Here is a 57,311-nt window from a genome sequence, read left to right on the forward strand (position 1 = left end):
TTCGCGAATGCGCGAGCCTTCTGCTCAGGCCGGAGAGCGGCACGCTGCCGTTCCAGTATCAGCGCAGCGGAGGCGCGCCTTCCGCGCGCAAGGCCGGGGCGGATCTGTTGGCGGCGCGCGGCGTGCCCTGTTCGGAAGATACCGTGCTGGTGGCCGCCGGTGGGCAAAACGCGCTCCATGCCATCTTCAGCGCCGAGTTCAAGGCGGGCGATATGCTTGCCGTGGGCGCGCAGGTCTATCCCGGGTTGCTGGCGCTGGCCTCCCGGTTTGGCGTGATTTTGCTGCCCATCGCCGCCGATGCCGATGGCATGATCCCCGATGCGCTCAGCCATGCCTGTGCAGGCAGCAGTGTGAAAGGCGTGTATCTCGTCCCCACGAATGACAACCCGACCACGATCACCATGCCGACCGACCGCAGGAAGGCGATTGCGGAGGTTGCCCAAAAGCACCATCTCCTGCTGATCGAAGACGATGCCTACGGATGGCTGCCGGAACAGCCGCTTCCGCCAATTGCCTCCTTCGCGCCGGACAACAGCTGGTATATCGCCAGCGTCTCGAAGGCGTTGACCCCCGGCCTGCGTGTCGCGTGGTTGCGGGCGCCCAACGTCGCGGGAGCCTGGCGGCTGGCCGCCGATATGCATGAAACCGCCATTATGGCCCCCCCGCTCAATGCTGCGGTGGTGACCGAATGGGTTCACACCGGGGTCTTTCAGTCGCTGATCGATGAGGTGCGGTCGGAAGCGCGCCTCCGGCAGGCCATGGTGCGAGAATGCCTCGCCCCTGCATCGTTCCGCGCGCAGGATTACGGCTACCATCTTTGGGTGAGCGTTCCGGATGACCTCGATCCGCGCAACCTCTGCGATGCGCTGCGCCAGCATGGCCTGCCCGCTCTTCCGGGAGACGCTTTTGCAGCGGACAGGTCTATGCCCGGCCCCATTGCCATGCGGGTTTCGATCGGGGGCACGATCGGGAGAGAGCAGTTGCGACGTGGCCTCAACCTTTTATCCGCGCTGATCAGCCCTCAGGCGCCGCGCAAGGTCAGTTTGGTCTGACGCAATTCACCCCGGCCGGATGCATCACATCCGGCAGACTTCAAACTCGGGCAGCGCGTTGTTTGCGCGGTTCACGATAGACAGTGTCAGGACATAGCGATGGAATGGGTTCCGGTCGTCTTCATCACCTTCAAGGCTATCATCCTCTTCACGGGCATGTTCTTCTCGATCAAATGGCATTACGATCAGGACAAGAAGAAGAAAAACGAAGCCAGAGAACAGCAAGCGCTCGCTGAACAAGCTCATGAGGCTTCGGATCAGGCCGCCAATAGCCAATGATGGGCGTTGTTGCGCCGCCCCGGGCTTCCGTGATTTTTCTTTGGCGACGGGCAGAGTTCTGTTAGGAGCCCGAAATCCTCAGATGTCTGCGGATCTCGAGATATCTGGGGCGCGCGGTTGAGTGCTGGTGCTGATCTGAACGACAACCAGCCCCCCCTCCCCGCAGCCATTGCCCGGCAGGCCGCCGACTGGATCATCCGCCGCGATGGCGCCCCGCTCACGCCCGAGGAGCAAGCGGCATTTCAGGCATGGCTGACCGATCCGGCGCATCGGGACGGCTTGGCGCGGCTGGAAGGCCTGTGGCATGCGCTGGAGGTCGGCCCCGCCGACGCTATGCCATCCCTGCCCGCGATCGAGGCGCGCGAACCGGCCCGCAGACCGCGCCGCCGCTGGGCCGGTGGCGCTATCGCGGCCTCTCTGGCGCTGATGCTGCTGGGCACGCTGGAGGATTGGCCCACCTTGCTGCGTGCCGATTACAGCACCGGCCTTGGCGAAAGGCGCAGCATCGCGCTGGCCGATGGTTCACACGTTCTTCTGGACAGCGGCTCGGCCATCGCGGTCGATTTCTCCGCAGACCAGCGGCGCATCCGGCTGCTCAAAGGCGGGGCGCTGTTCACTGTGGCGCCGGATCGCGCCCACCCCTTCACCGTCGAGGCCGCCGGGGGCAGCGCCACCGCATTGGGGACCGCCTTCGCCGTGCGCCGGCATGACGATCAGGCCGAGATCGTGGTGACGGAGCATCATGTCGCCGTTGCGGGCGCTGGCCGGTCCGAAGTGGTCGGCGAAGGGCAGCAGGCGCGCTTCGCGGCCACCACTTTGGGGCCTGTGACCGCCGCCGCCCAGGGCGCCACCGCATGGACGGGTGGCCGGCTGGTGATTGTGGACCGCCCGCTCGGCGAGGTTCTGGCCGAGATCGCCCGCTATCGCCACGGCTATCTGACGGTGACCGGCCCGGCGGCGGATCAGCGCGTCAGCGGTGTCTATGATCTGGACCATCCGCTCGCCGCCGTGGAGAACATCCGGCACAGCCTGAACCTTCGCGCTTTCCGCCTCTCGGACCGCATCATCATCCTGCATCGCTGAATTTTTAAAAAATTTCGACACGCTGGTCGTCATTTTCATTCCCGCTCCGTCTTCCATGACAAGAATGCGTCGCAACAGCAAAATAGCGATGCGTCATGGACGACGATGGGGGTTACAATGAATGAGATGACCGGGAATGGCCGCAAGGCCGCGCGCCTGCTGGCGACAGCGCTGCTTGCGGGGTCCGCGCTGGGTGGTGCCGTCACGCTTTTCGTGACGGCCGCCGCCGCCCAGAGCGTGGGCGCCACCCATGTCTACGCCATTCCGGCTGGCGCGCTGAGCGATGCGCTCAACCGCTTCGCCCAGCAGAGCGGCCTGCAGCTCAACTATGACGCCGCCCTGACGCGGGGCCGCACCACCGCCGGGCTGAGCGGGCAGATGTCCTCGCGCGATGCGCTCTCGCAGCTGCTCTCGGGCACGGGGCTGGTCGCGCGCAGCAGCGGGCCGGATGCCATGACCCTTTTGCCTGCCACCACCGGCGCGATGACGCTCGACACATTGCGCATCGAGGAAACGGCTCCGGTCAAGCTGGCCAGCGCGGAGAGCGACACAGCGGAATCCGATGCCGATGAAGAGGCCATCAAGCGCGGCACCCCCATTCTGGTGCTGGGCCATAATGAGCAGATCGATGCCGCCGCCAGCAGCGGCCCATGGGGCGCCAAGGCGATCATCGACACGCCCTATTCGATCAATGTCACCTCGCATCAGATGATCGAGAACATGGTCGCTTCGGACATGGACCAGATCTTCAAGATGAACCCGGTGGTGCAGAATTCCGCGCCCTCCACCGTCTATGGCACGCCCTATGTGACGATCCGCGGCTTCGACTCCCAGAAGGGCATCGTCGATGGCCTGCGCCTGTCCTCCACCCTGACGGGCATCGCCACCGAGGAACTGGAGCGGGTGGAGGTCATGAATGGCCTCTCCGGCTTCATGTATGGCGCGGGCAATCCGGGGGGCGTCGCCAATTATGTGCTGAAGCGCCCCACCTACAGCCGCACCGCGGACATCACCGGCGGCAATTATGGCGGGCAGCAGTGGTTCGCCCATGTCGATCTGGGCAATCGCATCGACAGGAACGGCGTGCTGGCCTATCGCCTGAATGTCTCGTGGCAGGATGGCAAGACCTCCAAAAAGAACCAGAATCTGGCGCGCACCCTGATCAGCGGCGCCATCGACTGGAATGCGGCCCCCAATCTGCTGGTGCAGGTGGAAGGCGCCCATACCTATTACCGGCTGCAGGGGATCGACTCCCGCTTTTACGCCTATGCCAACACCAGCTTTGGCGCGCTCAACCACTGGATACCCGCGCTGGACAACAGCAAGACCTACACCCCCAGCTGGACCTACAACCAGACCAAGACCGACCGCATCGGCGCCAATGTGAAATGGAAGCTGGACGATACATTCAGCCTGCGCGCCGCCTATCTCTACAAGCGCGACCAGTCGGAATCGATCAATATCTATCCCGCCTATTATGCCGACAGCGGCTATGTGAACGGCTGGCCTTCACGCAGCGCGCCATCGTGGAATTTTGCGATGGGAGCCTATGCCTATCTCGACAGCAGCTTCCAGACTTTCGGGATCAACCATCATCTGACGCTGGGCGCTTCGGGCGACAGCCTGCGCGTGGTCAGGCACCTGACCAGTTCGGTCAGCGCGACCGCCTCGCCCGCTTTCACCAATCCCGACGATCTGATGAACTGGGCCATGCCCTCCGCGCTGAACGCCACCGCTTGGGGCGGCACCTACAAATCCAGCTACACCACCAATGCCAACATCATCCTTGGCGACGATATCCAGTTCACCAGCAAGCTGGGCGCGCTGGTCGGCCTGAACCGCACCACGATCAACGCGAAGAATTACACGGCCACCGGCGTGACCTCCTCGGCCTATGACAAGACGGCCTATACGCCCACCGTCTCGCTGGTGTTCAAGCCGGTCAAGCGCCTCACCACCTATGCCAGCTACATGCAGGGGCTGGAGCAGGGGACGATCATCCCCAATGACCCCGCCTACAGCAATCCGGGGCAGATTCTGAAGCCGTTCCTGTCCAAGCAATATGAGGTGGGCGTGAAATATGCCCCCACCAACGGATTGCTGCTGACCGGCGCGCTCTACCGGATCGAGAAGGCCAATTCCTATGAAGGCCGCACGCCCGATGGCAAGATCACCATCACGCAGGATGGCGTGCAGGTGCATCAGGGGCTGGAGCTGACCGCCACCGGACAGTTGACGAAGCACCTCTCAACCGTGCTGGGCGGCACCTTCATGGACCTGAAGGTCACCAAGGCCGCCGATCCCACGCTGATCGGCACCCGCCCCACCGGCGTCAGCGACCGGCTGCTGAAAGCCTATCTCGATTACAGCCTGCCATGGGTGCCGGGTCTGTCCGTAACGGGCGGGGCCTATCACGCGGGCACGATGTACAAGGACAGCGCAAACCTTCAGAAAATCCCCGGCTATACAATCTTCGACCTTGGCCTGCATTTCAAGACACAGGTGGAAAAGCATCCGCTGCGCTTCGACCTTAACATCGCCAACATCACCGGGCGCGATTACTGGGCGACATCCTATTCGCTGGGCATTCCGCGCAATGTCGCCTTCTCCGTAAAATACGGCTTCTGAGCAGGCCGGGAGCGCGCGCATGACACAGGCGAAACAGGGTCTCCGCCAGTCGATGGCATGGCTGCACACATGGGTCGGGTTGCTGCCGGGCTGGGTGCTTTATGTGATCTTCGTCTTCGGCACGGCGGCCTTTTTCCAGCATGAGATCGACGGCTGGATGCGGCCCGAATTGCCGGGCGAAACGCGCGTCTCGCCCCGCGCCCTTGCCGCGGCCGATGCTGTGCTGAAAGCCCGCGCGACAGGGGCGGACAGCGCAGCCGTCTCGCTGCCCGATCCACGCGGGGGCAGCGGGCTGGAGCTGTCATGGCGCATCAAGGGCGAGAAGCGCGGCGAGGGCAACCGCGTGACCCTCGCCCCCGCCACCGGAGAGGAAGCGCAGGTGCGCGCCACCAAGGGCGGCTATTTCCTCTACCGCTTCCATTTCGACCTGCATTACATGCCGGTGATGTGGGCGCGCATGCTGGTGAGCATCGCCGCTCTGGCCATGCTGGTGGCGATCTTGTCCGGCGTGGTCACCCACAAGAAAATCTTCGCCGATTTCTTCATGCTCCGCTTCGGCAAGGGGCAAAGAAGCTGGCTCGACGCGCATAATGCCAGCGCCGTGCTGGTGCTGCCCTTCTATCTGATGATCACCTACACCGGTCTGGCGACCTTGTTGTTCACGCTGATGCCATGGACGCTGGCCGCCAATTTCCCCGACCGGCAGGCCTTTTACAAAACCACCTTCGCCGCCGCGCCCGAACGCGAGCCCAGCGGCAAGCCAGCCCCGACAATCCCCCTCGCCCGCATGATCGCGGCGGCGCAGCAGAGCTGGGATGGCGACATGCCGACGCATATCGGCATCGACCATCCCGGCGACGGCAAGGCCACCATCACCCTCTATCCCGAGCCAGGTGGCTGGGGCCGTCCAGCGCACCCCACCCTCTATCTCGATGGGGCCAGCGGAACACCGCTGCCCTCCGCTTCCCCTGTGAAAGGCGGCGCCCAGGCCACATGGCGGGTGATGATCGAACTGCATATGGCGGAGTTTGCGGGCTATGCACTGCGCTGGCTGCTGGCGCTTTCGGGCCTTGGCGGCGTGGCGATGGTGGCAACCGGCCTGTGCCTGTGGTGCGTCAAACGCCGCGCCCGCCTGCCGGATGCGGCACGGCCTCACCTCGGCTTCCGGCTGGTCGAGGGGCTCAACATCGGCTTCATCCTTGGCGCGCCGGGGGGAATCGCAGCCTATTTCCTCGCGAACCGCCTGCTGCCCGTTGACATGCCCGACCGCGCGGCATGGGAGATCAACAGCCTGTTTATCGTCTGGGGCGGCGTGCTGGTCTGGAGCTTTGTCCGCGCGTTTGCCTGCCATGCCGCCCGCGCATGGATCGAAATGCTGACCCTGAACGCCGCGTTCTTCGCCGCCGTGCCCCTGCTCAACGCCCTGACCACCGCGCGCGGCCTTGGCCAGAGCCTGCCCGCCGGAGACTGGATCTTCGCCGGTTTCGACCTTGCCATGCTGGCGCTGGCCGCAGGCTTCGCCTTCACCGCGCGCACACTTGCCCTGCGCAAGCCCCGCTCCGCCCCCAGACGCGCCAGACAGGAGGCAACCACATGACCCACCTCCTCACCGCCCTGCCTTGCCTGCTGGGCTTTGCCCTGCTGCTGACCGCCATGGCGCGCCACCAGCAGGACTGCCTGAAACGCAAGCTGCCTGCGCGCGCCAGCCGATTGCTGCGCGCCACCGGCTTGGCCCTGTTGACCATCGGCTTCATCATCGCCGGGCTGGGTCTGGGCTGGGCCTATGGTTCGGTCAGCTGGTTCGGCTGGCTCTCTGTCGGCGCCGTCCTCACCCTCACCGTCCAGACCAACCGCGAGCGCATCCTCGCCCGACTGCGCCGATGAAAGGCCTCCCCATGCCCAAATCGATCTTTTCCGCCACCGCGCGCCAGCGCTGGTCGGTGGCCTCGCGCAGCATCGCGGGCACGCTGGGCGCCTATGGCGTGGCCTCGCTGGCGACGGTGGCGCTTTCGCTCGTGCTGGCCCGCTGCGGCATGGCGCGCAGCGAGGCGGTCACCGCCGCCACCCTGGCCAGCTTCATCATCTTCGCCGCCATCGCCATGACGGTCTTCCACGCCCGCACGCCCGCCAGAGCATGGCGCGGGCTGACCATCGCCGCCCTGCCCCTGGCGCTGGCGATCTGGCTGCTGTTGCCCCCGCGATGAACGCCATCCCCATGCTGCTCGCCATGCTCGGCGGCGGCGCTGCCGAGGAGGATGCCACGCGCCAACCCGCCACCCATCAGGCAGCGCCGCCAGTGGCCGCCAATGGCCCCGATCCGGTCTACCCCGCCACCTTCTATCAGCCCTTCCAGCCCCAGACCGCGCTCGACATGCTGGCGCGCACCCCCGGCTTTCTGCTTACCGAGGGCTCATCCGTGCGCGGTTTCGGCGGCGCGGCGGGCAATGTGCTGATCGACGGCCAGCGCCCCACGATCAAAGGCGGCGGCCTGACCGAGGTGCTGCGCCGCATCGCCGCCAGCCGCGTGGCGCGCATCACCCTGCTGCGCGGCAGCGAGGCGGCTCAGGCGCAAGGGCAGACGCTGGTGGCCAATGTCATCCTGCGCGTCGACGGCAAGGGATCGGGCAATGTTTCGGCCACGCTTACCCATACGGCGGAGGGGCGGGTTTCACCCTCGGGAAGGATCAGTCTGGCCCGCGCCATCGCGGGATGGCAGAGCAGCGTGGAACTCTCCACCAGCCTGACGCGCTATCCCGCCACCAATCTTTATCACAACCGCGACGCCAGCGGCACGCCAACCTCGCACCGGCTGGAACGGCTTTCCGCCAGCGCGCCGGAGGTCAATCTGGCGCTCTCCACCGCAGGCGCGGTGGCGGGCGGCACGCTGACGGTGAACCTGCGCCTGAATGACAACCGCTATCGCTCGCTGCGCGCCACCGCGGTCACCGCCGCGCCATGGGATGGCTCGAACGACGCCACGCGCAGCAACATCTATGGCGAAACCGCCCGCAGCGGCGAACTGGGCGCCGACTGGACGCGCCAGCTGGACAAGGGCTGGACCGCCAAGCTGGTCGGCCTTGGCCGCATCGAGCATAACACCACCGCCGAGGACTATCGCGAGGGCCTTTATCGCGGCCTGTCCCTGCTGGATCAGAAGCCGGTAGAGCTGGTGGGCCGCGCCACCATCACCCGCGAGGGCGAGCATGCGCTTCGCCCCGAACTGGGCTTCGAAGTGGCCGAAAACCGGCTGACCAGCCGTCTGGACTATGCCGAGGATCAGGGATCGGGGCTGGTGCCCGTGGCGCTGAGCAATGCCGACACGCGCGTGTCGGAACTGCGCGGCGAGGGTTTTGCCAATCTGACGCTGGCCTTGACCCAAAAGCTCGGTCTGGAGGCGGGCGCCGCGCTGGAACTCTCGCGCATTCGCGTCTCCGGCCAGATGCCCAGCGAGCAGAGCCTGTCCTACCTCAAGCCCTCCGCCGCGCTGGTATGGTCGCCCTCGGGCGAGACCCAGCTGCGGGTGGGGATGCGGCGCAAGGTCGATCAGCTGGATTTCGGGGATTTCGCCGCCTCGGTCAATCAGGCGGACGGACGGTCGCTGGGCGGCAATTCGCGGCTGCGCCCCGCGCGCATCACCCGCGTGCTGGCCCGCATCGACCATCGCTGGGGCAAGGGCGGCGCTCTGGCGCTGGAGGCCTGGCATCAGTGGCATCGGGGCCTGCTGGGCTATCTGGTGCTGCCAAGCGGCGATCAGGCATTGGGCATCATCGGCGACGGGCGGCAATGGGGCGTCACCGCGCAAGGCACGCTGCCGCTGGGCACGCTGCTGAAAGGCGCGAGGCTGACAGTGGACGGGACATGGCGCGGCTCCCGCCTGCGCGATCCCCTGACCGGCATGCCGCGCCCGATGGACGATATCGCACCGCTCAGCCTCACCGCCGAAATGCGCCACGATGTACCCCGGCTCAAATCCTCCTGGGGCCTGACCTTCACCGCCCCCGAACATGGCGCCACCTGGTACACCAACGAGGTGCTGCGCTGGCATGATGGCGCGGTCTGGGGCGCCTATCTGGAAACCACGGCGCTGCATGGCATCAAGACCACGCTGACCGGCAAGGCCATTCTGGGTTACGAGCGCGACCGCCTGCGCCATTTTTTCCAACCGACCCGCGCCGGGGTGGACAACGGTTCCGAAACGCGCGGGCAAAGGCAGGGCGGCACGCTGGCCCTCACCATGGCCAAGAGCTTTTGAGAGCGCGTAGGGGAGGTTGCCGCAACGCCCCTCCCCCGGTTTGGCTTCAGGATGGCCTCTGCCAGCCGCCGCCCAGCGCCTTGAACAGGTCCACCCGGTCGGAGGACAGCTGAGTCAGGGCGGCGGCATGGGCGGCGCGGGCATCCAGCATCGCCCCCTGCGCCACCAGCAGATCGAGCAGCGAGATTGATCCGGCGCGGTAACGCCGGTCTCCCAGCTGCCATGCCCTTTCGGCGCGCGCCTGCGCCTCGGCCAGTTCATCGAGGCGCGTTTGCCCGGTTTGCACGCGGGTCAGCGCCTGCTCCACCTCTTTCAGCGCCGTCAGCACATGGCCATCGAAGCTGGCCAGCGCGGCATCACCCTGCGCCCGGGCCTGCTTCACCCTTGCGCGCGCCGTGGCGATGTTGGGGAAGGACCAGGACACCGCCGGGCCTAGCGAATAGGAGAAGGAATTGCTGCCCTGCACCGATTGACTGCGCAGAAAGCTGCCAAAGCCGCCCAGACTGATCTTCGGATAAAGATCCGCCGTGGCCACGCCGATCCGCGCCGTATCCGCCGCCAGACGGCGCTCGGCCTCGCGGAGGTCGGGACGGCGCCGCAGGAGAGCGGCGCCGTCACCGACCGGCAGCACAGAGGCGGGGGTGGGGGGGAGTGCGCACCCCTGCGCTGCCTTTGGAATAGCATCGGGCGTCTGGCCCAGAAGCGCGGCCAGTTCGAACAGGGCCACCTGCCGCTCCGCCTCGAAAGTTGGCAGAGCGGCGCGGGCGGTCGCCGCAGCGGCGGCGGCGCGCTCCACATCGAAAGTGGCGAGCGAGCCGGCCTTTTCCCGCGCTGTGACCAGATCGAGATTTTGCTGCGCCACCTGCGCGGACTCCTGCGCCACCGCCAAAGCATGGCCGTGCGCGCAGGCGGCCAGATAGGAGCGCGTCACCTCGGCGGCCACCAGCACGCGCACGCCGTCGCGCGCGGCTTCTTCGGCCTGCGCATCGGCGCGGGCGGCCTCGATGCCGCGATGGATGCGGCCAAAAAGGTCGACCTCCCATGAGAGCGAGGCCGAGGCATTGCCAAAGCCCTGCCCCTCGCCGATCTGCGCCGAACCGCCCTGCCCGCCGCCGAAGCTGACGGTGTTGCCATAGCCGCCCCCTGCCGAAAGATCGGTGGAAGGCAGGCGCCCGGCCCGCGCCTCGGACAGCACCGCGCGTGTCTTGGCCAGATTGGCCGCCGCCACCCGCAGATCGGTGTTGGCGGCAAAGGCCCGGGCAATCAGCCCATCCAGCACCGGATCGCGGTATAGCCGCCACCAGTCATCCTGCAGAGGCGCGGCGGGGTCGATGCCCTGTCCGGTGGTCACGAACTGGCCGCCCTTGGGCAGGGCCGCGACCGGCTTGTGATAATCCGGCCCAACGGCGCAGGCGGTGGCCAGCAGCGTGGCGAGAAGCGCCGGGAGAACGCTCTTACGCATGGGCCATCTCCCCGTCCTGCGCGTCCATGGTGGGTTGGGCGGCGTCCTTGCGGCGATGGTCGCCCGCCAGCAGCGTGTAGATCGTGGGCAGCACGAAAAGCGTGAACAGCGTGCCCACCAGCATGCCCATCACCACCACGATGCCGATGGCGAAGCGACTGGCCGCCCCCGCCCCTCCGGCAAACAGCAGCGGCACAAGGCCCGCCACCATCGCCGCCGTGGTCATCAGGATCGGGCGCATGCGCACGGCTGCGGCATGGCGGATCGCCGCGGCGCGGGTCAGCCCATGGCTCTGCTGCATCTCATTGGCGAAGGAGACCATCAGAATGCCATGTTTGGAGATCAGCCCGATCAGCGTCACAAGCCCGATCTGCGTGTAGATGTTGAGCGTGGTGAACCCCAGATAGAGCGGCACCAGCGCGCCCGAGATCGCCAGCGGCACCGTCACCAGAATGACCAGCGGATCGCGGAAACTCTCGAACTGGGCGGCCAGCACCAGAAAGATCACCACCAGCGCGAAGGCGAAAGAGACGGTGAGCTGGTTGCCCTCATGCACATATTGGCGGCTGTTCGACAGCCAGTCGACACTCATGCCGGGCGGCAGGGGCTGGGCTTTGAGAAAGTCCACTGCCTGACCCATCGTCACGCCGGGCGCCAGCACCGCCGAAATGGTGGCCGAGTTCATCTGGTTGAACTGGGGCAGCTTGTTGGGCTGCGGGTTGATCTCGATCTTCGCCACGGTGGAGAGAGGCACCAGACTGCCGCCGCGCGTCTTCACATAGAAGGCGCCGAGGTTGTCGGGGGTGAGGCGCTTGCCCTGCGGCACCTGCGTGATGACATCGTAGGACCGGTCATGCCAGTTGAAGCGGTTGACGTAATTCTCGCCCACCATCAGCGCCAGCGTGTCGGCGATCTCCTCCATGGAGACGCCCAGCTCGCCGGCCTTGGCGCGGTCGATCGAGACATGGGCTTCCTGACTGTCGAAGGCCAGATCGGTGTCGACAAAGGCGAAAAGCTTGCTGCCCCAGGCCACGCCCTTGATCGCTTCGAGCGTGCGATAGATCTCGGGAAAATCATCGGCGGAGCGGATCACCATCTGCACCGGCAGGCCGCCGCTGCCCGCCGGCAGAGGACTATCCTGAAAGGCCGTGGCATAGACGCCGGTGACAGCGGCGCTCTTGCCGGTGATCTCGGCCTGGATCTGGTCGGCGCTGCGGTGGCGTTTCGACCAGTCATCCATGATGATGCCGCCGAAGCCGATGTTGGCGCCCAATGTGCCGCCCATATCGAACCAGCTGCTCTCATACTCCTTCACGGTGCGGAACAGCGCATCGACCTGCGTGCTGTAACGCGAAGTATAGTCCACATTGGCATATTGCGGCGCCTTGGTCTGGACGAAGACATAGCCCATGTCCTCCTGCGGCGCGAGTTCACGCGCCGCGCCGGTGAAGAAGACCACGCTGGCCCCCATGATCGCCACGCCCGCCAGCAGCACCGCGCCGCGCGCCGACAGGGTGCGGCCCAGCACGCGGTCATAGCGGGCGGTCAGGCCATGCATGGCCTTTTCCAGCAGCTGTTCCAGCCGCCCCTCGCCCATCTTGGCATGCAGCAACCGGCTGCTCATCATCGGCGAGAGGGTGAGCGCAATCACGCCCGACACCACCACCGATCCGGCCAGCGTAAAGGCGAATTCGCGGAACAGCGCGCCGGTCAGCCCGCCCATCAGCCCGATGGGGGCATAGACGGCGGCCAGCGTGATGGTCATGGCGATCACCGGGCCGACGATCTCGCGCGCGCCTTTCAGCGCCGCCTCGATAGGCCGCAAGCCTTCCTCGATATGGCGATGGATGTTCTCCACCACCACGATGGCGTCATCCACCACCAGACCGATCGCCAGCACCATCGCCAGCAGGGTCAGCAGGTTGAGCGAGAAGCCGAAAGCCAGCATCAGCGCCGCCGTGCCCAGCAGCGAGAGCGGGATGGTCACCACCGGAATGATCACCGCGCGGAAAGTGCCCAGAAACAGGAAGATCACCACGATGACGATGGCCACCGCCTCGATCAGCGTATGCCCGACCTCATCGATGGAGGCTTCCACGAAATGGGCGGTGTCGAACTGGCTGACGACCTTGAGGCCCGGAGGCGCCACGCGCTGCATTTGCGGGATCAGCGCCTTCACGCCCGCCACAATGTCCAGCGGATTGCCATCCGGCGTGGGCGCGATGGCCACGCTAACCGCCTTGCGCCCCGAGGACAGCGCCTGCGCATCGTAATTCTGCGCCCCCAGCTCCACCGTGGCGACATCGCCCAGCCGCACGATACCGCCATCGCCGCCGCTTTTCACCACCATCTGACGGAAGGAATCGACATCGCGCAGATCGGTGCCCGCCGTGATGTTGATCGCGGTGTTGCCGCCTTTCAGCTGGCCCGGCGCGGCCTGCACATTGTTGGCGCGCAGGGCATTGCCGATGTCGCTGGCGCTCATGCCGCGCCCGGCCAGCTTCACCGGATCGACCCAGATGCGCATCGCCAGAGGGGCGCCCCCGCTGATCTCGGCCGAGGCCACGCCCGGCACAGAGGTGATCAGCGGCCGCGCCACGCGGTTCACGAAATCGGCCACTTGCGAAGAGGAGAGCCTGTCGCTGGTGAAGGCCAGATATTGCACAGCCGAGGCGCCATCGGTGATCTTGGCGATGGCCGGATCGGTGACGCCGCTGGGCAGGCGGTATTTCACCTGCTGCACCTTGGCGAGGATATCGGCCATCGCCCGGTCGGCATTGGCGTTCAGCACCAGCTTGGCGGCGATATGGCTCTTGCCCTGCGTGGAGGTGGAGGTGAGGTACTCGATCCCCGCCGCCGTGGCGATGGATTGCGAAATCGGCGTGGTGACAAAGCCCTGCATCACATCCTGCGTGGCGCCGGGCAGCGATGTGTCGATGGTGATCGTGGCGCTTTCCATGCGCGGATATTGCCGGATCTGCAGCGCAAACACCGCGCTGAGCCCCACCAGCAGGATCAACAGGCTGACCACGATGGAAAGGATCGGGCGGCGGATAAACAGGTCGGTGAAGGCCATCTCAGCGCCCTCCCTGCGGCACGGTTTTGACGACCTTGACCTGCGCCCCGGGCTGCACCCGCAGCAGCCCATCGGCCACGATCACATCGCCCGCACGCAAACCGCCGGTGACGATCACCGCCTCTCCGACATGCGCGCCGGTCTGCACCGGCACGATTTCCGCGCTACCGTCGGCCTTGGGATGGGGGCCACGAATGGCGATCACACTGTCGCCCTGCGCCGAGGTCTGGATCGCCGTGGCGGGCACCAGCAGCGCCCCTTCACGCGGCGGCAAGGCCAGAGCGGCGGTAACATACATGCCGGGGCGCAGAACAAGGCCGGGATTGGGCAGCTGCGCCTGCACCGTCACATTGCGCGTATCCTTGCCAATGGCGGGCTCAACGGCATTGACGCGGGCTGTAAAGCTGCGGCCCGGAAAGGCGTCGCTGGTCACCGTCACCTGCATGCCGGGTTTCAACCGCGCCAGCTCCTGCTGAGGCACGGCGAAATCGACATAAAGCTGATCCAGCGCGGTGAGCGTCGCCACCGCATCGCCGGGGTTGAGATATTGGCCCAGATTGACACGGCGGATGCCGATCTGCCCGGCAAAGGGCGCGCGGACCTGCTTCTGGACCAGCCGCGCCTCGATCTGGCCCAGAGCGGCCTGGGCAGCATCCCGGTCAGCACGGCGCTGTTCGAGCAACTCACGCGATTCCGCGCCGCTCAACGCCAGCCCCTGCGAGCGCGCGAATTGTGCTTGAGCGAAAGCGGCCTTGGCGGCGGCGGCCTGCCGGTCAGCCTGTTCGGGCCCGGCATAGAGCTGGAGCAGCAGATGGCCCGCGCCCACCCCGGTCCCCGGCAGCAAAATGGATCGCGGAAATGCGACCCGCCACTTCGGGCGACAGCACCACCTCGTGCACGGCGCTCAAGGCGCCAACGGCCTCGATGGCGGCGGGGATTTCACGTGGCAGCACTTCCACGGCGGCGACCTGCACGGCCTGAGGGGCCCAGCCCTGCTCTCCCTTGCCGCGCAGCGTGCGCCAGCCCAGCAATCCGCCCAGCACCGCGACCAGCGCCACACCTGTGACCGCCATGGCGCGAACCGAGCCCTGGCTGCGCGTGCCTTGCGTCTCCACCATGGCCGTCACTGCGCTGTTCCGACGTTGCCGGCAGGTGAGGCCTCGGATTGCGAGGCCGGCAGGGGAAGCCAGATGTAGGGGTTCAACGGTTGATAGAACAGGATCATGTCGGCTCCTCTGGATGCCCCCGCGCCGGGCGGAGAGGCCCGCCGGAAGCGAGCCGACACGCTGCTTACAACCTTAACCTAAGTTTAGGTCAAGATCGGAATTTCCGATTGCTTCACCGAGATTTTCCGATTGAAGAACCGGTATGGGCAACCTATCAAACCTGCATATTGCATCAGGATGCGTCATGACGGACAACCACCCTTCCCTGACTGTCGGCGATGTTGCGCGGCGCAGCGGCGTGCCGGTCTCCACCATCCATTTCTATGAAAAGAAGGGGCTGATCGAAGGCTGGCGCACGCAGGGCAACCAGCGCCGCTATGAACGCCGCGTGCTGCGCCGCGTGGCGATCATCCGCGTCGCCCAACGCGCGGGCCTGCCGCTGGCGCTGATCAAGGAGCATATGGACCGCTATGCCTCCACGCCGATCACCTCGGCGCAGTGGGACGTGCTCAACCGCGAATGGCGCGCCATGCTGGATGAGCGCATCACCAGCCTGATCCAGCTGCGCAACCAGCTGGACAGCTGCATCGGCTGCGGCTGCCTTTCGCTGGCGGATTGCCCTTTGCGCAATCCCGGCGATACGCTGTCGAGGGAAGGGCCGGGCGCGCGTCTGCTGGCATCACAGCAAGGCCAGGGCGCTTGGAGCAGCATCAAAGGTTAATCCTGACGACAGGCCGTGCCACGCCCGGCAACCCTTGCTTTTGCCAAAACTTTTCAGCAATCGCTGGGCTTTCATCCTTTCCTAACCACAGCCAAGGCATGGAAAGCACGCATGTTGGGGGCAGGCAGGTGGTGCAGGCGATCGTGTCCGAATCTGGAAGGCTGGACGCTGCCGCCCGGCGCGGAGGCAGTCTGGCGCTCTGGCTGCCCATCGCGGGTCTTGTCCTCTTCCACAGTATAGTTCCTTACATTGTGGGCAGCATGGCGCCGATCGTCTCGCTGGCCTGCGTGGTGGTGCTGGCGCTGAGCGGCGCCAAAGCCTGCCTGGCGCGTGCGCGCATCAGTGGCGCCTCGGGCTGGCTTATGCTGGCGATGGCAAAGGTAATCTGGGCCGGCGGCATGATGGCCAATGCGGCGGTTCACCTTTCGCTGGGCCATTATCAGGGCGATGCCAGCCTCTGCCTGCTGTTCTTCGTGCTCTATGGCGTGCCGCTGGTCTTCGCCACCTCCAGCCCCGAAACGGAGCGCCTTTCCGTGCGGGTGCTGGACGGGCTGATCGCCACCGCGCTGGGGGTGCTGTTCTTCGTCCACACCTTTGGCCTTGCCACGATGGCCGGGGCCAGCGCGGCGGACGCCGAATTGCTCACCCGCATGTTCGATATCGAGAACGGGCTGATCGCGCTGTTCGCGCTGTTTCGCTTCACCACCAGCCATACGCGGGCCAATCGGGATTTCTTCGGTAGCCTGGCGGCCTATGGCTTCGTCTACCTGCTCACCACCGCCTATATGGACCATTGGCAGAAGGACACCGATTACGGCACCTCTTTTGACCTGATCATCGATCTGCCGATGCTGTTTCTGATCGCCCTGACACAGCGCTCGACACGCAAGCCTTCGCGCAAGACCGTGGATGCCAGCCAGCGCGAGCGGCTGGCTCAGGCCATCAGCCCGCTGCTGCTGCCCGCGATGCTGCTGGTGGTGGCGGCGACCATGCTGGGCTCGCATCCGCGCTGGGCGGTGGCCGGTTTCGCCACGGCCACCATCGTCTATGGCCTGCGCAATGCCCTGACTCATCTGCGCAATCTGGAGGAGCGCGACAGGCTCGCCCAGCTCTCCCAGATCGACGATCTGACCGGCCTGCCCAACCGCCGCAGCTTCGATGCCGCCTTGCACAGCGAATGGGCGCGGGCCGCGCGCAGCGGCACCAGCCTTTGCGTACTGATGATCGACATCGACCATTTCAAGCTGCTCAACGACCATCTGGGCCATCAGGAAGGCGACCGGAGGCTGCGCGATGTGGCGGAAGCCCTGGCGGGCTGCGCCTCGCGCGCGGCGGATATGGTGGCGCGCTATGGCGGCGAGGAATTCGTGGTGATCCTGCCCGGGGCCAGCGCCGAAGAGGCGCGCACTCTGGCCGAAACCATGCGGATCGCCGTGCTGGCGCTGGCTTTGGCGACACCGGCGCCGGGCGGGCGGGTGAGCATCAGCATCGGCGTCAGCGCCACCACCATGCCCGCTATCGACACGCCCGATGCCCTGCTGGCCTGCGCCGATGCCGCGCTCTATGCCGCCAAGCGCGATGGCCGCAATACGGTGCATATGGCGATGGCGGCGTAAGTTCAGGGCACGAGCAAAGCCCGCGCCATCTGCGCGATACGATCCCGCCAAGCCAGTGTGGCCAGCCATTCCGCAGGGATGCCTTGCTGCCCGTAAAGCGCGCCGGCCAATTGGCCGGTGATGGCTGCGGTGGTGTCGGCATCGTCACCCAGATTGGCGGCCAGCAGCACGGCATCGCGATAGGTTGCGGTTTGATCGACGCACCACAGAGCCGCCTCAAGGCTATGGGCAACATAACCTGACGACTGGATCGCTGCCCGATCCTTGCCGCGCCATCCTCCGGCGAGGATGGCGGCAATCGGGTCGCTGCCGATACCTTCGGCCGCCTTAAGCGCTGTTGCGAAATCAGCGCCCAGAATGGCGGCGTGCAGGATCAACGCATAGCCCTCGCAGGCATCCAGACAGGCGGTGGCGCCGTGGGTGGTTGCGCTTTGCAGGCGGGCGACGTCGCGCATCGCTTGTTCGCCATGCTTCACGCCCCAGATGGCGACGGGCGCAAGGCGCATCAGCGAGCCATTGCCTGCGCTGAAAGGATCGGTCGAACCGGCGAGGGGGTTCCCGTCCACCTCGAAACCGGCGAGGGCGCTGCGGGTGGCCATGCCGATATCGAAGCACTCGCCCGTGGCGCTGTAGACGCCCCAGCGCCACCAGTTGACAAAGCGCCGCATCAGATCGCCCGGATCGAGCGAGCCGCGCTGCGCCAGACTGTCGGCCAGCGCCAGCGCCATGGACGTGTCATCCGTCCAGACCCCTGCCTCAAGCTGGAACGGCCCGCCGCCGACAATATCGGTGAGCGGCGGCAGGCTGTCCCGAACAGAAAACTCCAGCGTGGTGCCCAGCGCATCGCCGGTGGCGAGGCCCAGCAGGGCGCCAAGGGCACGGTCTTGGGTGTGCAGATCCATCATGGGATCATCCTTTCTTCAGGCCGCGGCTGTTTCAGGGGCGACGGGCAGAGCCGCTTCACCCGCTGCTCTGGCGCGCAGATCGGCAAAGCTGTGGCGGACCAGCATCTGCCCATCGCGCCACACCGGCACCAGCAGATCCTCCCTGGCGTCCAACGTATCCAGCCGCGCCGCGACCAACTTGCCATCGCGCATCACCACCGCCTGACGACCCGCCTTGCTGGCCTTGGTGAGATCGGTGGCGGGCTGCTTGTTCACATCCCTCCACACGCCGTCGGCATCGCGCATGGCATTGGCCTTCATCGCAAAGCGCAGCGTGTCTCGATTGACCTGTTGCAGCAGGCCACCGCCCATGCCGAAAGCGATATTGTCGATGGCAAAACCCTCCTCCACCAGCCGGTCGATCAGGCGGGCGATGCTTTTGATGGTCATGCCATCGCCCTGAATGACGCGCACATGTGGATCAAGAACCCGAAAGCCCTTGCCGTTGACCGCGCCGCCAAAGGCTTCCCACAGCGTTCTGATCGCACGGATCGGCGTTTCGACCGGATCGCCGCTGTCGGGGCGGACCACCAGCGTGCCCTTGCGCGTCAGCAACTTTTCATGCAGCGCGCCACACCAGATGCCTCCGATGGCCGCATCCAGATCGTAGCTGTCCGAGACGACCGCCACCAGCCTCCCGTCGCCCTCGAAGGCGTCGAGCATATTGGCATAGGCATCCTGTTCGCGGGCGCGGCCCCAGCTGGTGATCGTGCTGTGCTCGGCGGCCGGGATCGAGAAGCCCGCCATATCCGCGCCATAATAGCGGCGGGCAGCGAGCAGGGCCTCCATCGTATCGGTGCCCATGAAGTTCACCAGATGGGCCATGCCGCCCAGCGCGGCGCTCTCCGCGCTGCTGACGCCGCGTGCGCCGAAGTCGTGCAGTTTGAAGGGCAGCTGACCTTCAACATCATCACTGGTGCGTTCCAGCCCGGCGCGGATGATCTGGCGGCACTGCCAGCTCAGCGTGGCGACCGTGGTGGGATACCAGATGGCGCGCAGCAGGGCGGTTTCCACGAAGGTGGCGAGCCATGGCAGGCGTGGATCGGTGGTCTCCACCTGCACCAGAGGCACGCCGGTGGGCACCATCATGCCTTCGGGCAGAGCGCGGATCTCGATGGGCAGGAAGCCCTTGTGATCCTCGACGATGATCTGCCAGCCCGCGCGGTTGAAGGGCACGCCATGGGCGGTGCAGATGGCCTCGGCCTCGTCGATGTCGTCCGCCGTGATCGGGCGGGCCAGGAGGTCGATCAGGAAGGGCTGCAGGCCCATGAACAGCACCTCATCGGCGAAGTCATTGGGCCGCGCCTCGACATAGGCGCTGATCGCGCGGGCCTCTGGCGGGTATTGCAGGAAGTGGCTGTGCTTGTAGCTGTCGGTGGCCAGGATGAGATTGGTCATGATGTGAACTCCTCACAGTGACGCCGGACGCAGGACTCCCCTGCACGGCAGATCTCTTCATTTTGGGCAGTCAGCGGCGGGTTACAGGTCCGCCAGTTCCTCGATGATCGACCAGTGATCCTCGAAGAGCATCTCCGGGCTGAGGTCACCGAAGCGATACCAGCGGGCATGGGCGGCATCGTCGCCCCCCTTCACGCTGAACAGCTTCCGCCGTTCGGGCAGGCGGAAGAGAAAGGCGTGCGTGATGATCCGACCACGCAGCGAGCGGTTCGGCGCATCGAAGACGCGGCTGCGCGAGTCCTCGATAAAGCTGGCCAGCATGGCGGGGGGGATCTGCCCCTTGCCGTCGCCGATCGAGGTTTCCTCACGCAATTCGCGGATCGCGGCGTCGCGGATGCGCTCGGCCGGGTTCACGAAGCCGCCGGGCAGGGCCAGCAGGCCCTTGCCGGGCGCGCGGCCCCGCTCGACCAGCAGGATATGGCCCGATTGCACCACCACCGCGTCCGCCGTGACGAAAGGCCCCTTGCCCCATTGCGCGGGATAGGCGGCCAGAAACTCCGCCTCTTCCAGCAGGGCGCGGAAGGTCTCGCCCAGCATGAAATGGCGCAGGAACTCGGCCACGCCACCCGACAGGATCGAGCCCGCGATATCGGGAATGCGCTGGAAATAGCGCTGGCGCACATCGCTGGAGGAAAAGGTGCCGTACTGGCTGTCGATCTGCAGATTTTCCCATTCGGGGAAGAGCTTCAGATAGTAGGACGAGGCATCCTTGCCATAGCCCGCCAGCGCCACGCGGAAATCGCTGAGGCCATGGCTTTGGAAACCATGGTGGTTGCCGTGGTCCAGCACGATGGCGCGCACTGTGCGCTGCACCTGCGTCACCCAGGCGGTGTCGGAATAGAGGTGATCGTCGAGCGGGGCGATGATCAGGCGGCCCTCGGCCACCTCATGGCGGAAGGCGGCGCGCAGCATCGCCTCACGCTCGGCATAGGTGAAGGGGTTGCGCGGATCACGCGCCATATTGGCCGATCCCACCAGCACGATCAGGCGATTGACCCGTTCCAGCGCATGGGTGATGACATGCTCATGGCCGATATGCAGCGGCTGAAAGCGACCGATAAAGACGCCGAAATCGATGGTATCGTTCATATCCGAGGCTCCCTCGAAACGTGATGCGAGACGGACTCCCCGAATCGCTGCAAGACCCTTATATTTATTTGACATATATCCAGTCAACACATAAGATGTCCTCATGCCTGAAAACACTGCCCAATCCTATGATCCTTCGGCCTATCCGCCCGTGGCCGTCACGGTCGATCTGGTGCTGATGAGCGTGGTGGAGGGCCAGTTGGCGGTGCTGCTGCAACGGCGCGCTGCCGATCCTTTCGCGAACAAACAGGCGTTGCCGGGCAGTTTCGTGCAACCCACGGAAGGGCTGGACGACGCTGCAAGGCGCGTGCTGGCCGACAAAGGCGGCTTTGCCGATGACACGGATGTCTGGCTGGAACAGCTCTATACCTTCGGCGATCCCGCGCGCGATCCGCGCATGAGGGTCGTCAGCGTGGCCTATTTCGCGCTGGTGTCGCCGCAGCGGATGGCGCGGGCCCTGGCCACGCGCGATGATCTGGCGCTGGCGCCGCTGGCCGATATCGCACAGCCGCTGGCTTTCGACCATGCCGCCATCATCGCGCTGGCGCATGACAGGTTGAAGGGCAAGCTGGACTATAGCCCCCTCGCCTTCTCGCTGCTGCCCGCGCTGTTCACCCTGCGCGATCTGCAGGCGGTACATGAGGCCATTCTGGGCGTGCAACTCAACAAGCCCGCCTTCCGCCGCCGCCTGCTCGATACCGGCTGGATCGAGCCCACCGGCGAGCGTGAGGCCGACACCGCCTTTCGCCCGGCGGAACTCTATCGCCGCCGGGCCTGAGGCTTACTTCAACGGCAGAAACAGATCCGTGATGGCCTCATGCTCGGGCACGTCGGGGAAGAAGCGCAGGCGCTGCGCATAGAGCGGATCGTCGCGCAGTTCCTCGGCGCTTTCGGGCAGCCATGTGCCATAGAGAAATTCCGCCGCCGGGCGCAGATTGTCGCTGTTGCCCACCACCCGCAGCACCGCGCAGCGACCACCGGGGATCACGCCCGGCACCACGCCTTCATCCTGCGCGGTCATGGGGCGGCGGATTTCGGTGGCCAGATCGAGGCGATACTCCTCAGGCCCGCTGACCTCCGGGTCGGTATGGAAGATCGTGTAGGTCGCATGGCTGGCCGGGCGCAGCCCGCTGGCCTTGCGCCAGGCGATAAAGCGGCGGATCGTCTCGCCCAGCAGCACGGGATCGCCGCGATGGCTCATGATGGCGACAGGCACATCTGGCGTCTCGCGCAGGGTGACATCTTGCATGGAAAAGGTCCGGGTCATCATTCTGCTCCTTGCCCGGGCCAGAGGCGTCATTGCCTCGGCCCATGCCGACCAGTCCGGCCCCCCGCGAAAATCCGAGGGCGCCTGCCCGAAGCGCTGGCGAAAGGCGCGCGCAAAACTGTCGGGCGCCTCGTAACCGGCATCGAAGGCGATCTCGGTCACCGTTTCCCCGCGATAGGCCAGTTGCCATGAGGCCCTTTTCATCCGCGCCAACTGCACATAGCGATACAGCGGCATGCCGAAGATCGCGCTGAACTGCCGGTGGAAATGATGCGGTGAAAAGGCCGCGACCCGGCTCAGCGCATCGAGCCCGAGATCGCCGCCGAGATGACGGTCGATATGGTCGAGCACGCGTTGCATGCGCTGATGGTATCGGGCCTGAGGGCCAAGCGGGGCGGGCATCGAAAGGGTTCCTTGCTGGTGGCCCGGGCAAAGTGCCTTCGCCGCCTTCTGGCCGCTCGGCAGTTCTTGCGCAATCTGTGGGCCTGCCGTTAAACGCAAGGATCAGCAGGGAGGGAAGAAGCGCGGATGAAGGTCGTCGATCACGAGCCCCATGCGTGGTTCCTGCTTGAAGATGAGGAGGCGCTGTTCCTTGATGCAGCCTGCAATCACAGCGCTTTTGGCTATTCATGGCTGATCGAGCTCAACGCTGAGGAACGGCAGCAGTTCGCGGAAAAGGGCCGCCCCTACATCGACTGGCTGGCGCAAGACATCCACAACGGCGCGCCCATTCTGGAGATCAGCCAATCCCCCTACAAGAACCGCAACCGCGACCGGGATCTTGGCCCCAGGGTGCGCGAGGCCTTCAAGGTCTGGGCGGAAGCAAAAACCCCCTGAACCTACGCGCGATAACGCAAAGCCTCGATCAGCACCGCAAAGCCGGAGGAATGCTGCCGACGGCTCGGGTAATAGAGGTGATAGCCGGGGAACGGCGGGCACCAGTCCTCCAGCACGCGCACAAGGCGGCCCTGCGCGATCAGCGGCTGCACCTGATCCTGCGTGATATAGGCAATGCCCAGCCCGTCCATCGCGGCCTGCAGCGCCAGCGCCGTATCGTTGACGATCATCTGCCCGTCGACCCGCACGTTGAGCGCCCGCCCGTCCTTCTCGAACTCCCAGGCATAGAGACCGCCATAGGTGGGAAAGCGCAGATTGATGCAATTGTGGCGCGCCAGATCATGCGGCACCAGCGGCGCGGCATGGCGCTCCAGATAGGCGGGCGAGGCGGCGGCGGTCATCCGCATCTCGGGCCCGATGGGCACGGCGATCATATCCTGCGCCACGGTCTCGCCCAGCCGCACCCCGGCGTCGAACCGTTCCGCAACGATGTCCACGAAACCGGCGTCGACGTTCAACTCCACTTTCAGATCTGGATATTGCGCCAGCAGCGGGATCAGCGCCGGTTCCAGCAACGTGCGCGCGGCATGCGCGCTGGTGGTGATGCGGATCATGCCGGAAGGCGTGTCGCGCAGCGCGCTCAGACTGGCGAGTTCGGCCTCCACGCCATCGAAAAGCGCGCCCACGGCGCCCAGCAGGCGCTCGCCCGCCTCGGTCGGCACCACCTTGCGCGTGGTGCGGTTGAGCAGGCGGATGCCCAGCCTTTCCTCCAGCCCCCGGATCGCATGACTGAGCGCCGAGGTGGAGACACCCATCTGCGCCGCCGCGCGGGTGAAGCTCCGCTCTGTCGCCACGGCGCGGAAGGCCAACAGGTCATTCAGATTGCCGCGCGCCATTGTTGAATCCTGTTCAAGACCGTTTGCAGATTATACGATCTAATGCCGATCCGCGCTTAAGCCTAGAAGCTTCTGCATGAAGGAGCTGTCGATCATGGCTGACACCAACGCCCCGATGCGGGCCCCCTGGGGCGATCTGGCCCCTCACCTCACCGAGATCAGCGACAGGGTGCTGTTCGATGATGTCTGGCAGCGCCCGGGCCTCTCGCCGCGTGACCGCAGCATGATCACCCTGGCCAGTCTGATCTCGCACTATCGCCTCAACGAGCTGCCCTTCCATCTGGGCAAGGCGCTGGACAATGGCGTGACCCGCGACGAGATCATCGAAATGGTCACTCATCTGGCCTTTTATGCAGGCTGGCCCACCGCCGCCTCGGCGCTGACGATCATCCGCAAGGTCTTCGACGAGGCCGATGCCCATGGCTGATGTGACCATGCCGCACGACAGCGGAACCACCCCCACCATTCAGAAGGATTTCCCTATGCAAACCCGCGAACTGGGCCGCAGCGGCCTCCATGTTTCCGCTCTTGGCCTTGGCTGCATGGGCATCAGCTTCAGCTATGCCACCAAGCTCTCCAAGGCGGATGGCGTCGCGCTGATCCGCGCGGCGCATGAGCGTGGCGTGACCTTCTTCGACACCGCCGAAGTCTATGGCCCCTTCGAAAACGAGGATGTCGTCGGCGAGGCGCTGCGCCCGGTGCGTGATACCGTGGTGATCGCCACCAAATTCGGCTTCGATATCGATGCGCAGACCGGCCAGAACCGCGGCGTCAGCAGCCGCCCGAAGCATATCCGCAAGGCTGTCGAGGGCTCGCTGAAGCGTCTGGGCGTCGAGACCATCGATCTGCTTTACCAGCACCGTGTCGACCCCAATGTGCCGATCGAGGATGTGGCGGGCACCGTCAAGGATCTGATCGCGGAGGGCAAGGCGCGCTATTTCGGCATGTCCGAGCCGGGCGTGCAGACCTTGCGCCGCGCTCATGCGGTGCAGCCCGTGGCCGCGCTGCAGAACGAATATTCGCTGTGGTGGCGCGCGGTGGAGAGCAATGGCATCCTTGAGGCCTGCGACGAGTTGGGCATCGGCTTTGTGCCTTACAGCCCGCTGGGCAAGGGCTTCCTGACCGGCGCGATGGACAAGGACACCAAGCTGGAAAGCAATGATTTCCGGCACAGCATCCCGCGTTTCGCGCCTGAAGCGATGGAGAAAAATCAGGCGCTGGTCGATCTGCTCAGGCGCGTGGCGCTGGAGAAGGACGCCACCCCGGCGCAGATCGCGCTGGCATGGTTGCTGGCGCAGCGTCCGTATATTGCGCCGATCCCCGGCACGACCAAGCTGCACCGCCTTGAGGAAAATCTCGGCGCCGCGCAGGTCACGCTGGGCGACGCCGATCTCCACGCCATCCGCCACGCCGCCGAGCAGATCGAGGTGGCCGGGGATCGTTACACCGAAGCGAATATGGCGATGGTCGGCCGCGAAGCGCCTCTCGCCAAGGTGTAAGGGCCAAGGTGTAAGGGCCAAAGCGCAAGCGTTCGAACAAGGCCTGCTGTCCTCGGGCAGCGGGCCTTGTCCCGCGAGGCGAGCGGTGCTCTACGGCCGCGCGGCCTGCGGCTGGTAGGTGACGGTGATCTTCGTATCCTTGAGGAAGGAGACATGATCCTTGCCCGCCTTGAGCCCCGCCAGGGTGACGGGCTGGGCAAAGCGCAGATCGAACGCGAAATGGCCGGTGGGGTGCGGAAAATCGCGGATAAAGCGGATCAGCGCCTCACGGCTGTCGGCATCCAGCAATCTGGTGGGCAGTTCGCGCAACTGGGCCTCGGTCTTCTTTTGCCAGCGCGGGAAGACTTCGGCAGGATCCTGCTCTGCGGGCACCAGCGCGATGATCGTCGGCATCAGCATGCTTTCGAACAGCGTCTTGTTGTCCAGCACCAGTCTGGTGTGGGACAGTTGCAGCGCCGGCAGATCGGGCAGATCATGCCCCGCATGGGCATCCTGTTCGGCGCGGTAGACGGCATCGATGCCCAGAGCAATATGGCCGATCCACGGGCTCTCGATCGCCAGTTCATGGATGCTCAGCGCCTTGGTGGCGGGATCGAAACCTGCATCGAGCCGCGCATCGAAGGGGCGCTGCGTCAGCCGCATCTGATAGCGCAGATGCGAATTCTCGACCGGCGCCGCAAAGCGGATGCCCTTGGCGCTGACCAACAGATGCGGCGGCAGCGGTGAGGCCTTGCGGTCCCAGCCGTTCAGCCCTTCAATCGTCAACTGCTCCACCGTCCAGTTCTGGTAGCGGCCCAGCTTGATCTGGACATCGCTGAACAGGCACCCCCGATCCGTGGCATGCACCTGACCGGGATCGCTGATGGCGCCTTTGAGAAAACCTTGCGCCAGCGCGGTGCAGGCCTGCGGCTCCGGCGCGGCCATCGCCCTCCCACCGCCGGTGAGGGTGCAGAGCAGAAGGGCGGTGGAGGCGAGGCGTTTGAAGGTCATGGCGCCATCTTGTCGCCGGGCGACAGTTTATCAATCCTTTATCGATGGCTGCGTGATGGATCGCAAGCCGCGTCAGGCGCGGGCGGCAAGCACGCTGCTGCCCGCATTGCGCGCCAGTTTCAGACTGTCGAGCAGGCCGATCGCCGACACCGCCGCCACCATCAGAAAGGCGATGCGGAAGGGCATGGCGGCGTCCGCGCCCCCACCACCCCATATCGCGCCGATCTGCCATGCCACCGCGCCCAGCGACACGCCCATGCCCATCGCCAGCTGGAAGGCGGTGGAGAACAGCGTGTTGGCGTCCGCCATGCCGGCACCGGGAATATCGGCAAAGGCAATGGTGTTGAGCGCGGTGAACTGCATCGAACGCGTCATCCCGCCGATAAACAGGATCACGCAGGTCAGCCACAGCGGCATGGACGGGGCAAACAGCGCGCAGGCGGCGATGGAGGTGGCGTTCAACGCGCCATTGCCAATCAGCACGCGCCGCATGCCGAAGCGCTTCATCACGGCGGTGGTGAAAGGCTTCATCGTCAGATTGCCCGCGAAGACCGCCATCAGCAGGCTGCCCGACTGGAACGAGGTGTAACCAAAGCCGATCTGGAACATCACCGGCAGCAGGAAAGGCACCGCGCTCACCCCCATGCGGAACAGCGAGCCGCCCCAGACCACCACGGCGAAGCTGGGCTTTTGCATGGCGTCGAGGCTCAGCATGGGATGATCGGCGCGTTTGAGATGGCGCACGCCCGGCACCAGCAAGGCCAGCCCCGCCGCCAGAGCCCCCGCCGCCGCCAGCAAGGCCGGTTGAGGCCGGGCGAGGATTTCAGCCACCAGCATCAGGAAGAACAGCGCCCCGCCCATCAGCAGAAAGCCCGGCCAGTCAAAGCTGCGCTGCGAGGGTTGATGCCCGGGCACCAGCCGCAATGCCCCCAGCAGCGCCAGCACGCCCAGCGGCAGGTTAAGCCAGAAAATCCAGCGCCAGTCGCCATGATCGACGATCAGCCCTCCGAAGGGCGGCCCCAGCACCGGGGCCACCAGCGCGGGCCAGGTCAGCACGGCGATGGCCTTCACCAACCCCTCCTTGGGCGTTTCCTTCAGCACCACCAGGCGGCCCACAGGGACCATCATCGCCCCGCCCAGACCCTGCACGATGCGCGCCGCGACGAATTCGGGCAGGTTCTGCGCCATGCCGCACAACACCGATGTCAGGGTGAAGATCACGATGGCGAGGGAAAAGATGCGCCGCGCGCCAAAGCGCTCCGCCGCCCAGCCGCTGACCGGGATGAACACGCCCAGCGCCAGCATATAGGCCGAAATCCCTGTCGAGAGATCGACCGGGGCCGTGCCGAAGCTTTTCGCCATGGCGGGCACGGCGGGGGTGATGACGGTGGCGTCGAGGTTTTCCATAAAGAAGGTGCCCGCGACGAGCAGCGCCAGCGCCTTGCGGTTGATCTTGTCGTTCAACGAAACCCCTTTCCATCCTCCAACCGGATCGCGCCTGTTCCCTGCCTCACCGGACAATGTTCCGCCCGGGTAATCTCCTGTCGCGCAAGGCGAAGAATATTACACTTCTCCACCGCGATGACGGCATGACGCCTTGTGTTCCCGCAGAGGCTTTGCTCAAATCGCGCCATCATCGGGGCCTGCCACAAGGCTGCGGCCCTGTCATCCAGACAGAAGGCCTGTTCTTTATGGCACATCTCTCTTTGCGAACCGCTGTTCTGTTGGCTGGAGCGGCGCTGGCCGGTTTCGCCGCGCCCGCGCTGGCAGCCGCTAACCCCTTCGATGCCCCCAGCACGCTGCCCTTTCAGGCCCCGCCCTTCAACCTGATCCATGACAGCGATTATGCCCCCGCCTTCGAGACCGCCATGGCCCGGCATCTGGCCGAGGTCCGCAAGATCGCCGACAACCCCGCCGCCCCAACCTTCGACAACACCATCGGCGCACTGGAAGCCTCTGGCCGGATGCTCGACCGGGTCAATCTGGCGTTTTTCGGCGTGGTGCAGGCCAACACCAATGACGTGCTCGACAAGGTGCAGGCCGATGTTTCGCCCAAGCTGGCGCAGCATCAGGATGCGATCAACCTCGATCCCAGACTGTTCGCCCGGATCAAGACCCTGTGGGAGCGTCGCGCCAGCCTGAAGCTGACCGCCGAACAAACGCAGGTGCTGACCATCTATTACCGCAGCTTCGTGCATGCGGGCGCTCAGCTTGGCGCTGCCGATCAGGTGAAGCTGAAGGCGCTCAACACGCAGCTGGCCGGGCTGGAAACCAGCTATCAGCAGAAGCTGCTCGCCGCCGCCAAGGCCGGGGCGCTGGTGGTGAAGGACAAGGCTCAGCTGGCCGGGCTGGATGATGGCGCCATCGCCGCAGCGGCGCAGGATGCCAAGGCGCGCGGGCTGGATGGCCAGTGGCTGCTGCCCTTGCAGAACACCACCCAGCAGCCCGCGCTGGAAGGGCTGAAGGACCGCGCCACGCGCGAGGCGCTCTTCACCAACAGCTGGACCCGCGCCGAAAAGGGCGACGCCAATGACACCCGCGCGGTGATCCAGCAGCTGGCATCCTTGCGCGCGCAAAAGGCGCAACTGCTGGGTTATCCCAACTGGGCGGCCTATGTGCTCTACGATCAGATGGCCAAGACGCCTCAGGCCGCCTCGACCTTCATGCAGCAACTGGCCGCCGCCACCGCGCCCGAGCAAAAGCGCGAAGCCGCCGAAATTCAGGCCCAGATCACCAGGGATGGCGATCACTTCGACCTGAAACCCTGGGACTGGGACCATTATGCGGCGGAAATCCGCAAGGCGAAGTATGACCTCGATCAGGATCAGGTGAAGCCCTATTTCGAGCTGAACCGCGTGCTGGAGGATGGCGTCTTCTATGCCGCCAACCGGCTCTATGGCCTGACCTTCACCCGCCGCACCGACATCCCGGTCTATCAGCCCGATGTGATGGCCTACACCGTCCATGACAAGGACGGCAGCGAGCTGGGCCTGATGTATTTCGACTATTTCAAGCGCGACAACAAGAATGGCGGCGCCTGGATGTCCAACTTCGTGGGCCAGTCGAAACTGCTAAAGACCAGGCCGGTGGTCTACAATGTCGGCAATTTCACCAAGCCCGCCGCCGGGCAGCCCGCGCTCATCACCTCCGACGATGTGGTGACGATGTTCCATGAATTCGGCCATGCGCTGCACGGGCTCTTCGCCGATCAGACCTATCCCACCGTCTCGGGCACCAACACCGCGCGTGACTGGGTGGAATTCCCCTCGCAGTTCAACGAGCACTGGGCCTTCGATCCCGAGGTGCTGGCCCATTACGCCAAAGACTATCGCAGCGGCGCGGCCATCCCGCCCGCTCTGGTGGAGAAGATCCGCAAGGCCAATCAGTTCAATCAGGGCTATGCGCTGGGCGAGGTGATCGCCGCCGCCATGCTGGATATGGACTGGCACAGCCTGCCCGCCTCCGCCGGAACGCAGGATGTCGATGCCTTTGAAAAGACCGCGCTGGAACACAGCGGGCTGGACATCGCCGATGTGCCGCCGCGCTATCGCTCCAGCTATTTCCTGCATATCTGGGCCAATGGGTACTCGGCGGGCTATTACGCCTATCTCTGGACCCAGATGCTGGAGCATGACGCCTATCACTGGTTCCGCGACCATGGCGGCATGACCCGCGCCAACGGCCAGCGCTTCCGCGACATGATCCTGAGCCGGGGCTACACGCAGGATTACGGGCCGATGTTCAAGGCCTTCTACGGCAAGGATCCCGAGGTCGGCCCGATGCTGGAGGAACACGGCCTGCCAGCGCCCAAGCCCTGAGGGACAATTTTTCGGAAAAATTTTCCGGCCATGTCACATTCGGCACGGGGCATCTCGTCATGACGGCATCTGCAACACGAAAGGATGTTCTCATGGCCCCCCGTGCCGATATCTACAAAGCCTCGCCCGAGGCGTTCAACGCCTGGTATGCCCTGTCCCGCAAGCTGGCCGCCTGCGGGCTGGAGCCATCGCTGCTGGAACTGGTGAAGATCCGCTCATCGCAGATCAACGGCTGCGCCAATTGCCTCAACATGCACACCGCGGAGGCGCGCCGCGCCGGGGAAACCGAACAGCGCCTCCATCTGCTGGCCGCCTGGCATGAAGCCCCCTGCTACAGCGACCGTGAACGCGCCGCGCTCGACTGGACCGAGCATATGACAGACATCGCCACCAAGCGCGCGCCCGACGCCGTTTATGCCGCGCTGGCGGAACACTTCACCCCCGCCGAGCAGGTGGAGTTGACGCTGGCGATCAATGTCATCAACGGCTGGAACCGTCTGGCGGTGGGCTTCAATGTTTATGCGCCGGAAATGGGCTGGCAGTGACGGAAGGAGCAACCCGGATCTTCGACGCGCAGCGGCCTGCCCTGCTGCGCGTCGCCTATCGCATGCTGGGCTCGATGGCCGATGCGGAGGATATCGTGCAAGACGCCTTTCTGCGCTGGCGCGGCGTGGACCACGCGCAGGTGCAGGCGCCGGGCGCCTTTCTGAGGCGGATCGTCACCCGGCTGTGCCTCGATCATCTGAAATCGGCCCGCGTTTTGCGCGAAACCTACACCGGCCCATGGCTGCCCGAGCCGGTGGTGGAGGACGATTGGGTGGATGAGGATGTCACCCTGCCCCTGCTGCTGGCCCTGGAACGGCTCTCCCCTCTGGAACGCGCCGCCTTCCTGCTTCACGACCTGTTCGGCGAAAGCTTCGACGAGATCGCCCAGGTGCTGGACCGCGACGCCGCCGCCTGCCGTAAACTCGCCACCCGCGCCCGCGAGCATGTGCGGGCCGAGCGCCCCCGCTTCCCGCTCGACCGCCAGCGCGGCATGGCCATCGCTTCGGCCTTTTTCGAGGCTTCCAGTCAGGGCGATCTCACGCAACTGGGTGCGCTGCTGGCCGAGGATGTGCGCTTCTATTCCGATGGCGGCGGCAAGCGCCCCTCGGTCTCGCGCATGCTGGAAGGCGCGCGCGATTTCCTGCGCGCTCAGGCGGCTCTGGCGCGGCTGCGCACCGCTCCTTCGCGCCTGATCCGCTATGCTCTGGTCAATGGCCTGCCCGGCTTCATCACCCGCGAGCCCGATGGCCTGCTGCAAACCACCGCCTTCCAGATCGAGGACGGCCAGATCCGCGCGATCTACGTTACCCGCAACCCCGACAAGTTGCGGCATCTGGAGCAGGCGCCGCACTGAACGGACCGCCTGCCCCAGACCATGCCTGCATCAAGCCGCGCGCACCGCCGCGACAAAGGCCTCAGCCCGCGCCTTGATCACGGCCGCCGAATCACCGGGCTTGTAGAGCGAACCGCCCAGCCCGGCCCCGGCAGCCCCCGCCGCCAGCCACTCGCCAAGGTTCCCGACGCTGACGCCACCCACAGCCAGCACCGGCACGCTCTTGGGCAGCACGGCGCGCTGGGCTTTCAGCACCGCAGGGCTGGCGCCCTCGGCAGGGAACAGCTTCAGCCCGTGAGCACCCGCTTCCAGCGCCGCAAAGGCCTCGGTCGGCGTGAAATAGCCCGGCAAAGCCGCCATGCCCGCCGCCACCGCCGCGCCGATCACCACAGGATTGCTGTTGGGCGAAACCATCAGCCGCCCGCCGCGCTCGGCCACGTTGGTCACGTCGTCCACGCTCAGCATGGTGCCTGCGCCGATCAGCACATGGCGGTCATAGCGCCTGGCGATCAGGCCAATCGAATCCAGCGGCTCGGGCGAATTGAGCGGCACCTCGATCATGGTGAAACCGGCTTCGACCAGACCGTCGGCGATGTCGATGATCTCGTCAGGGCGCACGCCGCGCAGGATCGCCACCAGCGGGCAACGGCTCATGGCTTCGGTGAAATCAGCGGTGATCGTCATGCGCATTCCTTCCAGATCTGCAAAATTCCGGCGGCGAAGCTGGCATGGCTGTCGACCGCGATGGCGCGCGCGCCCGCTTCCTCGATGGCGGCGGCATAAAGCCCGCCCAGATAGGGATCGGCCAGCACATAGACCTCCTCGCCCTTGGCCAGCGCCCGGCTGGCGATGTCGCTGCCGATCAAAAGCCCGCTGGTATAGGCGGCGCAGTCTTCCTCGGCGCGCAGCCCCAGCAGAGCCGCCGCGCGCACGCCAAAAAGATGGCGCAGCAAGCGGCTGTCCAAACCATCGACCACGCCGCTGCGAAAGGCCGGGCCATCGGAGACCTCGCCCGAAAGGAAGCCGCCGATCAGGCTATGGGCTTTGAGCAAGGCGAACATTTCGCCCGTCATGCTGGTGGAGAAATGGGCAACGCTCTGCCCACGCATCCGCGCCCATTTGCAATGGGTGCCCGGCTGGCACAGCAGGCCATCGGCAGGCGCCAGACCGGCCGCCACCGCGCCCAGCAGTTGCACCTCCTCGCCGCGCATCACATCGCCGCTCTGGCGCTCGGCAATGGACAGGCCCGGCACGATAGCGGTGCGCTCCGGCTCGACCCAATGCAGTCCTTCGGCCAGCGCCTCGGTTCCTGCCGGGCAGGCAACATAAGGCACATTGACCCACCCCTTGGCCGAACCGACCATCCCCGCGCAGAGCATCGGCAGATCGCCGAATTGCGCGCGGATCGCGGCGGCCTCGGCGGGGAAGGTGCCCGGCGCTACGGAAAGCAGGCCCTTGTCGTCCCGCTCGCTGGCCTCAATCGCGCCATCGGCGGCGAAACGATAGACCCGCCGATTGGTGGTGCCCCAATCGACACCCAGAAAGGCTCCCTGCGCCATTTACCACCACACTCCATACAGGATCGCCAGAACGGCAAGGATCAGCACCGCCGCCAGATTGAAGCCCTTCGTCGTGCGGAAATCGACCGTATCCAGCCGGATGCGGTTCGAGCCCGCCGCCGCCGGACGCGCCAGTGACACCACCACCGCCAGCACCAGCGACAGCGCGAAGATGATCAGCATGCGGTTCATGAAGGGAATTGCGCTCAGCGCCTCGATCCCGCTGAAGCGGAAAAAGATGCTCAGGATCACCGAGGCGATGGCGCCCATCAGCGCGCCATTCTCGGTGGCGCGCGGCCAGAACAGGCCGAGCAGGAAGATCACTGTGATGCCCGGCGTGACGAAGCCGGAGAACTCCTGAATATACTGGAAGGCCTGATCCAGACTGCCCAGCAGCGGGCGCGCCGTCAGGATCGCGATCACGATGGAAACGCTGGCCGCAATGCGGCCCACGCGCACCAGATGCGTCTCGCTCTTATGCCCATGGGCGAACCATTTGGCATAGACATCCAGCGTGAAGATGGTGGCGATCGAGTTGATCTTGCTGGCCGTGGAGGCGACGATGGCCGCCACCAGCGCGGCAAAGACCAGACCCAGCAGGCCGGGCGGCAGCATGCGCATCATGGTGGGATAGGCCAGATCGGGCTTGCCCAAATCGGGCGCCAGCAGCACGGCGGCGATGCCCGGCAGCACGATGATGACCGGCATGATCAGCTTGAGGAAACCGGCGAGCACCATGCCGCGCTGCGCTTCCTGCAGGCTTTTCGCCGCCAGACCGCGCTGGATGATGTACTGGTTGCAGCCCCAATAGGCGATGTTGGCAATCCACATGCCGCCGATGATCACCGAGAGGCCCGGCAGATCCTTGTAATGCGGATCGCCGGATTTCAGGATCATATGGAAATGATCGGGCACCTTGGTGACCAGCGTGTGCCAGCCATGGAACACATCGCCGCCGCCGATCTTGCCCAGCGTCAGCCAGGCGATGATCAGGCCACCCGTCACCAGCAGCGCGACCTGCACGATGTCGGTCAGCGCCACGGCCTTGAGACCGCCACGGATCTGATAGAGCAGCGCGAAAATCCCCAGCCCGGCCAGCGCCAGATCCTGATTGACGCCCGCCACCTGCACCACGGCAATCGAGCCCAGCCAGATGATCGAGGTGAGGTTCACAAAGACATACAGCACCAGCCAGAACACCGCCATCACCGCGCGCAGGCGGGGCCCGAAGCGCTGCTCCAGAAACTGGGGCATGGTGGTGATGTCATGCTTGAGGAAGATCGGCAGGAAGAATTTAGCCACGATCAGCAGGGTCGCCGCCGCCATCCATTCATAGCTGGCGATGGCCAGACCGATGGCATAGCCCGATCCGGCCATGCCCACGATCTGCTCGGCCGAAATGTTGGCTGCGATCAGCGAGGCTCCGATGGCCCACCATGGCAGCGCCTTGCTGGCGAGGAAATAGTCGGTGGTGTCGGTTTCGTGCCCGGCCTTGCGCCGCGACACGAATTGAGCCAGCGCGAAGATGAAGACGGCATAGGCCCCCACCATCGCCAGATCCAGGCTTGAGAGTTGCATCCCCTTCTCCCTTCGATCGGCGCGGGGCACCGGCGCGTGCCGTGCCTCTCGCGCGAAATATCGTGTGTTCAGCCCGCGAAATTGTGAGGCGGCAGGCCGGTAAAGCCAGTCTCCACCTCGAACAGGCAGCCGGCGTTGTCTTCATCCACGCCATCGGCGGCGCTGGTCACGAACATGCGGTCCAGCTTGTCGCCCGCAAAGACGCATTTGGTGATCTGGCTGGCCGGCAGCTCGATAAAGCGTTCGCGCGTGCCATCGGGCAGGAAGCGGCTGACGCAGCCCGCACCCCAATGCGCGATCCAGATGCCGCCCGCGCTGTCGCAGCACATGCCATCCGGCGATCCCCATTCTTCGGGGAACTGCAGGAAGGTCTCACGCGGGCCGAGTTCGCCATCAGGGCCGATGGCGAAACGATAGACAAGGCCCAGCAGGCTGTCCGTGTGATAGAGCGTGGCGCCATCGCCGCTGATCGTGGGGCCATTGGCGATATGATAGCCTTCATCGACGCGCTTGACCGACAGATCATCGTTGAGCCGGTAAAGGTGGCCACCAGCCCCCTGTCCGTCCATCTGCATCGTGCCCGCCCAGATGCGCCCGCGCGCATCGACACAGGCATCGTTCATACGGTTGCCCGGCAGATCGGGCTCGGGCGCATGGATACGCTCCAGCGCGAAGGGTTCGAGGGTCAGCGTGTGAAAGCCACTCTTGAGCCCGGCGATAAAGCCGCCTTGCGCGCGGGGCAGCAGCCAGCCGATCATCTCGGGGCAGTCCCAATCGGCCACCGCCTCATCATCCAGCCCAAGGCGATTGACCTTCTGCCCGATGATATCGACCCAGTAGAGCGCGTTTTCCTGAGGGCACCACACCGGCCCCTCGCCGAGACTGTCCCGGCGAGGGCGCTCGACGATGCGCAGTTTTGCTGATGTCGGCTGCATCTCAGTGGCTGTCGCGCGGCACGCCGTGGACCTGGGCCACGCGCTGATATTTGACCGCGCTTTCCAGCACCGCGCCCGTGGCGAACTGGCCCGTCTCGCGGCGGTGGATGTCCTGCCACGGCGTCTGGCTTTCGGGGAAGGCGTAAGGCGCATCGACCAGAGCGGCGCGGCGCTCGGCCATTTCGGCATCGCTGACCAGCAGATTGGCGCTGCGGTCCTTCAGGCTGATGCGGACGCGATCACCCGTACGCAGCAACGCCAGACCGCCACCCACCGCCGCCTCGGGGCTGGCGTTGAGGATCGAGGGGCTCCCGCTGGTGCCCGACTGGCGCCCGTCACCAATGCAGGGCAAGGCATCCACCCCGGCGCGGATCAGCGCGGCGGGGGGCCGCATGTTGACCACCTCGGCACCGCCCGGATAGCCGATGGGCCCGGCGCCGCGGATCACCAGAATGGTGTTGGCATCGATCTCCAGCGCGGGATCGTCGATGCGATGGTGGTAATCCTCGGGGCCCTCGAAAACCACGACCTTGCCCTCGAAGGCTTCGGGATCGTCGGGGTTGGAGAGGTAACGCTTGCGGAAATCTTCGCCGATCACGCTGGTCTTCATCACCGCCGCGTCGAAGAGATTGCCCGACAGCACGGTCAGCCCGGCTGCAGCCTTCAAGGGACGATCCAGCGGGCGGATCACATCCTCATCCTTGATGCGCGCCGCGCCGACGTTCTCCGCCACGCTACGACCGTTCACCGTCAGCGCGTTGTCATACAAAAGACCGGCGCGCTGCAGTTCACCCATCACGGCGGGGACGCCACCGGCGCGGAAGTAATCCTCACCCAGATACTCGCCCGCCGGTTGCAGATTGACCAGCAGCGGCACATCGGCGCCATGCTCTTCCCAATCGGAGAGCGACAGCTCCACGCCGATATGGCGCGCGATGGCGTTGAGATGGATCGGCGCATTGGTGCTGCCACCGATGGCCGAATTGACGCGTATGGCGTTGAGAAAAGCCTCGCGCGTCAGCACATCGCTGGGCTTGCGGTCGGCGCGGACCATTTCGACGATCTGCTTGCCGGTGTGATAGGCGCATTCTTGGCGGTCACGATGCGGCGCGGGGATCGCCGCCGATCCGGGCAGGCTCATGCCCAAAGCCTCGGTCAGGCTGTTCATCGTGGTGGCCGTGCCCATCGTGTTGCAGAAACCGGTCGAGGGCGCGGAAGAGGCCACCAGCTCGATAAAGCCCTTATAGTCGATCTCTCCGGCGGCCAGCATCTGGCGGGCCTGCCACACGATGGTGCCGCTGCCGGTGCGCTTGCCCTGATGCCAACCATTGAGCATCGGCCCCACCGACAGCGCAATCGCGGGCAGATTGACCGTGGCCGCCGCCATGAGGCAGGCAGGCGTGGTCTTGTCGCAGCCGATGGTCAGCACCACGCCATCGATGGGATAGCCGAACAGCACCTCGCTCAGGCTCAGATAGGCCAGATTGCGGTCGATGCCTGCGGTCGGGCGCTTGCCGGTTTCCTGGATCGGGTGGATCGGAAATTCGATGGGAATGCCGCCCGCCTCGCGGATGCCGTCCTTCACGCGGTCGGCAAGCACGAGGTGGTGGCGGTTGCAGGGGGACAGGTCGCTGCCGGTCTGGGCGATGCCGATGATCGGACGGTCGGACTGCAGTTCCTCGATGGAGAGGCCATAATTAAGGTAACGCTCCAGATAGAGCGCCGTCATGTCGGGCGAATCCGGATTGTTGAACCAGGCGCGTGAACGCAATTCTTTAGGGGCCTTCGTGTCCGTCACAATCATCCTCGATCCGCTTTGTCGCCGATGCGCTACCCTGCTTGACGCAGTGAGGCGGCTCACCAAGCTCATTGACCTGATAGAGCGCATATATCATATAAAACGGACATGGAAGAGGAACGTCACGTGAACAACGCACCAATCCGGCTGGCACTCGTGGGAATCGGCAAGATCGCCCGCGATCAGCATATCCCCGCCATCGCCGCCAATCCGGCTTTCGAGCTTGTCGCCACCGTCAGCCCTTCCAGCCGCGTGGAGGGCGTTCCCGGCTTTCCCGATCTGCCCTCGCTGCTGGCGGCGGGGCTGGATGTGCAGGCGGTCAGCCTTTGCACGCCACCCGAAGTGCGCACCCAGATCGCCCGCCAGGCGCTGGAGGCAGGCCTGCATGTGATGCTGGAAAAACCCCCTGCCGTGGCGCTGTCTCAGGCGCAAGTGCTGGTGGCCGATGCCGAAAAAGCACAGCGCGCGCTGTTCGCCACATGGCATTCGCGTGAGGCCGGGCATGTCGATGCCGCGCGCGACTGGCTCTCCGGGCGCACGTTAAAGAGCGTCCGAATCGCCTGGCGTGAGGATGTGCGTCGCTGGCATCCCGGGCAGGAATGGATTTTCGCTGCCGGAGGCTTCGGTGTTTTCGATCCGGGAATCAATGCCCTGTCAATCCTGACACGGATCATGCCCGGCGCGGTGGCCGTGGAAGGCGCGGCGCTCGACATTCCGGAGAATCGCGAGGCTCCCATCGCCGCCAGCCTGACCATGCGCCATGCCTGCGGCGCGCCGGTCACTGCCGCATTCGACTTTCTGCAGACCGGCCCGCAGACGTGGGAAATCGCCATCGAGACCACTGACGGAAACCTGCTCATCCGCGATGGCGGCAGCAAAATGCTGATCGATGGAACAGCTCAGCCCGACCATCCCGATGAGGAATACCCACGCCTCTACGCGCGCTTCGCCGAACTGGTGCGCGACTCTGCGGTCGATGTCGATCTGGCGCCGCTCACGCTGGTGGCCGATGCCTTTATGCTTGGGGCACAGCAGCGCGTGGCATCTTTCGAATTTTAAGCAGCATGAAAGCCGCCCGCAATCGCACTTTCCCCACATGGTGAGATCGATTGCGGGCGCCTCCAAAGCATTCCCCGGTTGCATCTGCAGCGAAACTTCTATTTATCGTACAATATTACATCGAACGGCCCCCAGAGTGACAAGGGCCAGCGCCGCAGAGGAAGAGGAAAGCCATTATGCGTAAGACAATCGGGTCGGGCCTTGCTCTGGCCGTCGTTCTGGCGGGCACAGCGCAGGCCGGCGAGGTGCAGCGCAAGCCCTTCGGCACCATGCCCGATGGCAGCGCGGTGGAGGCTATCACCCTCGACAATGGCAAGGGCATCACCGCCACGATCCTGACTCTGGGCGCCAGTGTGCAAGCCCTGATCGTGCCCGACCGGAACGGTAAAAAGGCCGATGTGGTACTGGGTTATGACGATCTGGCCGGCTACATCGCCAAGCCCAACTATTTCGGCGCCACGGTGGGCCGCGTCGCCAACCGCATCGCCAAGGGTCAGTTCACGCTCGATGGCAAGCAGTATCAGACCCCAGTCAATGACGGGCCCAATGCACTGCATGGCGGCACCAAGGGTTTTGACAAGGTCGTATGGTCGGTGGTTTCCGCCAAGGGCGGCGCCAAACCCAGCGTCACCCTGCGCTATGTCAGCCCCAACGGCGATCAGGGCTATCCCGGCACGCTGACCGCCACAACCACCTACAGCCTTGACGACAAGGGAAATTTCGCGGTCGATTACGGCGCCACAACCGATGCGCCGACGGTGGTCAACCTCTCCAACCACACCTATTGGAACCTCAACGGCGAGGGTTCGGTGGCGGGCGCGATGGGGCATATGATGATGATCCCGGCCACCACCTATTCCCCCACCGACGCCACCGCCATCCCCTCCGGCGAGTTCCGCCCGGTGGCAGGAACGGTCTTCGATTTCCGCACCCCCACCGCCATCGGCCTGCGCGTGCGCGACGGGCGCGACGAACAGATCCGTTTCGGGCGCGGTTACGATCACAATTGGGTGGTCAGCCGCACCAAGCCCACCGCCATGCAGACCATGGCCCGGGTGGAAGATCCGCTCTCTGGCCGGGTGATGGAGGTGCTGGCCGATCAGCCGGGCATCCAGTTCTATTCGGGCAATTTCCTCGACGGCACGATCACCGGCAAGGCGGGGCACATCTACCGCGAGGGCGATGCCATCGTGCTGGAACCGCAGATGTTTCCCGATACGCCCAACCGCCCGGACTTCGGCTCGGTGCGGCTCGATCCGGGCCAGACCTATGCCAATCACATCATCTGTCGCTTTTCGACAAAGCGCTGAGGCCGTTTCACGGCAAAGCGCTGATACCCAATAACAATCACGGAGTGATGCAATGAAGAAGCTGATCCTCGCCGTGCTTGCGGGCACGGTGGCCTTTGCCACGCCCGCCGCCGCCCGCGACCGCTGGACGCCCGAGCAGGCCAAGGCCTGGTATGGCCCGCAGCGCTGGCTGGTGGGCGCCAATTACCTGCCCGCCAACGCCATCAACCAGTTCGAAATGTGGCAGCCCGAGACCTTCGATCCGGCACGCATCGATCTGGAGCTGGGCTGGGCGCAGAAGATGGGCATGAACACCATGCGTGTCTTCCTGCATGACCAGCTATGGGAAAAAGACCCCAAGGGTTTCGCCAAGCGCATCGACACCTTCCTGACCATCGCTCACAAGCATGGCATCAAGCCCCTGTTCGTGCTGTTCGACAGCTGCTGGGATCCCGATCCCAAGCTGGGCCCGCAGCATCCGCCAATCCCGGGCGTCCACAATTCGGGCTGGGTGCAGTCGCCCGGCACTGCCGCCCTGCAGGACCCCAAGCAATATCCGCGGCTTGAGGCCTATGTGAAGGGCGTGGTCGGCGCCTTCGCCAAGGATGATCGCATTCTGGGCTGGGACGTGTGGAACGAGCCCGACAATGGCGCCGATCAATATGCCGGCCAGCCCGCCAACAAGGCCCAACTGGTGACCCAACTGCTGCCCAGCGTGTTCCAATGGGCGCGTTCGGCCAATCCGACCCAGCCGCTGACCAGCGGCGTGTGGCAGGGCACCGATTGGGCTCCTGGCGACAAGCATCGCCCGATCGAGGACGTTCAGCTGGGTGAATCCGACGTCATCACCTTCCACGATTACAGCTGGCCTGAAACCATGGAACTGCGGATGACCAAGCTGGAGGCATATGGCCGCCCGATCATCTGCACCGAATATATGGCGCGCGGCGCGGGTTCGACCTTCGATGGGTCGCTGCCGCTGGGCAAGAAGCACAAGATCGGCATGATCAACTGGGGCTTCGTCGACGGCAAGGAGCAGACCCGCCTGCCGTGGGACAGCTGGCAGCGCCCCTATGTGCTGCAGGCGCCGACGCTGTGGTTCCACGATGTGCTGCACACCGATGGCACACCCTACCGCCAGGCCGAAGTCGATCTGATCACGAAAATGACGGCGGAATAAGCGTTGCGGGAGGCCCCACCGTGAGGATGGTGGGGCCTCCTTCAGCCTTCCTGCCGTTCGGCATCGGCGATCAGCAGCATCACTTCGCGCAGGATCATGCTCATGGCCGTATAAGCGCCCGCGCTGTCCCGCGCCTCGATGGCGAGTTTCACCGCGCGATGGGCGGGCAGGCTGGCGGTCCGGCCCTTGAAGCGGTTGGTGAAGCGGATCGAGGTGCGCAGCGCGGTTTCCACCACATCGCGGAACTGGGCGTAGAACGGATTGCCCGCCGCGCACAGCACCGCGACATGGAAGGCGATATCGGCATCGAGCGGATCGTCCTGCCCGGCTTCGGCGGCGACCATGCGCTGATAACCGGCCTCGATCATGGCGAGACCTTCGGGGGTGGCTTTACGCGCGGCCAGTTCGGCGGCGGCAGGCTCGATCGAGACGCGCAATTCGTTGAAATGGCGCAGGAGATTGATCGAAAATTTGCGCTCCAGCAGCCAGCGCAGAACATCGGGATCAAACAGGTTCCATCCGGCCTCCGGCTGGATGATCGTGCCTTGCCGGGGGCGGGCGCTGAGCAGGCCCTTGGTGGTCAGCATCTTGACCGCCTCACGCGTGACCGAGCGGCTGACAGCATAGGTCTGGGCCAATTCGGCTTCGGTGGGGAAGCTCTTGCCGGCGAACTCACCGGTGACAATCGCCCGCCCCAGCGCATCGAGCATGCTATATGTCAGATTTTTGCCCAAATGAGATTGTTCCACAATCACCCCGCCAATATCCACATTCTGAGCCATCGGCCCATTATATGATGAATGCAACCCATTATAGCCCATGGCCGGGCGCGATTTAAACCATCAGTCGCCGGAAAGGTGACACTCAAAAACCACAAGAACAAATTTTGTCCGCAGCGCGCCTTTTTATCCTACAAATATCTTGCGCCAACTGCATTCCGTGATATGCCCATTATATAAGATAAATGCAATGGCGAGATTAAGGCGGCGCAAGCCGCCCGAAGGTGCAGAGGTTCAACAAAAGCATTAATAAACAATAGATTGATTTCTATTCTCAGCACACCTGCGCATGACTGCAGGCGTGGCATCGACGCTGCCTGCGTTCAATCATCAGCTAAAACAGCATCGGCTAAAAACAACAAAAACAGAGGAGAAGGCGTGTGATCTTGAAGCGTGAATTCCTGCTGGCGGCATCCACGACGGTGCTGGCCCTGGCATCGCCGGGTCTGGCACGGGCCCAGAATACCGCCCAACCCGCAACGCCGGAAGTCCCGGCCCCCTCCACCGCCGCAGAACCGGGCGCCGCCGAAATCGTGGTGACCGGCCAGCGTGCGGCTCTGGCCTCGGCGCAGAACATCAAGCGCCTCGCCCCGCAGGTCATCGACTCGATCGTGGCTCAGGACATCGGCAAGTTTCCTGACAATGCCGTGTCGGACTCGCTGCAGCGCATCACCGGCGTGCAGGTATTCCGCGATTCTGGCGAAACCAACCGCGTGGTGATCCGCGGCCTGCCCAATGTCGTCACCTCGCTCAACGGACGCGAGATCTTCACCGGTTCCGGGCGCGGCTTTGCCTTTCAGGATCTGCCCGCCGAAGCCGTGTCGGAACTCAATGTCTACAAGACCAGCAGCGCCGATCTGATCGAGGGCGGCATCGCCGGCCTGGTCAACATCAACCTGCACAAGCCCTTCGATTTCAAAGGGTTTTCTCTGGGCCTGACGGCGCGCGGCGAATACAGCGAATATGCCAAGCGGGTGAACCCGATCCTGGGCCTGCTGGTCAGCAACCGGTGGGATACGGACATTGGCGAGATCGGCGTGCTGGTCGATGTTTCCTACCGCAAGCAATATTACAACCAGCCCGCCAGCTTCTCCGATCCGCGTTATGAAGCCTTCACCAGCGGCAATGACTTTCTGGTCTCCAACGCTGTCGGCGCCTTCTACACGCGCGGCCATCGCGAAAGGCCGCAGGCGAATTTCGCCATTCAGTGGAAGCCGTCGCCCAATGTCGAAATCTATGTCGATGGCATGTACGCGCATTACAAGGAACAGCGCGAGATCGACTATTACTTCGGCATTCCGGGTGGCGCCTCGTCGGTCAGCAATTTGCAGCTCTACTCGCCCTCGCAGGCTGGTGGTTGCGAAACGATCGCCACCCCCGCGCCGCATCAGGCCTGCGAACTGGCTTCGGGCACCTTCACCAACCCCTATGTCGCCACCAGCACGCAGGCCTTCAACCAGCGTTCGCATGATGCGCAGATCGCCACCGGCGCGAAGATCACCAGCGGCAATCTGAAATTCACGACCGATCTGGCCTATACGGACTCATCTTTCGCCGAAAACATCTTCATCATCGATACCTCCCTGCCCAATCAGACCTTCGATCTGGTCAGCAACACCGGGGGCCATATCAACTGGAACCTGCGCGGCAATGACAAGATGAACCCCAACCTCTTCCAGCTGCAGGGCCTGTTCCAGACCGGAGACACCAATTACGGCAATTCCATCGCCTGGCGCACGGACGTCAATTATGACTTCGACCACGGCTTCCTGAAGAAGATCGCCGCCGGTTTCCGCTACGTCAACCGCAATGCCGGAGCCACGGGCGAGACGCAGATTTCCACACCCTATTCGCAGGGCGGCGCGCCGCTGGTGTCGGCAACCAGCGTTTTCGGTCAGAACTTCTTTGAAGTGCTGCCCAACCAGCTGGGCTTTGCCGGGATCAGCCCCGCCGTTACGCCCGATATCAACTATCTCTTCAACAATCAGGCCAAGATCAGGGCCGCCTATGGCTTGTCGACCGGCGATCCGGATCAGGATCCCACGCGCTATTACCGCGCCGTGGAAAACAGTTTCGCCGGTTATGCGCAGGGCAGCTATGGCTTTGACCTTGGCGGCCTCGCCATCGACGGGCAGGCCGGTATCCGCATCGTGCAGAACAACCGCTCGATCAACGCCTTCACCGTCACCTTCACCACGGATCCTGCCAATCCGAAGATCGTGACCCCGGTCTCGGCCCGCACCACCGATACGGACTTTCTGCCCAACGCCAGCCTGCGCGCGCATCTCACCGACAAGCTGCAGGCGCGCTTCTCCTACGCCAAGACGGCCAGCCGCCCCGATTTCGGCAGCCTCAACCCGTCCCTGACGCTCAATCCGCCAACACAGAACCGGCTTGGCATCGGCTCGACCGGCAATTCCCAGCTGAAGGAAATCAAGTCAGACAACATCGACGCCACGCTGGAATGGTATTTCACCCGCTCCGGTTCGCTCACTGCGGCCTATTTCCACCGCAAGATCGACGGCTATATCCAGACCTATGGCATCCCCGAGGTGATCGGCGGCGTGAATTACACGGTCAGCCAGCCCCAGAGCGCGGGCAATGGCACACTGCAGGGCGTGGAAGTGGGCTATCAGCAGTTCTATGACTTCCTGCCCGGCGCGCTCAGCGGTCTGGGTCTGCAGATGAACTACACCTATATCACCGGCAGCACGCAGGCGCCGCTGGTCTTCGGCGGCGCGGCGGTGACCACGCCGCTGGGCAATGTGTCCAAGCACAATGGCAACGCCGTGCTAATGTATGAGAAGTATGGCGTGTCGGCCCGGCTTGCCTACAACTATCGCGGCAAGTTCATCGACTCCTTCAACCCCGGCGGCGTGCAGCTGCCCGCCTACAACGTCATCAAGGCGCAAAGCCATCTGGACCTCTCGGTCTCCTATGACGTCAAGAAGTATCTGACGCTGACTGTCGACGCCACCAACCTGACCAAGGCCAGGGCCTATGAATATCTGGGCACACCGCTGCTGCCTCAGAATGTTCGTTTGGAAGACCGCACCTTCTCGGTCGGCGCGCGGATGAAGTTCTGATGCGTGTCCACGCAAAATATGGGGCGCTGGCCGCCTTCGCGATGATGATGCCGGGAGGGGTGGCGCATGCCGCTCCTCCTTCACCGCCTGAAGGGCCGATCCTGTTCCAGCCGGATCACACCGCCAATCCGGAGGAAACCGGCGGCTATCCAAGGGTGATCCGCCTTGCCCACGCGGGCGCCGCCAATGGCACGCTGCTGGCCACCTTCGCCCATGCCGGGCGCAAGGGAGAAAAGGGCAGCCTGCCGATCTACCGCTCGACCGACAATGGCAAGAGCTGGTCCTCCCAGCCCATCGGCGTGGTGCGCGACGCCGTGCATGGCTGGGACATCGAGGCCCCCGCCCTCTTCGAACTGCCCGAGGCGCAGGGCGACCTGCCCGCAGGCACCCTTCTGGCGGCAGGCACGGCGTGGAACCGCCCGGATTTCCGCCAACAGGCGATGGAGGTCTTCATCAGCCGTGACGGCGGCGTCAACTGGACCTATCGCAGCAGCTGCGCTTCCGAAGCCCTGCAGGTCAACAACGAAGGCCACGGCATCTGGGAGCCCTTCTTCGCCATCACTGCGGATCACAGCCTCAACTGCTTCTTCTCCGATGAACGCCCCTCCGCCGATGGTCTGGCGCAGGTGATCGCCCATGTGCGCAGCACCGATGGCGGCGCGACATGGGGTCCGGAAATCTTCGATGTCGGTATCCGCGACGGCCTGGCCCGGCCCGGCATGCCCACCGTGCTGCGTCTGCCCGATGGCCGTCATGCCATGAGCTTCGAGAACTGTCAGGCCGGGGCCGATGCCGATCATGTCTGCTCGGTGTATCTGAAAACCTCGCCCGACGGGCAGGACTGGACGCCGATTGCCAGCCTCGGCACGCAGATCGCCAGCGCGGACGGCCATCGCCTGCTCCACACGCCGACCATCGCCTGGACGCCCTACGGCGGGCGCAACGGTACGCTTGTCGCCGTGGGCCAGCGGGTGGTGTCGGGGCCCGAGGGCCATGTCACCGTGGAGCCGGAATCCGGCCGCGTGCTGATGATCAACACCCAGCTTGGCGCGGGCCCCTGGAAGCAGATCCCCGCCCCGCTGCTGGTGGCCCCAACCGGCAGCTATGCTCCCAAGGCCCCCGCCTGCCCCGGCTACAGCTCCCCCCTGCTGGCCTCGGACAATGCCAAAGACCCGACGATCGTGATGCTGGCGGGCACTTTGGCTGAAGGCACCACCTGCGCCGTTCGCGCGGCGCGCGGCACCATCGGAGAGAAATGATGATACGCCCCCCGTTTCGCACCTTCATGGCCACGCTGGCCCTCTCGCTGGCGGCGCCTGCCGTCGCAGCGCCAGCGCCTTTCACCAATCCGCTGCTCCCTTCCGGCCCCGATCCGTGGATTGCGCGGGAGGGGCAGGATTTCTACTTCATGAGCACCGAAGGCAACCGCCTCGTCATCCGCAAGACGCGCAATCCCGGCGAGCTGCATGCCGCCACGCCGGTCACGGTCTGGACGCCGCCCGCGCATGGCCCCAACGCCATCTCGGTCTGGGCGCCGGAGCTGCATCGCATCGATGGGCGCTGGTTCATCTATTACACCGCCGCTCAGGATGGCCATGACGATGACGATCATCGCGGCATCTTCGTGCTGGAAAACGACGGGCCCGACCCGACCAGGGGCCAGTGGACCGATCGCGGCCAGCTGAAAACCCGGCATCACGGCATCGACGGCACCGTCTTTCAGCATGGCGGGAAGCTGTACTTCGTCTATTCCCCCTATGTCGGGCCCGAGAGCGATCTGGCCATTGCCCCCATGGAAAATCCATGGACACTGGGCTCGCCCGAGGTGATCATCGCCCGCCCCGATCAGCCTTTCGAAAAGCAAGGCGGGCGGCAGATTCTGGAAGGGCCGGAATTCCTGCAAGGGCCCGGGGGCGACCTGTTCCTGACCTATTCGGCCAGCGCCTGCTGGTCTGACGATTATGCGCTGGGCATGCTGCATGCCGCGCCGGGCAGCGATCCGCTCGACCCCCAGGCGTGGCGGAAGTCGCCGCATGCGGTGTTCCACAAGGATGCTGGCAACAGCGTCTATGCGCCGGGGCATAATGGCTTCTTCACCTCGCCCGACGGGAAGGAGAACTGGATCGTCTATCACGCCAATCCGGCGGCGGGGATGAAATGCACCGCGGCGCGTTCGCCCCGCATGCAGCGCTTCACCTTCGACGCTTCCGGTCTCCCGGTCTTTGGCCGCCCGGTATCCTCGGCCACCAAGCTCGCCCCGCCGGGCGGCACCCGCTGAAACAGGAGATACAGATGACCAGAACCCGCATCACGGCGGCAGCCGTCCTGTCGACGCTTCTTCTCCCGGGCGCTCTTGCAGCCCAGGAAGCCGGCCCCGGCAACGTTCCCGCAGGCGCGCATGAAGCGCCCTATGTCGACCCGGCCAAGGCCTATCTCTTCGCCCATATGAACCGCGAGCATTACGGCACGCTGTATTACTCGGTCAGCCTCGACGGGCTGCACTGGCGCCAAATCAATGGCGGCAAGCCGGTCTCCGCCGATTACCACGGCCATGCCTCCATCGCGAAGGGGCCTGACGGGCGCTATTATCTGGTCGGCAACAAGGGTGACGACGATCCGCTGATCCGCTTCTGGGTCTCGGATGATCTGATCAGCTGGAAACCCTTCGGCACCTATCAGCCCGATCTCAAGACCATCGCCGGGATGCCCCATGCCCTGCAGCGCATCGGCGCGCCCAAACTGTTCTTTGATCAGCCCTCGGGCCAGTTCCTGCTGACATGGCACACCCCCACCGTGGAGGGCGTGCCCGAAGACCCCGAACGCTATTGGGGCAGCCAGCGCACGCTCTATGTGCAGTCGAAGGATTTGAAGACCTTCGCCGAAAAGCCCAAGCGCCTCTTCCCCTGGGAGATGGCCACCATCGACACCATCGTGCGACCCAACGATGCCGCCCCGGGCTATTGCGCCATCCTGAAGGACGAGCGCTATCCCTCCTACGCCTGGACCACCGGCAAGACGGTGCGCATCACCTGCGCGCCCACGCTGCTGGGCCCCTATCCCCTCCCCGGCCCCTCGCTCAGCCCCAATTTCCGCGAGGCGCCCACCATCATCCGCGCCCCCAACGGAAAGGACTGGCTGCTCTGGTACGAGCAGTATGCCGGGGCGAGCTATGGCCTCTCGATGGCGCCGCGCCTGACGGGCCCCTGGTTTCAGGTTTCCGGCAACAGCAATGTCGCCGAGTGGGACCGCTACTCCATGCCTGCTGGCTTGCGCCACGGCTCGATGATCGAGATCAGCCGCAAGGAGTATGACAAGATCGTCGCCGCCATGCCCTGACCGCCAAATTCCATAGCTGCGTCTTCCCGCCCGCACGCGGATTGTGCTACCGGCTCGTTCAAGAGCCTGTTTTCCAATCCGCGTACGAGGTTGCAGATCATCATGAGCGAAGGGCCCGATCCGGCGGCTTCCACCCTGCCGCTGCGCCACGAAGGCCCCAGCCTGTCCTTCCTGCATCCCGAGCAGGACCACCCCTTGCGCGCCTCGCTCTCCACCGAGATGCATGTGCGCAAGATGCCGCATGTGGTCGCTCCGGCGCGGGTGTTGCAGCTGGTGATGCTCACCGGCCCGCAGGATGCGCGCGAAAGTCTGGCGCTGCTGGCCCGGCGTTTCGCCAAGGACGGCCCGCCACTCGACGAGGATATCCGCTTCCTCACCCGCCCTCTGGGAGCCCTGAGTTTCGCCTGGGAACGCCATGCGGAATTCATGACCTACACCTTTATCGCTCCCGGCCATCAGGGCGAACTCTTCGATCTGGCCCCCTTCGCGGAGATTGCGGATTGGGCCAATGCCCTGCCGGGGCGCATCATCCGCTCCAGCCATATCAGCCTGATCGCGCAGGAACCCTCGGCGGCGGTGATCCGCTCCCATTTCGCCGCCGACGATCTGATCATCTCGGATGCGGCGCATGGCAAGGCCCGCCTGTGGAGCGATTTTCGCCTGCATCCCGATGGTTTCGGCCGCTTGCTGATCCATGATCGCGGCATGAGCGGCATCGATGCATCGCAGCTGCTGCAACGCGTGCTGGAGCTGGGCAATTACCGCAAGATGGCGCTGCTGGGCCTGCCCGAGGCACAAGCCGCCACCCCCGCCATCACCGCGCTGGAAAAGGAACTGACCGCCATCACCATGCAGGTGGCGCAGGCCGATACGGATGATGGCCAGATTTTGGATCAGCTGACCGCGCTCAGCGCCTCGCTGGCGCAGATCGCAGCCTCCACGCGCTACCGCATGAGCGCCACGCGCGCCTATTCGGAAATCTGCATCGACCGCATGCGCCGTCTGGCCGTGTCACCGGTGGAGGGCTATCGCTCCTTCGACGATTTCACCGAAAGGCGCCTGCTGCCCGCCATGCGCAGCTGCGAGGCCTTCAGCCGCCGCATCGACGATCTGTCCCGCCAGGCCGCATGGGCCAGCGATCTGCTGCGCACCCGCGTCGATACGGCGCTGGCGCGGCGCAACCGCGATCTGCTCGCCTCCATGGACCGGCGCACCGGGCTGCAACTGCGGCTGCAGCATACGGTGGAGGGCCTCTCCGTCTTCGCGATCAGCTATTATGCGCTCAACCTGCTCCATCATATGGAGGAAGCGCTGAGCCACCTGGGCCTGCATCTGCCCGAGATCACCGATGCGCTACTGATCCCGGTGGTCATCTTCGTGGTGTGGCGCAGCGTCCATCACCTGAAAAAGACCAAGCGCGATACCGGGGCGGAGCATTAAGCCGCCCCGGCCTGTCGCCGCTCAATCCCTGGGAGCAGCCGCCAGCGCCGCGCTGAGCCGGGCTTCCGCCGCTGTCGCCTCGGCGATCACGGTGCGCAGGGCGGCGGCGGTGTCTTCCAGCAGGCTGGCGCTCAGCGGGCGCTCGCCATTGATAAAGCGGCGCAGGGCCCGTTCATCGATGCCGAGGCGGCGCGAGGAAGCCGCAATTCCGCCAAACACCTGAATGCAATGCGCAAAATGATCTTGCTGATCTTGCAGGGACATGGGTCTGGGTTTCCTTTCTTCGCTTGACGCCCGCCCTGCCCCAGCCTTGGCGCCAAAGCAAGCCGTCAGCCGGTTTCGGCTCTGGCGGCGCGTTGCAGGGTCAGGATCTCCCACCCCGTCAGGAACAGCGCGGCGACAAGCGGGCCCACCACGATGCCGCTGATCCCCATCAGATCGATGCCGCCCAGCGTGGTGACCAGCACCAGCCAGTCGGGAATGCCGGTGTCCCGCCCCACCAGAATGGGGCGCAGGATGTTGTCGGCCAGACCGATCACCACCACGCCCGAAAGCACCACCACCACCGCCTGCCAGATCGCCCCCGTCGCCAGCAGATAGAGCGCCACCGGCACCCAGACGATGGCCGGCCCGATGGCGGGCAGCAGCGCGCCAATCACCATCAGCATGCCCCACAGCAGCGCGGCGGGCAGCCCCACGATCCAGAAGGTGATCGCGCCGAGCCCGCCCTGAGCCAGCGCCACCAGCCCCGTGCCCTTGATGGTGGCGCGCACCACCGTAATGAATTTCTCCGCCAGCCTTGCGGCGATGGGGGCTTCGATCGGCAGGCCGCGCAGCACCGCCGGGCCGATGCGATCACCATCGCGCAGCAGGAAATACATCACATAGAGGCCGACGCCGCAGGCCAGCAGAAAGCTCGCCGCATTGGCGCCGATCGACAGCGCCTGCCGCGCGATCATGCTGACGCTGTTGTTGATGGCTTCGGCCACGCGTGCCTCGGCATGTTCGAAGCTGCCGAAGCCCGAGGAATCGAGCAGCTGTTGCAGGCGCTGCGGCAAGGCATCGTGAAGCTGCGCGAAATAGACCGCGACATTGATCTGCCCGCTGCGCATCTGGCCATAGACATCCGCCGCCTGCTCCACCACCAGGCTGGTGAGGATCAGCGCTGGAATGACCACGGCCACGGTGATGATCAGCATCGTCAGCCCCGCCGCCAGATTGCGCCGCCCCGGCCAGCGCCGGAGCAGTTTCTGGAACAGGGGCTGGAACAACAGGGCCCCCAGCACCGCCCAGAGCAAGGCGCCGGTAAAGGCCGAAAGGATCAGCCCGAGCCCCAGGCTGACCAGCGTGAGAAATATCAGAAAGCCGCCGTTCTCAAGGCGATAGCGCATGGATTTCATGGTGGGTGAACGCTCGTCAAGGCCGATGGGTCCGACTATGATGAAGAATTGCCGCCCACCAAAGGCAAATGTCCATAGGGTTTCGCGTGGCCGCTGCGGATCGCCAGAATATGCTCGAAATCCTTCAGCGCCGCTGCCGCTGTCGCCATGGGTTCGGAGCCGCAGCCCATGGCCACCACCTCACCCATCAGATCGGTGGCGATGCGGATCGCCTTGTTCTTGCCCGCCACCAGAGCGAAAGGATCGCTGGGCGGATAGGCATGAACGCCGACGCTGGCCTTGAAGCCCTCCCCCTCGCGCCACAGCCGCCCGATCAGCTTGGGCGCCAACCCCTGGTCGCGCCAATCGCGCAGTTGATCCTCGCCCAGTTTGTCGATGCCCGTGACCGCCATATCCGCGATGGCCAGATCGGCGCCAAGGCCGAAATTGGCCAGGATCAGCAGCTTGCAGGCGGTGTCCCAACCTTCAACATCGTTGCGCGGATCGCTTTCGGCGAAACCGGCGGCCTGCGCCTGCCTGAGCGCCTCGGCGAAACCAAGGCCGCGATGGATCATCGCATCGAGCAAGAAATTGGTGGTGGCGTTGAGAATGCCCTCGATCCCCAGCACGCGGCAGCCGATCAGATTGTGGTTCAGCAGATCGATGGTGGGCAGAGCCGCAGCCGTGGCCCCGCTCAGCTTGAGCAGCGATCCTGAAGACCCGGCCAGATCGCGCAAGGCGCGCCCGTCAAACACCAGCGCGCCTTTGGAAATGACAATGGCGTCGCGCCCCGCCGCAAGCGCCTCGCGCAGATAGGGCAGGCCCGGGCCGCCGGTGCGAAAATCGCTGGGGCCCGCCTCAATCAGCACATCGGCCTCGCTGGCGGCGATGAAGTCGGCACCGGTCAGGCCTTCCTCCAGATGGTCGAGCCGGTCCGGCTCCAGCCCGGCAGCATCCATCACCCCGGCCCGTGATCCGCAGGCGGCGACCAGAAGCACATCCACGCCATAGCGCGCCCGATACTGCGCGCGGCGCGACAGAAGCAGCTGCGCGGTGGCACGCCCCACGCCGCCCAGACCCGCCAGAGCGATACGGCATTGTTGCGTCATATGTGCGTTTCCCGGGCTGAGCGGTCATCCAGGGTGATGGCCAAGGTGGTGGAATAACAGGCACAATCTGATAGGAAGCCCGAAGCGATCCGGCAATGAGGGAACAGCGCCTTGCATCTCGACCTTATCCAGATGGCCAGCGTTTCAGGCAAGGCCGAAGCGGCGAATGACGATCGCCTCGGCTGCGCGGACCGCCATGCCTGGGTGATCGACGGCGCCACCGATCTGGGCGAGCCCGGCCTGCTGGGCGGGCGTGGCGGCGCGGCATGGCTGGCGGCGGTGGCCGATCGCAGCTTTGCGCAGGCTTCAGGCGCCCTGGCCGATCTGTGCGGTGATATCTTCGATGCCGTGGCGCAGGCCTATCAACGGGAAAAACAGCGTGAGCCCGTCGGCACATGGGAGCTTCCCAGCGCCGCCTTTGCGGCCGTGGCGCTGGAGGACGACAGGCTGACCTGCGCCCATGCCGCCGATTGCTCCGTCCTGCTGCGCTGCGAGAGCGGCGTGTCCTTCGTCACCCCCGAGCCGGATCGGCGGCGGGAGCAAGCGGCGGCTGCGGCGCTCGGGGTGGGCGCAACCGCAGGCGGCTTGCGCTCGCCGGCCGTGCTGGCCGATCAGCGGGCGGTGCGCGGCAGGCCGAAGCGGCGCGTGCTGGGGGTGGATGCGCAAGCCTCGCGCGAGGCCGCTTCCTATCGCAGCGTGCCGGTGAGCAAGGGCGACGAATTGCTGCTGATGTCCGACGGTTTCTCGGCTCTGCTGGACAGCTATGCGCTCTACGATCCACACACCATATTCGCGGCCCTGCCCCGGCGCGGTCTCGCCGGGCTGATCGAGGAGTTGCGCGCCGTCGAGCGCGATGACGCCACCTCCTCACGCTATCCCCGCTTCAAGCCGAGCGACGATGCCTCCGCGCTCTGGCTGAGGGTCAGCTAGGGATTTGCGGTGCGCATGCCCTTGCGCAGGCGGGCCAGCATGATGCGCACAATCACCCGATGCGCCGGGCCGACCGGCAACATATAGGCCCGCCCGAACCAATTGTGCACCACCACCGATGACGTGATGGTCAGCCGCGCGCCCGTGGTGCGAATGGCGGTCATGACATCGAGATGGCGGTCGCGCTCGGTCAGCAGCAGGAGGTCAGGGCTTGCACCTTCGACAAGGAAGAAGTCGAGCCGGTCCCCCACCGTCACCCTGTCACGGCGTCGCCCGGAAAAGCCGCCGATCCGCTTGACCCCGAACCGCGCCGAAATCGCATCGCGCACCCGAAATGCCCATTTCAGGATCGGTTGCGGCTGAGCCATCATCAGGTTCCACGCCTCCAGCGGAGCGATGGCGCGAGGCAGGTCGATCGACTGGCTGTCATGATAGGCCAGTGTTTCGCGCGGGGCGATCAGATCGGCGCCATCGATGGTGTTCATGGTCATTCCGGCATCCAGCAGGCAAGCATCGTGACCCTTTACCGCATAAATCGGGTTCCAATCCAAGCCCTATCATTTTCTTTCAAAGGCGGATTTTGCCGTTCATGGCGCTTGGCGTAAAGCGCATCGCGAGAGGCGCGAAAGGCCGGGCGATGGTTTGGCAATCGCTCTGGCCGCCGGTCGAGCCCTGCTGGCAACTTCGTCGGAAGACGTGATGGGAGCGCAAGGGGATAACCCCCTTCCATTTTCTTTTCCCCTTACCACGCGGACGATCACCGCTTCAGGCTTTCCCACAAGCCCGCCAAGAGCTATCAGCCGCGGCCAAATGAACGCTCCTGTCGCAACGCTCGATCACGCCGCCGATCTGCTTGACGCCCATCCGGACTTCCGGGTGCTGCGCCGCCTGCAAGCCGTGGACTGGCTCCACAAGGGGCCGGCGCAGGGCGAGATGCGGGTCGGCGTGGCCGTCGATGTCGAGACGACGGGGCTGGATCATGAACAGGACCGGATCATCGAACTGGCCGTGCAGCGTTTTCGGTTCGACGCTCTGGGACGCGTTACGCAACTGGGCAAGGCCAGGGTATGGCGCGAGGATCCGGGGATGCCGCTCGATCCGCGGATCACCAGGCTGACCGGGCTGACGGACGAAGACCTGGCCGGGCACGCCATCGATGAGGGGGCGGCCGCCGATATCCTCGCCTCGGCGGACATCATCGTCGCTCATAATGCGGCTTTCGACCGGCCCTTTGTCGACCGCCGCCTGCCTGCCACGGCGGGAAGGCCATGGGCCTGCTCGATGGCGGAGCTGGACTGGCTGGAGCTGGGCTTCGACGGGCGCGCGCTGGGCCATCTCGTCTCGCAATGCGGCTGGTTCTATGAGGGCCATCGCGCCGAGAACGACATTCTGGCGCTGATCTATCTGCTGGCCCATCAGGCGGCGGATGGCGGGACGATCATGGCCCGGCTGATGGCGGCCTCCGCGCGCCCGAGCTGGCGGGTCAATGCGGTGGACGCGCCTTTCGAGGCCAAGGATGCGCTGAAAGCGCGGGCCTACCGCTGGGACGGCACCCTGCGCTTCTGGTGGAAGACCATCCCCGAGGAAGAGGTGGAAGCCGAACGCCAATGGCTCGATCAGAATGTCTATATCGGGCGCGGGGCCCCGGCGCTTTTCGCGCAGACCGCCTGCGAGCGGTACACCCGGTAAATCGCTCTGATTTAGCGGGATAAATTTCATCGCAAAAGGGCCTTCACAAAGCCCCGGCCATGCCCATCTTGCGCAGCGCCCACCTGACGTCAGGCGGCCTCATCAAGGACATGTCCATGCCCGATCTTTATGCCATGACTGTACCCACCTTCATCCGCGCCTTCAAAAACCTTGACCATGTGCTGGCCAAGGCCGCCGACAGCGACATCGCGGAAGAAGAGCTGTTCAACGCGCGGCTGATCGCGGACATGCTGCCGCTGGCCAAGCAGGTGCAGATCGCTTCGGACACGGCCCGTTTCGCGGCGGTGCGCGTGGGGCAGGCCGAGCCTTCGGCCATGGCGGATGAAGAGGCCTCGCTGGCCCAGCTGCGCGAGCGTGTGGCCAAGACCATCGCCTATCTCGAAGCCGTCGATCCCGCCGGTTACGAGGGCCGTGAGACGGCACAGGTGGTGCTCAAGCTGCCTCAGGGCGAGATCCCCTTTACCGGCCAGAGCTATGTCACCGATTTCGCGCTGCCCAACTTCTTCTTCCACGTCACCATGGCCTATGCGCTGCTGCGCATGAAGGGCGTGCCGCTGGGCAAGATGGACTTTCTGGCGGGCGGCATGGCCATCGCCTGATCCTTTGGCGTTCCGGCGGCGGAGTATATCCTGCCGCCGGGGGGCTCAGCCGGGAGCGCCCTCGCCCCTTGCCCGCCCGGCATAGAGAAAGGGCGAAAGCCCGAAATGGCGGGTGAAGGCCACGCTGAAGGCGCTGGCCGAGCCATACCCCACCTGCTGCGCGATCCTTGCCAGACCCAGCCCGGTCTGGCGCAGCAGATCGCGGGCCAGCGCCATGCGCCAGCCGGTGAGATATTCGATGGGCGCCACCCCCACCTCGGCGCGGAAACGGTCGAAGAAGGTCGAGCGGGAGAGGCCCGCCTCTTTCGCCAGTTCCTTGACGCTCCACGCGCGGGTGGGATCGCCATGCATGCAGCGCAAGGCGGCACAGAGCCGCTCATCCGCCAGACCGCGCAGCAGGCCCGGCGGCGCGGCGGGGCCGGTGGTGGCGCGCAGGGCCTCGATCAGCAGCACCTGCAGCAGATGCGAGAGGATCACATCGCGCGCCGGGCGCCGGGCATGGGTTTCCTCATTGAGCAGTTCGACGATCCGCGTCAGCCGCCCCTCGCCCCGGATATGCACCACGCGTGGCAGCAGAGAGACCAGCAAAGCCGTGTCATCCGAGCCGAAGCTGCAATGGCCCACCAGCATGCGCACATTGGGCTGGGCCTCGCGCGGGCCCAGCCAGAACATGCCGGGGCCAACCTCGGCATGGAGCAAGGGCGCATCGCGGGGCGGCGGCGTCAGGCTGGAGGTGGCGAAATCGCAGGCGGCGGGCACCAGCACGAAATCGCCCTGCTCCAGCACCAGCTCCTCCTGCCCGGCCAGAGCAAGGCGGCAGGCGCCGTCCAGCACAGCGGCATAGAAGGGCCGCCCCTCCTCTGAGCGATGGACGCGCCATGCCCCGGCCCCTGTCACCAGCTTGGACCAGCCCGCGCTGGGCGCCAGCAGGCTGACGACATGCGCCAAGGGGTCTGACGATAAGGGATCGGACATTTCGGACTTTCACACATGCTTGCCGGATTTCCGGCTATAGCACGTCCGACAAGGCAATCCTACCTCTGGCCTGCCCCCCAAACAGGAGCTATCCATGAACACTGTCTTGATCACCGGTTGCTCGTCGGGCTTTGGCCTCGCCACGGCTCAACTCTTTCTCGATCGCGGCTGGCATGTCATCGCCACCATGCGCACGCCGCGTCACGATCTGTTCCCCGCTTCCGACCGGCTGCATATCCTGCCGCTCGATGTCACCGATGCCGACAGCATTGCCCGGACCATCAAGGATGCCGGGCCGATCGATGTGCTGGTCAACAATGCGGGCGTCGGGCTGCTCAATGCGGTGGAGGGCACCTCCATCGAAAAGGCCCGCGAGGTCTTCGAGACCAACACGCTGGGCACCATCGCCATGGTCAAGGCGGTGCTGCCGCAGATGCGCGAGCGCGGTTCGGGCGTGATCGTCAATGTCACCTCCACGGTGACGCTGCGTCCGCTGCATCTGCTTTCGGTCTATACGGCCAGCAAGGCGGCGGTGAACGCCTTCACCGAAAGCCTCGCGCTGGAGCTGGAACCCTTCGGCATCCGTGCGCGCATCGTGCTGCCGGGACGCGCGCCCGATACGGCCTTTGGCGACAATGCCCGCGCCCGCATGGGCATGGACTTCCCCCAACCCTATGGCGAGATGGTGGCCGGAATTTTCGAACAGTGGCAGACTTCGACCGATCCGGTGACCCATGCCTCCGACGTGGCCGAGGCCGTCTGGCTGGCCGCCACCGATCCGGCCAGCCCGATGCGCCAGCCCGCGGGTGCCGATGCGGTGCTCTGGGCTCAGGCCGTTTGAGCGATGGGGGGCGGGCCGATGGGCTCGCCCCCTGTCTTTATCGCGACACACAAGAGGGGGATGCTGCCTGCCGGAGACTGTGGAGGCGTATGATGGCCAATATCGAAACCAATGTCATCGAAACCCGTGTGGGTGATTTCAGCCTGAAGGCCTATGCGGGCGATTTCAAGACGCTGCTGGCTTTCAACTTCACCGCGCAGCAGGCGGCGCAGGGGCTG

52 protein-coding genes (2 of these 52 cut by a window edge) are annotated in these 57,311 nt (G+C 65.0%); 30 read left to right on the plus strand and 22 right to left on the minus strand.

What is annotated here, in order from left to right:
• From SR3_RS00235 to SR3_RS00270, 8 genes are all read left to right on the plus strand, one after another.
• Positions 1-1,052, plus strand: the 3' portion of a protein-coding gene (locus tag SR3_RS00235) for an aminotransferase-like domain-containing protein (RefSeq protein ID WP_068079445.1). It extends 337 nt beyond the left edge of the window; the window shows 1,052 of its 1,389 coding nt (coding positions 338-1,389); its start codon lies off the left edge, out of view; its stop codon occupies positions 1,050-1,052.
• Positions 1,053-1,151: 99 nt separating this feature from the next.
• Positions 1,152-1,331 carry a hypothetical protein gene (locus SR3_RS00240; RefSeq protein ID WP_068079446.1) on the plus strand — a complete coding sequence of 60 codons (180 nt, stop codon included), beginning with the start codon at positions 1,152-1,154 and terminating at the stop codon, positions 1,329-1,331.
• A 117-nt stretch (positions 1,332-1,448) separates the two neighbouring features.
• Complete coding sequence (locus SR3_RS00245) at positions 1,449-2,414, plus strand: FecR family protein (RefSeq protein ID WP_068079451.1); 966 nt, start codon at positions 1,449-1,451, stop codon at positions 2,412-2,414.
• Positions 2,415-2,531: 117 nt separating this feature from the next.
• Positions 2,532-5,042, plus strand: a complete 2,511-nt coding sequence (locus tag SR3_RS00250; protein WP_068079452.1) for a TonB-dependent siderophore receptor — start codon at positions 2,532-2,534, stop codon at positions 5,040-5,042.
• Between the two features lie 19 nt (positions 5,043-5,061).
• Positions 5,062-6,639, plus strand: a complete 1,578-nt coding sequence (locus SR3_RS00255; RefSeq protein ID WP_068079455.1) for a PepSY-associated TM helix domain-containing protein — start codon at positions 5,062-5,064, stop codon at positions 6,637-6,639.
• Positions 6,636-6,926: a DUF3325 domain-containing protein gene (locus SR3_RS00260; protein WP_068079456.1), complete on the plus strand. Its 291-nt coding sequence runs from the start codon at positions 6,636-6,638 to the stop codon at positions 6,924-6,926. The genes SR3_RS00255 and SR3_RS00260 overlap by 4 nt, the downstream gene beginning before the upstream one ends.
• Before the next feature lie 11 nt (positions 6,927-6,937).
• On the plus strand, positions 6,938-7,246 hold the full coding sequence (locus tag SR3_RS00265; RefSeq protein WP_068079458.1) for a DUF3649 domain-containing protein: 309 nt from the start codon (positions 6,938-6,940) through the stop codon (positions 7,244-7,246).
• A complete protein-coding gene (locus SR3_RS00270) occupies positions 7,243-9,294 on the plus strand; it encodes a TonB-dependent receptor plug domain-containing protein (protein ID WP_068079460.1) in 2,052 nt (683 codons plus the stop codon). The genes SR3_RS00265 and SR3_RS00270 overlap by 4 nt, the downstream gene beginning before the upstream one ends.
• Before the next feature lie 46 nt (positions 9,295-9,340).
• Here the strand turns inward: SR3_RS00270 and SR3_RS00275 are convergent, their stop codons facing one another.
• Genes SR3_RS00275 through SR3_RS32315 form a run of 4 tightly spaced genes read right to left on the minus strand, consistent with a single transcriptional unit; the run spans position 9,341 to position 14,959 of the window.
• Positions 9,341-10,756, minus strand: a complete 1,416-nt coding sequence (locus tag SR3_RS00275) for an efflux transporter outer membrane subunit (protein ID WP_068079462.1) — start codon at positions 10,754-10,756, stop codon at positions 9,341-9,343.
• Positions 10,749-13,832 (minus strand): efflux RND transporter permease subunit, encoded by a 3,084-nt coding sequence (locus SR3_RS00280; protein ID WP_068079463.1) that lies wholly within the window; start codon positions 13,830-13,832, stop codon positions 10,749-10,751. The genes SR3_RS00275 and SR3_RS00280 overlap by 8 nt, the downstream gene beginning before the upstream one ends.
• A gap of 1 nt (position 13,833) precedes the next feature.
• Complete coding sequence (locus tag SR3_RS00285) at positions 13,834-14,658, minus strand: efflux RND transporter periplasmic adaptor subunit (RefSeq protein ID WP_245653657.1); 825 nt, start codon at positions 14,656-14,658, stop codon at positions 13,834-13,836.
• Entirely contained in the window at positions 14,606-14,959 is a 354-nt protein-coding gene (locus SR3_RS32315) for a hypothetical protein (protein ID WP_245653659.1), read from the minus strand. The genes SR3_RS00285 and SR3_RS32315 overlap by 53 nt, the downstream gene beginning before the upstream one ends.
• A 283-nt stretch (positions 14,960-15,242) precedes the next feature.
• Between SR3_RS32315 and soxR the strand changes: the two genes are divergently transcribed.
• A complete protein-coding gene (soxR, locus tag SR3_RS00290; RefSeq protein ID WP_068079466.1) occupies positions 15,243-15,719 on the plus strand; it encodes a redox-sensitive transcriptional activator SoxR in 477 nt (158 codons plus the stop codon).
• Between the two features lie 98 nt (positions 15,720-15,817).
• Complete coding sequence (locus SR3_RS00295; RefSeq protein ID WP_068079468.1) at positions 15,818-17,335, plus strand: GGDEF domain-containing protein; 1,518 nt, start codon at positions 15,818-15,820, stop codon at positions 17,333-17,335.
• Positions 17,336-17,337: 2 nt separating this feature from the next.
• Here SR3_RS00295 and SR3_RS00300 read toward each other — a convergent pair whose 3' ends face one another.
• From SR3_RS00300 to SR3_RS00310, 3 genes are all read right to left on the minus strand, one after another.
• Positions 17,338-18,240: an ADP-ribosylglycohydrolase family protein gene (locus tag SR3_RS00300; RefSeq protein WP_218018732.1), complete on the minus strand. Its 903-nt coding sequence runs from the start codon at positions 18,238-18,240 to the stop codon at positions 17,338-17,340.
• Between the two features lie 15 nt (positions 18,241-18,255).
• Positions 18,256-19,677 carry a nicotinate phosphoribosyltransferase gene (locus SR3_RS00305; protein ID WP_068079470.1) on the minus strand — a complete coding sequence of 474 codons (1,422 nt, stop codon included), beginning with the start codon at positions 19,675-19,677 and terminating at the stop codon, positions 18,256-18,258.
• A gap of 81 nt (positions 19,678-19,758) precedes the next feature.
• Entirely contained in the window at positions 19,759-20,826 is a 1,068-nt protein-coding gene (locus tag SR3_RS00310; RefSeq protein WP_068079471.1) for a bifunctional nicotinamide-nucleotide adenylyltransferase/Nudix hydroxylase, read from the minus strand.
• A gap of 103 nt (positions 20,827-20,929) precedes the next feature.
• On the opposite strand from SR3_RS00310, the gene SR3_RS00315 reads away from it, so the two are divergent.
• Positions 20,930-21,604: an NUDIX hydrolase gene (locus tag SR3_RS00315; RefSeq protein ID WP_068079473.1), complete on the plus strand. Its 675-nt coding sequence runs from the start codon at positions 20,930-20,932 to the stop codon at positions 21,602-21,604.
• Between the two features lie 3 nt (positions 21,605-21,607).
• Here the strand turns inward: SR3_RS00315 and SR3_RS00320 are convergent, their stop codons facing one another.
• The gene (locus tag SR3_RS00320; protein WP_068079475.1) at positions 21,608-22,495 is read right to left on the minus strand and encodes an AraC family transcriptional regulator; all 888 of its coding nucleotides are present in this window, start codon (positions 22,493-22,495) and stop codon (positions 21,608-21,610) included.
• A gap of 126 nt (positions 22,496-22,621) precedes the next feature.
• Here SR3_RS00320 and SR3_RS00325 point away from each other — a divergent pair, with 126 nt between their 5' ends.
• Positions 22,622-22,930: a hypothetical protein gene (locus SR3_RS00325; protein ID WP_174549116.1), complete on the plus strand. Its 309-nt coding sequence runs from the start codon at positions 22,622-22,624 to the stop codon at positions 22,928-22,930.
• Positions 22,931-22,932: 2 nt separating this feature from the next.
• On the opposite strand, the gene SR3_RS00330 is transcribed toward SR3_RS00325, so the two are convergent.
• Entirely contained in the window at positions 22,933-23,826 is an 894-nt protein-coding gene (locus SR3_RS00330) for a LysR family transcriptional regulator (protein WP_068079478.1), read from the minus strand.
• 94 nt (positions 23,827-23,920) lie between these two features.
• Here SR3_RS00330 and SR3_RS00335 point away from each other — a divergent pair, with 94 nt between their 5' ends.
• Both SR3_RS00335 and SR3_RS00340 read left to right on the plus strand, forming a co-directional pair.
• The gene (locus tag SR3_RS00335; protein ID WP_068079871.1) at positions 23,921-24,253 is read left to right on the plus strand and encodes a carboxymuconolactone decarboxylase family protein; all 333 of its coding nucleotides are present in this window, start codon (positions 23,921-23,923) and stop codon (positions 24,251-24,253) included.
• 55 nt (positions 24,254-24,308) lie between these two features.
• Positions 24,309-25,325, plus strand: coding sequence for an aldo/keto reductase (locus SR3_RS00340; RefSeq protein ID WP_068079873.1), 1,017 nt, complete (start codon positions 24,309-24,311; stop codon positions 25,323-25,325).
• Positions 25,326-25,415: 90 nt separating this feature from the next.
• Here SR3_RS00340 and SR3_RS00345 read toward each other — a convergent pair whose 3' ends face one another.
• Both SR3_RS00345 and SR3_RS00350 read right to left on the minus strand, forming a co-directional pair.
• Positions 25,416-26,315, minus strand: coding sequence for a hypothetical protein (locus SR3_RS00345; protein ID WP_068079480.1), 900 nt, complete (start codon positions 26,313-26,315; stop codon positions 25,416-25,418).
• A gap of 72 nt (positions 26,316-26,387) precedes the next feature.
• Complete coding sequence (locus SR3_RS00350) at positions 26,388-27,779, minus strand: MFS transporter (protein WP_068079483.1); 1,392 nt, start codon at positions 27,777-27,779, stop codon at positions 26,388-26,390.
• A gap of 227 nt (positions 27,780-28,006) precedes the next feature.
• Between SR3_RS00350 and SR3_RS00355 the strand changes: the two genes are divergently transcribed.
• The 3 genes from SR3_RS00355 (at position 28,007) to SR3_RS00365 (ending at position 31,532) form a co-directional block, all read left to right on the plus strand.
• Complete coding sequence (locus SR3_RS00355) at positions 28,007-30,133, plus strand: M3 family metallopeptidase (protein ID WP_068079875.1); 2,127 nt, start codon at positions 28,007-28,009, stop codon at positions 30,131-30,133.
• 92 nt (positions 30,134-30,225) lie between these two features.
• Entirely contained in the window at positions 30,226-30,678 is a 453-nt protein-coding gene (locus SR3_RS00360) for a carboxymuconolactone decarboxylase family protein (RefSeq protein ID WP_068079485.1), read from the plus strand.
• Complete coding sequence (locus SR3_RS00365; RefSeq protein WP_068079487.1) at positions 30,675-31,532, plus strand: sigma-70 family RNA polymerase sigma factor; 858 nt, start codon at positions 30,675-30,677, stop codon at positions 31,530-31,532. The genes SR3_RS00360 and SR3_RS00365 overlap by 4 nt, the downstream gene beginning before the upstream one ends.
• A 30-nt stretch (positions 31,533-31,562) precedes the next feature.
• Here the strand turns inward: SR3_RS00365 and SR3_RS00370 are convergent, their stop codons facing one another.
• From SR3_RS00370 to SR3_RS00390, 5 genes are all read right to left on the minus strand, one after another.
• A complete protein-coding gene (locus tag SR3_RS00370) occupies positions 31,563-32,195 on the minus strand; it encodes a 2-dehydro-3-deoxy-6-phosphogalactonate aldolase (protein WP_068079488.1) in 633 nt (210 codons plus the stop codon).
• The gene (locus SR3_RS00375) at positions 32,192-33,070 is read right to left on the minus strand and encodes a 2-dehydro-3-deoxygalactonokinase (RefSeq protein WP_068079490.1); all 879 of its coding nucleotides are present in this window, start codon (positions 33,068-33,070) and stop codon (positions 32,192-32,194) included. Before SR3_RS00375 ends, SR3_RS00370 begins: the two co-directional genes overlap by 4 nt.
• Positions 33,071-34,648, minus strand: a complete 1,578-nt coding sequence (locus SR3_RS00380; protein WP_068079492.1) for a sodium/sugar symporter — start codon at positions 34,646-34,648, stop codon at positions 33,071-33,073.
• A 68-nt stretch (positions 34,649-34,716) separates the two neighbouring features.
• Positions 34,717-35,583, minus strand: coding sequence for an SMP-30/gluconolactonase/LRE family protein (locus SR3_RS00385; protein WP_068079494.1), 867 nt, complete (start codon positions 35,581-35,583; stop codon positions 34,717-34,719).
• Position 35,584: 1 nt separating this feature from the next.
• Positions 35,585-37,387, minus strand: a complete 1,803-nt coding sequence (locus SR3_RS00390) for an IlvD/Edd family dehydratase (RefSeq protein ID WP_068079495.1) — start codon at positions 37,385-37,387, stop codon at positions 35,585-35,587.
• Positions 37,388-37,507: 120 nt separating this feature from the next.
• Between SR3_RS00390 and SR3_RS00395 the strand changes: the two genes are divergently transcribed.
• The 3 genes from SR3_RS00395 to SR3_RS00405 all read left to right on the plus strand — a co-directional run bounded on the left by SR3_RS00395 (position 37,508) and on the right by SR3_RS00405 (position 40,909).
• Positions 37,508-38,440 carry a Gfo/Idh/MocA family protein gene (locus SR3_RS00395; protein WP_245653661.1) on the plus strand — a complete coding sequence of 311 codons (933 nt, stop codon included), beginning with the start codon at positions 37,508-37,510 and terminating at the stop codon, positions 38,438-38,440.
• A 176-nt stretch (positions 38,441-38,616) separates the two neighbouring features.
• Positions 38,617-39,750 carry an aldose epimerase family protein gene (locus SR3_RS00400; RefSeq protein ID WP_068079504.1) on the plus strand — a complete coding sequence of 378 codons (1,134 nt, stop codon included), beginning with the start codon at positions 38,617-38,619 and terminating at the stop codon, positions 39,748-39,750.
• Between the two features lie 52 nt (positions 39,751-39,802).
• Positions 39,803-40,909: a cellulase family glycosylhydrolase gene (locus SR3_RS00405; protein WP_068079505.1), complete on the plus strand. Its 1,107-nt coding sequence runs from the start codon at positions 39,803-39,805 to the stop codon at positions 40,907-40,909.
• 41 nt (positions 40,910-40,950) lie between these two features.
• On the opposite strand, the gene SR3_RS00410 is transcribed toward SR3_RS00405, so the two are convergent.
• A complete protein-coding gene (locus SR3_RS00410; protein WP_307557557.1) occupies positions 40,951-41,619 on the minus strand; it encodes a FadR/GntR family transcriptional regulator in 669 nt (222 codons plus the stop codon).
• A 449-nt stretch (positions 41,620-42,068) separates the two neighbouring features.
• Here SR3_RS00410 and SR3_RS00415 point away from each other — a divergent pair, with 449 nt between their 5' ends.
• The 5 genes from SR3_RS00415 (at position 42,069) to SR3_RS00435 (ending at position 49,550) form a co-directional block, all read left to right on the plus strand.
• Entirely contained in the window at positions 42,069-44,774 is a 2,706-nt protein-coding gene (locus SR3_RS00415; protein WP_068079508.1) for a TonB-dependent receptor, read from the plus strand.
• The gene (locus tag SR3_RS00420) at positions 44,774-46,033 is read left to right on the plus strand and encodes a sialidase family protein (protein WP_068079510.1); all 1,260 of its coding nucleotides are present in this window, start codon (positions 44,774-44,776) and stop codon (positions 46,031-46,033) included. The genes SR3_RS00415 and SR3_RS00420 overlap by 1 nt, the downstream gene beginning before the upstream one ends.
• Positions 46,030-47,052 carry a glycoside hydrolase family 43 protein gene (locus SR3_RS00425; RefSeq protein ID WP_068079512.1) on the plus strand — a complete coding sequence of 341 codons (1,023 nt, stop codon included), beginning with the start codon at positions 46,030-46,032 and terminating at the stop codon, positions 47,050-47,052. Before SR3_RS00420 ends, SR3_RS00425 begins: the two co-directional genes overlap by 4 nt.
• A 14-nt stretch (positions 47,053-47,066) precedes the next feature.
• A complete protein-coding gene (locus SR3_RS00430) occupies positions 47,067-48,110 on the plus strand; it encodes a glycoside hydrolase family protein (protein ID WP_068079513.1) in 1,044 nt (347 codons plus the stop codon).
• Positions 48,111-48,212: 102 nt separating this feature from the next.
• Positions 48,213-49,550, plus strand: a complete 1,338-nt coding sequence (locus tag SR3_RS00435) for a DUF3422 domain-containing protein (protein WP_084454810.1) — start codon at positions 48,213-48,215, stop codon at positions 49,548-49,550.
• 21 nt (positions 49,551-49,571) lie between these two features.
• Here SR3_RS00435 and SR3_RS00440 read toward each other — a convergent pair whose 3' ends face one another.
• The 3 genes from SR3_RS00440 to SR3_RS00450 all read right to left on the minus strand — a co-directional run bounded on the left by SR3_RS00440 (position 49,572) and on the right by SR3_RS00450 (position 52,038).
• Entirely contained in the window at positions 49,572-49,814 is a 243-nt protein-coding gene (locus SR3_RS00440; protein WP_068079514.1) for a hypothetical protein, read from the minus strand.
• Positions 49,815-49,879: 65 nt separating this feature from the next.
• On the minus strand, positions 49,880-50,941 hold the full coding sequence (locus SR3_RS00445; protein WP_407668125.1) for an AI-2E family transporter: 1,062 nt from the start codon (positions 50,939-50,941) through the stop codon (positions 49,880-49,882).
• 44 nt (positions 50,942-50,985) lie between these two features.
• Complete coding sequence (locus SR3_RS00450; protein WP_068079521.1) at positions 50,986-52,038, minus strand: homoserine dehydrogenase; 1,053 nt, start codon at positions 52,036-52,038, stop codon at positions 50,986-50,988.
• A gap of 111 nt (positions 52,039-52,149) precedes the next feature.
• Between SR3_RS00450 and SR3_RS00455 the strand changes: the two genes are divergently transcribed.
• Positions 52,150-52,968, plus strand: coding sequence for a protein phosphatase 2C domain-containing protein (locus SR3_RS00455; RefSeq protein ID WP_068079523.1), 819 nt, complete (start codon positions 52,150-52,152; stop codon positions 52,966-52,968).
• Here SR3_RS00455 and SR3_RS00460 read toward each other — a convergent pair.
• Positions 52,965-53,459, minus strand: a complete 495-nt coding sequence (locus SR3_RS00460) for a DUF2867 domain-containing protein (RefSeq protein WP_157098550.1) — start codon at positions 53,457-53,459, stop codon at positions 52,965-52,967. The two genes, SR3_RS00455 and SR3_RS00460, sit on opposite strands and share 4 nt — an antisense overlap.
• 319 nt (positions 53,460-53,778) lie before the next feature.
• On the opposite strand from SR3_RS00460, the gene SR3_RS00465 reads away from it, so the two are divergent.
• Entirely contained in the window at positions 53,779-54,657 is an 879-nt protein-coding gene (locus SR3_RS00465) for a 3'-5' exonuclease (RefSeq protein ID WP_068079525.1), read from the plus strand.
• Between the two features lie 116 nt (positions 54,658-54,773).
• Entirely contained in the window at positions 54,774-55,277 is a 504-nt protein-coding gene (locus SR3_RS00470; protein WP_245653663.1) for a DUF1993 domain-containing protein, read from the plus strand.
• A gap of 45 nt (positions 55,278-55,322) precedes the next feature.
• Here SR3_RS00470 and SR3_RS00475 read toward each other — a convergent pair whose 3' ends face one another.
• The gene (locus tag SR3_RS00475; protein WP_068079529.1) at positions 55,323-56,252 is read right to left on the minus strand and encodes an AraC family transcriptional regulator; all 930 of its coding nucleotides are present in this window, start codon (positions 56,250-56,252) and stop codon (positions 55,323-55,325) included.
• 94 nt (positions 56,253-56,346) lie between these two features.
• On the opposite strand from SR3_RS00475, the gene SR3_RS00480 reads away from it, so the two are divergent.
• Entirely contained in the window at positions 56,347-57,093 is a 747-nt protein-coding gene (locus tag SR3_RS00480; protein ID WP_068079531.1) for an SDR family oxidoreductase, read from the plus strand.
• 92 nt (positions 57,094-57,185) lie between these two features.
• On the plus strand, positions 57,186-57,311 hold the 5' portion of the coding sequence (locus tag SR3_RS00485; RefSeq protein WP_068079884.1) for a phospholipase D-like domain-containing protein. It continues 1,740 nt past the right edge of the window; 126 of the gene's 1,866 nt are visible here — the first part of the coding sequence; its start codon is at positions 57,186-57,188; its stop codon lies off the right edge, out of view.

The sequence above is a fragment of the Novosphingobium rosa NBRC 15208 genome (assembly GCF_001598555.1).
Taxonomy (GTDB): domain Bacteria; phylum Pseudomonadota; class Alphaproteobacteria; order Sphingomonadales; family Sphingomonadaceae; genus Novosphingobium; species Novosphingobium rosa.

Excerpts from the sequence above, each read along its gene's own strand:
- SR3_RS00240 (WP_068079446.1), top strand. The coding sequence starts at position 1,152 with ATGGAATGGGTTCCGGTCGTCTTCATCACCTTCAAGGCTATCATCCTC.
- SR3_RS00400 (WP_068079504.1), top strand. The coding sequence starts at position 38,617 with ATGCGTAAGACAATCGGGTCGGGCCTTGCTCTGGCCGTCGTTCTGGCG.
- SR3_RS00390 (WP_068079495.1), bottom strand. The coding sequence starts at position 37,387 with ATGATTGTGACGGACACGAAGGCCCCTAAAGAATTGCGTTCACGCGCC.
- SR3_RS00435 (WP_084454810.1), top strand. The coding sequence starts at position 48,213 with ATGAGCGAAGGGCCCGATCCGGCGGCTTCCACCCTGCCGCTGCGCCAC.
- SR3_RS00440 (WP_068079514.1), bottom strand. The coding sequence starts at position 49,814 with ATGTCCCTGCAAGATCAGCAAGATCATTTTGCGCATTGCATTCAGGTG.
- SR3_RS00385 (WP_068079494.1), bottom strand. The coding sequence starts at position 35,583 with ATGCAGCCGACATCAGCAAAACTGCGCATCGTCGAGCGCCCTCGCCGG.
- SR3_RS00255 (WP_068079455.1), top strand. The coding sequence starts at position 5,062 with ATGACACAGGCGAAACAGGGTCTCCGCCAGTCGATGGCATGGCTGCAC.
- SR3_RS00310 (WP_068079471.1), bottom strand. The coding sequence starts at position 20,826 with ATGAACGATACCATCGATTTCGGCGTCTTTATCGGTCGCTTTCAGCCG.
- SR3_RS00370 (WP_068079488.1), bottom strand. The coding sequence starts at position 32,195 with ATGACGATCACCGCTGATTTCACCGAAGCCATGAGCCGTTGCCCGCTG.
- SR3_RS00345 (WP_068079480.1), bottom strand. The coding sequence starts at position 26,315 with ATGACCTTCAAACGCCTCGCCTCCACCGCCCTTCTGCTCTGCACCCTC.
- SR3_RS00305 (WP_068079470.1), bottom strand. The coding sequence starts at position 19,677 with ATGACCAATCTCATCCTGGCCACCGACAGCTACAAGCACAGCCACTTC.
- SR3_RS00295 (WP_068079468.1), top strand. The coding sequence starts at position 15,818 with ATGGAAAGCACGCATGTTGGGGGCAGGCAGGTGGTGCAGGCGATCGTG.
- SR3_RS00410 (WP_307557557.1), bottom strand. The coding sequence starts at position 41,619 with ATGCTCGATGCGCTGGGGCGGGCGATTGTCACCGGTGAGTTCGCCGGC.
- SR3_RS00405 (WP_068079505.1), top strand. The coding sequence starts at position 39,803 with ATGAAGAAGCTGATCCTCGCCGTGCTTGCGGGCACGGTGGCCTTTGCC.
- SR3_RS00260 (WP_068079456.1), top strand. The coding sequence starts at position 6,636 with ATGACCCACCTCCTCACCGCCCTGCCTTGCCTGCTGGGCTTTGCCCTG.
- SR3_RS00270 (WP_068079460.1), top strand. The coding sequence starts at position 7,243 with ATGAACGCCATCCCCATGCTGCTCGCCATGCTCGGCGGCGGCGCTGCC.
- SR3_RS00480 (WP_068079531.1), top strand. The coding sequence starts at position 56,347 with ATGAACACTGTCTTGATCACCGGTTGCTCGTCGGGCTTTGGCCTCGCC.
- SR3_RS00420 (WP_068079510.1), top strand. The coding sequence starts at position 44,774 with ATGCGTGTCCACGCAAAATATGGGGCGCTGGCCGCCTTCGCGATGATG.
- SR3_RS00325 (WP_174549116.1), top strand. The coding sequence starts at position 22,622 with ATGAAGGTCGTCGATCACGAGCCCCATGCGTGGTTCCTGCTTGAAGAT.
- SR3_RS00360 (WP_068079485.1), top strand. The coding sequence starts at position 30,226 with ATGGCCCCCCGTGCCGATATCTACAAAGCCTCGCCCGAGGCGTTCAAC.
- SR3_RS00380 (WP_068079492.1), bottom strand. The coding sequence starts at position 34,648 with ATGCAACTCTCAAGCCTGGATCTGGCGATGGTGGGGGCCTATGCCGTC.
- SR3_RS00265 (WP_068079458.1), top strand. The coding sequence starts at position 6,938 with ATGCCCAAATCGATCTTTTCCGCCACCGCGCGCCAGCGCTGGTCGGTG.
- SR3_RS00280 (WP_068079463.1), bottom strand. The coding sequence starts at position 13,832 with ATGGCCTTCACCGACCTGTTTATCCGCCGCCCGATCCTTTCCATCGTG.
- SR3_RS00340 (WP_068079873.1), top strand. The coding sequence starts at position 24,309 with ATGCAAACCCGCGAACTGGGCCGCAGCGGCCTCCATGTTTCCGCTCTT.
- SR3_RS00465 (WP_068079525.1), top strand. The coding sequence starts at position 53,779 with ATGAACGCTCCTGTCGCAACGCTCGATCACGCCGCCGATCTGCTTGAC.
- SR3_RS00475 (WP_068079529.1), bottom strand. The coding sequence starts at position 56,252 with ATGTCCGATCCCTTATCGTCAGACCCCTTGGCGCATGTCGTCAGCCTG.
- SR3_RS00355 (WP_068079875.1), top strand. The coding sequence starts at position 28,007 with ATGGCACATCTCTCTTTGCGAACCGCTGTTCTGTTGGCTGGAGCGGCG.
- SR3_RS00445 (WP_407668125.1), bottom strand. The coding sequence starts at position 50,941 with ATGCGCTATCGCCTTGAGAACGGCGGCTTTCTGATATTTCTCACGCTG.
- SR3_RS00315 (WP_068079473.1), top strand. The coding sequence starts at position 20,930 with ATGCCTGAAAACACTGCCCAATCCTATGATCCTTCGGCCTATCCGCCC.
- SR3_RS00330 (WP_068079478.1), bottom strand. The coding sequence starts at position 23,826 with ATGGCGCGCGGCAATCTGAATGACCTGTTGGCCTTCCGCGCCGTGGCG.
- SR3_RS00300 (WP_218018732.1), bottom strand. The coding sequence starts at position 18,240 with ATGATGGATCTGCACACCCAAGACCGTGCCCTTGGCGCCCTGCTGGGC.
- soxR (WP_068079466.1), top strand. The coding sequence starts at position 15,243 with ATGACGGACAACCACCCTTCCCTGACTGTCGGCGATGTTGCGCGGCGC.
- SR3_RS00425 (WP_068079512.1), top strand. The coding sequence starts at position 46,030 with ATGATGATACGCCCCCCGTTTCGCACCTTCATGGCCACGCTGGCCCTC.
- SR3_RS00450 (WP_068079521.1), bottom strand. The coding sequence starts at position 52,038 with ATGACGCAACAATGCCGTATCGCTCTGGCGGGTCTGGGCGGCGTGGGG.
- SR3_RS00335 (WP_068079871.1), top strand. The coding sequence starts at position 23,921 with ATGGCTGACACCAACGCCCCGATGCGGGCCCCCTGGGGCGATCTGGCC.
- SR3_RS00275 (WP_068079462.1), bottom strand. The coding sequence starts at position 10,756 with ATGCGTAAGAGCGTTCTCCCGGCGCTTCTCGCCACGCTGCTGGCCACC.
- SR3_RS00320 (WP_068079475.1), bottom strand. The coding sequence starts at position 22,495 with ATGCCCGCCCCGCTTGGCCCTCAGGCCCGATACCATCAGCGCATGCAA.
- SR3_RS00375 (WP_068079490.1), bottom strand. The coding sequence starts at position 33,070 with ATGGCGCAGGGAGCCTTTCTGGGTGTCGATTGGGGCACCACCAATCGG.
- SR3_RS00250 (WP_068079452.1), top strand. The coding sequence starts at position 2,532 with ATGAATGAGATGACCGGGAATGGCCGCAAGGCCGCGCGCCTGCTGGCG.
- SR3_RS00430 (WP_068079513.1), top strand. The coding sequence starts at position 47,067 with ATGACCAGAACCCGCATCACGGCGGCAGCCGTCCTGTCGACGCTTCTT.
- SR3_RS00460 (WP_157098550.1), bottom strand. The coding sequence starts at position 53,459 with ATGACCATGAACACCATCGATGGCGCCGATCTGATCGCCCCGCGCGAA.
- SR3_RS00470 (WP_245653663.1), top strand. The coding sequence starts at position 54,774 with ATGCCCGATCTTTATGCCATGACTGTACCCACCTTCATCCGCGCCTTC.